Source organism: Thiopseudomonas sp. SA1F2-1K, from assembly GCF_057443035.1.
On record NZ_CM172014.1, the window covers coordinates 868,910 to 926,580 of the forward strand.

The 57,671-nt window shown below is 46.5% G+C and carries 50 protein-coding genes and 1 pseudogene (2 of these 51 running past the window's edge); 29 read left to right on the forward strand and 22 right to left on the reverse strand.

Features of this window, described 5'->3' with window-relative positions:
- Together nagB and AC2T15_RS04170 are read right to left on the reverse strand one after the other, a co-directional pair.
- On the reverse strand, nt 1-731 hold the 5' portion of the coding sequence (gene nagB / locus AC2T15_RS04165) for a glucosamine-6-phosphate deaminase (protein ID WP_286594572.1). The gene continues 19 nt to the left of window position 1, outside the view; 731 of the gene's 750 nt are visible here — the first part of the coding sequence; its start codon is at nt 729-731; the stop codon falls past the left edge of the window.
- Nucleotides 732-844: 113 nt separating this feature from the next.
- Nucleotides 845-2,239 carry an MATE family efflux transporter gene (locus AC2T15_RS04170; RefSeq protein WP_486778815.1) on the reverse strand — a complete coding sequence of 465 codons (1,395 nt, stop codon included), beginning with the start codon at nt 2,237-2,239 and terminating at the stop codon, nt 845-847.
- Nucleotides 2,240-2,422: 183 nt separating this feature from the next.
- On the opposite strand from AC2T15_RS04170, the gene rsmA reads away from it, so the two are divergent.
- From rsmA to AC2T15_RS04205, 7 genes are all read left to right on the forward strand, one after another.
- Complete coding sequence (gene rsmA / locus AC2T15_RS04175) at nt 2,423-3,229, forward strand: 16S rRNA (adenine(1518)-N(6)/adenine(1519)-N(6))-dimethyltransferase RsmA (RefSeq protein WP_486778816.1); 807 nt, start codon at nt 2,423-2,425, stop codon at nt 3,227-3,229.
- Nucleotides 3,230-3,292: 63 nt separating this feature from the next.
- Entirely contained in the window at nt 3,293-3,664 is a 372-nt protein-coding gene (gene apaG, locus AC2T15_RS04180) for a Co2+/Mg2+ efflux protein ApaG (protein ID WP_053108752.1), read from the forward strand.
- Complete coding sequence (locus AC2T15_RS04185; protein ID WP_053108751.1) at nt 3,664-4,497, forward strand: symmetrical bis(5'-nucleosyl)-tetraphosphatase; 834 nt, start codon at nt 3,664-3,666, stop codon at nt 4,495-4,497. The genes apaG and AC2T15_RS04185 overlap by 1 nt, the downstream gene beginning before the upstream one ends.
- Nucleotides 4,498-4,500: 3 nt before the next feature.
- Nucleotides 4,501-4,821: a thiosulfate sulfurtransferase GlpE gene (gene glpE / locus AC2T15_RS04190; RefSeq protein WP_053101672.1), complete on the forward strand. Its 321-nt coding sequence runs from the start codon at nt 4,501-4,503 to the stop codon at nt 4,819-4,821.
- A gap of 276 nt (nt 4,822-5,097) precedes the next feature.
- The gene (gene cysB, locus AC2T15_RS04195) at nt 5,098-6,090 is read left to right on the forward strand and encodes an HTH-type transcriptional regulator CysB (protein WP_053101673.1); all 993 of its coding nucleotides are present in this window, start codon (nt 5,098-5,100) and stop codon (nt 6,088-6,090) included.
- 160 nt (nt 6,091-6,250) lie between these two features.
- On the forward strand, nt 6,251-7,114 hold the full coding sequence (speE, locus tag AC2T15_RS04200; RefSeq protein WP_486778817.1) for a polyamine aminopropyltransferase: 864 nt from the start codon (nt 6,251-6,253) through the stop codon (nt 7,112-7,114).
- 120 nt (nt 7,115-7,234) lie between these two features.
- Nucleotides 7,235-8,578 (forward strand): IS1182 family transposase, encoded by a 1,344-nt coding sequence (locus AC2T15_RS04205; RefSeq protein ID WP_486778094.1) that lies wholly within the window; start codon nt 7,235-7,237, stop codon nt 8,576-8,578.
- Nucleotides 8,579-8,835: 257 nt separating this feature from the next.
- Here AC2T15_RS04205 and AC2T15_RS04210 read toward each other — a convergent pair whose 3' ends face one another.
- From AC2T15_RS04210 to AC2T15_RS04225, 4 genes are all read right to left on the reverse strand, one after another.
- Nucleotides 8,836-9,057, reverse strand: coding sequence for a YgdI/YgdR family lipoprotein (locus AC2T15_RS04210; protein WP_053101675.1), 222 nt, complete (start codon nt 9,055-9,057; stop codon nt 8,836-8,838).
- A gap of 114 nt (nt 9,058-9,171) precedes the next feature.
- Nucleotides 9,172-11,256 (reverse strand): BCCT family transporter, encoded by a 2,085-nt coding sequence (locus tag AC2T15_RS04215; RefSeq protein ID WP_053106526.1) that lies wholly within the window; start codon nt 11,254-11,256, stop codon nt 9,172-9,174.
- Nucleotides 11,257-11,618: 362 nt separating this feature from the next.
- Entirely contained in the window at nt 11,619-12,035 is a 417-nt protein-coding gene (locus AC2T15_RS04220; protein ID WP_486778818.1) for a DNA polymerase III subunit chi, read from the reverse strand.
- Nucleotides 12,036-13,517, reverse strand: a complete 1,482-nt coding sequence (locus AC2T15_RS04225; protein WP_373331767.1) for a leucyl aminopeptidase — start codon at nt 13,515-13,517, stop codon at nt 12,036-12,038. It lies immediately after the preceding gene.
- A 141-nt stretch (nt 13,518-13,658) separates the two neighbouring features.
- Here AC2T15_RS04225 and lptF point away from each other — a divergent pair, with 141 nt between their 5' ends.
- From lptF to AC2T15_RS04255, 6 genes are all read left to right on the forward strand, one after another.
- On the forward strand, nt 13,659-14,771 hold the full coding sequence (gene lptF, locus AC2T15_RS04230; RefSeq protein WP_053101679.1) for an LPS export ABC transporter permease LptF: 1,113 nt from the start codon (nt 13,659-13,661) through the stop codon (nt 14,769-14,771).
- Complete coding sequence (lptG, locus tag AC2T15_RS04235; RefSeq protein ID WP_486778819.1) at nt 14,764-15,828, forward strand: LPS export ABC transporter permease LptG; 1,065 nt, start codon at nt 14,764-14,766, stop codon at nt 15,826-15,828. The genes lptF and lptG overlap by 8 nt, the downstream gene beginning before the upstream one ends.
- A 60-nt stretch (nt 15,829-15,888) precedes the next feature.
- Complete coding sequence (gene zapE / locus AC2T15_RS04240) at nt 15,889-16,980, forward strand: cell division protein ZapE (RefSeq protein WP_053101681.1); 1,092 nt, start codon at nt 15,889-15,891, stop codon at nt 16,978-16,980.
- 144 nt (nt 16,981-17,124) lie between these two features.
- The gene (gene dacB, locus AC2T15_RS04245) at nt 17,125-18,558 is read left to right on the forward strand and encodes a D-alanyl-D-alanine carboxypeptidase/D-alanyl-D-alanine endopeptidase (RefSeq protein WP_486778820.1); all 1,434 of its coding nucleotides are present in this window, start codon (nt 17,125-17,127) and stop codon (nt 18,556-18,558) included.
- Between the two features lie 251 nt (nt 18,559-18,809).
- Nucleotides 18,810-20,099 (forward strand): OmpP1/FadL family transporter, encoded by a 1,290-nt coding sequence (locus AC2T15_RS04250; RefSeq protein ID WP_486778821.1) that lies wholly within the window; start codon nt 18,810-18,812, stop codon nt 20,097-20,099.
- 151 nt (nt 20,100-20,250) lie between these two features.
- A complete protein-coding gene (locus tag AC2T15_RS04255; protein WP_486778822.1) occupies nt 20,251-20,769 on the forward strand; it encodes a copper chaperone PCu(A)C in 519 nt (172 codons plus the stop codon).
- A 197-nt stretch (nt 20,770-20,966) separates the two neighbouring features.
- Here the strand turns inward: AC2T15_RS04255 and tnpA are convergent, their stop codons facing one another.
- Entirely contained in the window at nt 20,967-21,383 is a 417-nt protein-coding gene (gene tnpA, locus AC2T15_RS04260; protein ID WP_486778823.1) for an IS200/IS605 family transposase, read from the reverse strand.
- Between the two features lie 21 nt (nt 21,384-21,404).
- Between tnpA and AC2T15_RS04265 the strand changes: the two genes are divergently transcribed.
- Nucleotides 21,405-22,469: an RNA-guided endonuclease InsQ/TnpB family protein gene (locus tag AC2T15_RS04265; protein WP_053099499.1), complete on the forward strand. Its 1,065-nt coding sequence runs from the start codon at nt 21,405-21,407 to the stop codon at nt 22,467-22,469.
- A gap of 20 nt (nt 22,470-22,489) precedes the next feature.
- Here the strand turns inward: AC2T15_RS04265 and AC2T15_RS04270 are convergent.
- Nucleotides 22,490-22,627: pseudogene (locus AC2T15_RS04270) on the reverse strand (cold-shock protein); the annotation flags it as partial.
- Nucleotides 22,628-22,836: 209 nt separating this feature from the next.
- Between AC2T15_RS04270 and clpS the strand changes: the two are divergent.
- From clpS to AC2T15_RS04290, 4 genes are read left to right on the forward strand one after another with little or no spacing between them, the layout of a single operon-like run.
- Nucleotides 22,837-23,184 carry an ATP-dependent Clp protease adapter ClpS gene (gene clpS / locus AC2T15_RS04275; RefSeq protein WP_053101686.1) on the forward strand — a complete coding sequence of 116 codons (348 nt, stop codon included), beginning with the start codon at nt 22,837-22,839 and terminating at the stop codon, nt 23,182-23,184.
- Between the two features lie 41 nt (nt 23,185-23,225).
- Nucleotides 23,226-25,487 (forward strand): ATP-dependent Clp protease ATP-binding subunit ClpA, encoded by a 2,262-nt coding sequence (gene clpA, locus AC2T15_RS04280; protein ID WP_486778824.1) that lies wholly within the window; start codon nt 23,226-23,228, stop codon nt 25,485-25,487.
- Between the two features lie 16 nt (nt 25,488-25,503).
- The gene (locus tag AC2T15_RS04285; RefSeq protein ID WP_053101688.1) at nt 25,504-25,959 is read left to right on the forward strand and encodes a flavodoxin domain-containing protein; all 456 of its coding nucleotides are present in this window, start codon (nt 25,504-25,506) and stop codon (nt 25,957-25,959) included.
- On the forward strand, nt 25,956-26,624 hold the full coding sequence (locus AC2T15_RS04290) for a pseudouridine synthase (RefSeq protein ID WP_080997004.1): 669 nt from the start codon (nt 25,956-25,958) through the stop codon (nt 26,622-26,624). The genes AC2T15_RS04285 and AC2T15_RS04290 overlap by 4 nt, the downstream gene beginning before the upstream one ends.
- A 26-nt stretch (nt 26,625-26,650) precedes the next feature.
- Here the strand turns inward: AC2T15_RS04290 and AC2T15_RS04295 are convergent, their stop codons facing one another.
- Nucleotides 26,651-27,121, reverse strand: a complete 471-nt coding sequence (locus tag AC2T15_RS04295; protein ID WP_053101689.1) for a MaoC family dehydratase — start codon at nt 27,119-27,121, stop codon at nt 26,651-26,653.
- A gap of 403 nt (nt 27,122-27,524) precedes the next feature.
- On the opposite strand from AC2T15_RS04295, the gene fadD1 reads away from it, so the two are divergent.
- Nucleotides 27,525-29,216, forward strand: coding sequence for a long-chain-fatty-acid--CoA ligase FadD1 (gene fadD1, locus AC2T15_RS04300; RefSeq protein ID WP_053101690.1), 1,692 nt, complete (start codon nt 27,525-27,527; stop codon nt 29,214-29,216).
- A 71-nt stretch (nt 29,217-29,287) separates the two neighbouring features.
- On the opposite strand, the gene AC2T15_RS04305 is transcribed toward fadD1, so the two are convergent.
- The 9 genes from AC2T15_RS04305 to pyrG form a co-directional block, all read right to left on the reverse strand.
- Nucleotides 29,288-30,154 (reverse strand): universal stress protein, encoded by an 867-nt coding sequence (locus tag AC2T15_RS04305; protein WP_286597288.1) that lies wholly within the window; start codon nt 30,152-30,154, stop codon nt 29,288-29,290.
- 139 nt (nt 30,155-30,293) lie between these two features.
- The gene (locus AC2T15_RS04310; protein WP_053101692.1) at nt 30,294-31,586 is read right to left on the reverse strand and encodes an NAD(P)/FAD-dependent oxidoreductase; all 1,293 of its coding nucleotides are present in this window, start codon (nt 31,584-31,586) and stop codon (nt 30,294-30,296) included.
- 135 nt (nt 31,587-31,721) lie between these two features.
- The gene (locus tag AC2T15_RS04315; protein WP_486778825.1) at nt 31,722-32,393 is read right to left on the reverse strand and encodes a hypothetical protein; all 672 of its coding nucleotides are present in this window, start codon (nt 32,391-32,393) and stop codon (nt 31,722-31,724) included.
- A 145-nt stretch (nt 32,394-32,538) separates the two neighbouring features.
- Complete coding sequence (locus AC2T15_RS04320; RefSeq protein WP_486778826.1) at nt 32,539-33,225, reverse strand: hypothetical protein; 687 nt, start codon at nt 33,223-33,225, stop codon at nt 32,539-32,541.
- Between the two features lie 90 nt (nt 33,226-33,315).
- Nucleotides 33,316-34,035 carry a 2-C-methyl-D-erythritol 4-phosphate cytidylyltransferase gene (ispD, locus tag AC2T15_RS04325; RefSeq protein WP_286594286.1) on the reverse strand — a complete coding sequence of 240 codons (720 nt, stop codon included), beginning with the start codon at nt 34,033-34,035 and terminating at the stop codon, nt 33,316-33,318.
- Nucleotides 34,032-34,316, reverse strand: a complete 285-nt coding sequence (locus AC2T15_RS04330) for a septum formation initiator family protein (RefSeq protein ID WP_286594288.1) — start codon at nt 34,314-34,316, stop codon at nt 34,032-34,034. The genes ispD and AC2T15_RS04330 overlap by 4 nt, the downstream gene beginning before the upstream one ends.
- Nucleotides 34,317-34,410: 94 nt before the next feature.
- The gene (gene eno / locus AC2T15_RS04335) at nt 34,411-35,700 is read right to left on the reverse strand and encodes a phosphopyruvate hydratase (RefSeq protein ID WP_053106729.1); all 1,290 of its coding nucleotides are present in this window, start codon (nt 35,698-35,700) and stop codon (nt 34,411-34,413) included.
- A 68-nt stretch (nt 35,701-35,768) separates the two neighbouring features.
- The gene (kdsA, locus tag AC2T15_RS04340) at nt 35,769-36,614 is read right to left on the reverse strand and encodes a 3-deoxy-8-phosphooctulonate synthase (RefSeq protein WP_053102237.1); all 846 of its coding nucleotides are present in this window, start codon (nt 36,612-36,614) and stop codon (nt 35,769-35,771) included.
- On the reverse strand, nt 36,611-38,242 hold the full coding sequence (gene pyrG, locus AC2T15_RS04345) for a CTP synthase (protein WP_053101697.1): 1,632 nt from the start codon (nt 38,240-38,242) through the stop codon (nt 36,611-36,613). Before pyrG ends, kdsA begins: the two co-directional genes overlap by 4 nt.
- A 327-nt stretch (nt 38,243-38,569) precedes the next feature.
- Between pyrG and htpG the strand changes: the two genes are divergently transcribed.
- Together htpG and AC2T15_RS04355 are read left to right on the forward strand one after the other, a co-directional pair.
- Nucleotides 38,570-40,456: a molecular chaperone HtpG gene (gene htpG, locus AC2T15_RS04350; RefSeq protein ID WP_053105272.1), complete on the forward strand. Its 1,887-nt coding sequence runs from the start codon at nt 38,570-38,572 to the stop codon at nt 40,454-40,456.
- A gap of 112 nt (nt 40,457-40,568) precedes the next feature.
- On the forward strand, nt 40,569-41,324 hold the full coding sequence (locus tag AC2T15_RS04355) for a spermidine synthase (protein ID WP_053103595.1): 756 nt from the start codon (nt 40,569-40,571) through the stop codon (nt 41,322-41,324).
- Between the two features lie 8 nt (nt 41,325-41,332).
- Here AC2T15_RS04355 and AC2T15_RS04360 read toward each other — a convergent pair whose 3' ends face one another.
- The 3 genes from AC2T15_RS04360 to dinG form a co-directional block, all read right to left on the reverse strand.
- Entirely contained in the window at nt 41,333-41,611 is a 279-nt protein-coding gene (locus tag AC2T15_RS04360) for a hypothetical protein (RefSeq protein ID WP_148561481.1), read from the reverse strand.
- Between the two features lie 87 nt (nt 41,612-41,698).
- A complete protein-coding gene (locus AC2T15_RS04365; RefSeq protein WP_486778827.1) occupies nt 41,699-42,856 on the reverse strand; it encodes a serine hydrolase domain-containing protein in 1,158 nt (385 codons plus the stop codon).
- Between the two features lie 3 nt (nt 42,857-42,859).
- The gene (dinG, locus tag AC2T15_RS04370) at nt 42,860-45,004 is read right to left on the reverse strand and encodes an ATP-dependent DNA helicase DinG (protein ID WP_486778828.1); all 2,145 of its coding nucleotides are present in this window, start codon (nt 45,002-45,004) and stop codon (nt 42,860-42,862) included.
- Between the two features lie 129 nt (nt 45,005-45,133).
- Here dinG and AC2T15_RS04375 point away from each other — a divergent pair, with 129 nt between their 5' ends.
- The gene (locus AC2T15_RS04375; RefSeq protein WP_486778829.1) at nt 45,134-45,625 is read left to right on the forward strand and encodes a YchJ family protein; all 492 of its coding nucleotides are present in this window, start codon (nt 45,134-45,136) and stop codon (nt 45,623-45,625) included.
- Here AC2T15_RS04375 and AC2T15_RS04380 read toward each other — a convergent pair.
- The gene (locus AC2T15_RS04380) at nt 45,620-46,099 is read right to left on the reverse strand and encodes a hypothetical protein (RefSeq protein ID WP_286594296.1); all 480 of its coding nucleotides are present in this window, start codon (nt 46,097-46,099) and stop codon (nt 45,620-45,622) included. The genes AC2T15_RS04375 and AC2T15_RS04380 overlap by 6 nt on opposite strands.
- A gap of 168 nt (nt 46,100-46,267) precedes the next feature.
- Here AC2T15_RS04380 and AC2T15_RS04385 point away from each other — a divergent pair, with 168 nt between their 5' ends.
- From AC2T15_RS04385 to phaC, 7 genes are all read left to right on the forward strand, one after another.
- On the forward strand, nt 46,268-47,290 hold the full coding sequence (locus AC2T15_RS04385; RefSeq protein WP_486778830.1) for a quinone-dependent dihydroorotate dehydrogenase: 1,023 nt from the start codon (nt 46,268-46,270) through the stop codon (nt 47,288-47,290).
- 125 nt (nt 47,291-47,415) lie between these two features.
- Nucleotides 47,416-48,708 carry an efflux RND transporter periplasmic adaptor subunit gene (locus AC2T15_RS04390; protein ID WP_486778831.1) on the forward strand — a complete coding sequence of 431 codons (1,293 nt, stop codon included), beginning with the start codon at nt 47,416-47,418 and terminating at the stop codon, nt 48,706-48,708.
- Nucleotides 48,709-48,711: 3 nt separating this feature from the next.
- The gene (locus AC2T15_RS04395; RefSeq protein ID WP_486778832.1) at nt 48,712-51,798 is read left to right on the forward strand and encodes an MdtB/MuxB family multidrug efflux RND transporter permease subunit; all 3,087 of its coding nucleotides are present in this window, start codon (nt 48,712-48,714) and stop codon (nt 51,796-51,798) included.
- Nucleotides 51,795-54,905: an efflux RND transporter permease subunit gene (locus tag AC2T15_RS04400; protein ID WP_486778833.1), complete on the forward strand. Its 3,111-nt coding sequence runs from the start codon at nt 51,795-51,797 to the stop codon at nt 54,903-54,905. Before AC2T15_RS04395 ends, AC2T15_RS04400 begins: the two co-directional genes overlap by 4 nt.
- Nucleotides 54,890-56,293, forward strand: a complete 1,404-nt coding sequence (locus tag AC2T15_RS04405) for an efflux transporter outer membrane subunit (RefSeq protein WP_486778834.1) — start codon at nt 54,890-54,892, stop codon at nt 56,291-56,293. The genes AC2T15_RS04400 and AC2T15_RS04405 overlap by 16 nt, the downstream gene beginning before the upstream one ends.
- A 48-nt stretch (nt 56,294-56,341) precedes the next feature.
- The gene (locus AC2T15_RS04410; RefSeq protein WP_053101707.1) at nt 56,342-56,662 is read left to right on the forward strand and encodes a monooxygenase; all 321 of its coding nucleotides are present in this window, start codon (nt 56,342-56,344) and stop codon (nt 56,660-56,662) included.
- 295 nt (nt 56,663-56,957) lie between these two features.
- Nucleotides 56,958-57,671: the beginning of a class I poly(R)-hydroxyalkanoic acid synthase gene (gene phaC / locus AC2T15_RS04415; protein WP_486778835.1), read on the forward strand. It continues 990 nt past the right edge of the window; only the first 714 of its 1,704 coding nucleotides appear in the window; it begins with the start codon at nt 56,958-56,960; its stop codon lies beyond the right edge, outside the window.

A 57,671-nucleotide genomic window follows, 5' to 3' on the forward strand; every position in this document is an offset into this window, starting at 1 on the left:
GTTTCAGCTGAAACTAGTTGGGCTGCTGCTTGATCCATGACCAGTAGAAAGTTGGGATGATTTTTTAGGCAAGAGGCTGGCATCGACTCACAAACTGCCGAGTTGAAAAAGTCTAAAACCGTATGTGCTTTATGGGCACCAGTGACTACTAAGACAATCTGTTTGGCTTGCATAATGTCTTGAATGCCCATGGTAATGGCTTGTGTGGGAACTTCATCAAAGTTGTCAAAGAAGCGACCATTATCTAGGCGGGTTTGCTCAGATAATTCGACCACATGGGTTATAGAGTTAAAAGCGGTATGCGGCTCATTAAAACCAATATGGCCATTGGAACCAACCCCTAGTAGCTGCAAGTCTAAACCACCATGGCTACGAATGGCTGCAGTGTAACGTCGGCATTCCTGTTCCAAATCAGTGGCACAGCCATTGGGCAGGTTGATTGAGTCTGGGCACGACGGCAGATGGGCAAATAAATGCTCTTGCATGTAGTGATAGTAACTTTGTGGGTGAGTACGACTTAAGCCAACATACTCATCTAAGTTAAAGGTGGTTAGCTGCTCAAGGGAGGTGTTGTGTTGCTTAATTAGCTCAATTAAATGCGCGTATACCGGCTCCATGGTGCCGCCAGTGGCTAAGCCTAATACGCCCGCAGGACGCTGACTAATAAAATCCTGCAGCAAGTGGGCGGTGAATTGTGCGGCTTGCTCATGGGTGTTAAAAATGCGGTACATATGACTTCCTAATAATAGTGCTCTACCTTGAACAGGGCTGGCTGCAGCCCATAAATAGCCCTGCATTTTATGGGGAGGAGCAGGGCTAAGTAAATAAAATTTTTAATGCCCAGCTAGCTCAGAGTGGGTGGCGTATAAATGGTGGTATGTGGACGCTGTGCCACCCTATATAAACGACTACCTAGTAACAAGCCGGAACATGTGAGACCGATAATTAAACCTTGCCATAAGCCAGCAGGGCCTTGGGCTGGGCCCCAGTAATCAGTTAGACCTAAAATATAACCAATTGGTAAACCGATTCCCCAATAAGCAAATAAGGTAAAAATCATGGTTACTTTATTGTCTTGATAGCCCCGTAAAGCTCCGGCGGCGGTGACCTGAATCGCATCAGGAATTTGATAAATAGCAGCATAAATAATCAAGGAGGCAGCAATTGCTAGTACCTGGGCATCTTGGGTATAGATACCGGCAATCATAAAGCGACCAAAATACATCAAAGAGGCTGAGCCAATAGATAAACTAAAGGCGGTGATAAGTGCGACCTTTGCTGAGAAGCGTGCCCCTGCGCTTGAGTTAGCGCCTAAGGCTTGGCCCACACGCACGGTGGCGGCCATAGCTAAGGAGTAAGGCAGCATAAAGGTAATGGCACTAAAGTTAAGCGCAGTTTGATGGCCTGCAACGGTATACGCGCCTAGATTACCGATTAAAAGGGCGATAATAGAGAAAATACTGGCTTCGGCAAAAATCGCGATACCAATTGGAATACCCCGGAATAACAGGCCTTTAATCCGTTTTTTATTGGGCCAGTCAAAGCGGCCGATCAATTTGCTGCGTTTGTAATAGGGTGCCCAGCGCACCCAAACAATTTGTGCCAGCATCATAAAGGCCATCACAATGCCGGTGGCCACACCACACCCCACGCCACCTAAGGCAGGTAAGCCAAACTTACCATTGATCAAAATGTAGTTTAAGGGAATATTTACTGCTAAACCCAGTAGAGCGATGACCATGCTAGGGCGGGTGCGGCCAAGGCCTTCACTGTAACAACGCAGGACTAAATAAATAGCAACAGCTGGAAAACCACAGGCTACTGCTCGTAGATAGCCCATGGAAAGACTGATTAGCTCAGGGTCTACCTCGCGCCAAACCAAAATAGGCGTGGCATTCCACAGTAAAACACCACATAAACAACCAAGGAATAAGCCCAGCCATAATGCTTGGCGCACCAGCATGCCGATTTTATGCTCGGTACCACCGCCAAAATGGCGGGAAACTTGAGCAGTGGTGGTGAGTAAAATTCCATTCATTAATAAGTACACGGGCACCCAAATTGAGTTGCCGAGCGCTACAGCTGCTAAATCTATTGGACTGACTCGCCCAGCCATTACCGTATCGACAAACCCCATAGCAGTACTGGCTAATTGTGCAATAAAGATGGGAATAGCCAATTTGAGTAAGGCTTTCCATTCGGGGAAAAAAGCTAAGGTAGGGCGGGAAGTACTAGACATGTGTGACTCGATAGTTTTAGCAAAGATAGGGCAAAAGATTGCGCCGCTAGTCTATCTGAAAAAAAGGATAAATTGAGCGTTAAGCGAAGCTTTGGCTGGCTTTTATAGAATTCAAGGTGATGAGAGTGCCCTATCACCTAGGCGAGCTGGTAAACTTAGGCAGTTAATTTGTGGAGTATGCCAATGCCAGACCTGTATCAGCACCGAGCGCGTAAACGCTTTGGTCAAAACTTTTTACATGACCAAGGTGTCATCAACCGAATCTTGCGTGCGATCTATCCTAGTGCTGGACAGCATGTCCTAGAAATTGGGCCAGGCCAAGGAGCACTGACCGATGGCTTGCTCGCCAGTGGCGCTAAGCTAGATGTCATTGAGCTGGATAACGACTTAGTGCCGTTGCTTAAGCTTAAATTTGGACTAAATCCGCAGTTTACTTTGCATCAAGGGGATGCGCTGCGTTTTGATTTTCAGTCATTAGAGCCACAAGCCCACAGCCTGCGAGTAGTGGGGAACTTACCCTATAATATTTCGACGCCGCTGATTTTTCACTTATTGGCCAGCAGCCACTTAATTAAAGACATGCACTTTATGCTGCAAAAAGAAGTGGTCGAGCGCATGGCAGCAGAGCCTGGCAGTAGTCACTGGGGGCGCTTAACCATTATGGTGCAGTACTTTTGTCAGGTGGAACATTTATTTAATGTGGGGCCTGGCGCCTTTAGTCCAGCACCCAAGGTGGACTCAGCCATTGTGCGCTTAACACCTTATGCAGAACCGCCAATTAAAGCTAAAGATCATCGCAGCTTAGAGATAGTGGTGCGCGAAGCCTTTAACCAGCGCCGCAAGACCTTGCGCAATACATTGAAAAAGTTGTTGTCTGAAGAGCAGATTGTAGCGGCAGCGGTAGATCCAACTTTGCGGCCGGAGCAGCTAGACTTGGCAGCATTTGTACGTTTAGCCGATGCCTTAACTGAGGCTCAGCTGGTCAGCTAGTGGTAAGAGGTTGGTCTATTATAAGAAAAGCCGCAGCTGCGGCCCTGATATTGAGGAGAGTGTATGTCGTATAACATTGAAGTTAATGTGAAAACTCGTTATCTCCAGGAGCATTCGCAGCCTGAAGAAGAACGTTATGTGTTTGCTTACGATATAACTATTCGCAATCACGGTACGTTACCGGCGCAGTTATTGAGTCGGCATTGGATCATTACTGATGCTAATGGCAAGGTGCAGGAAGTACGTGGTGAGGGGGTGGTAGGTGAGCAACCGATTATTTTGCCTAATGAGTCCTATCAGTACAGCAGTGGCACCATTATGCCCACTGAAGTCGGCAGTATGCAGGGTAGCTTCAGTATGGTGGCTGAGGATGGGCATCTATTTGAAGCAGTGATTGATCCCTTTGGCATGGCGGTGCCTGGAGTGCTGCACTGATGGCAACTTACGCCGTTGGCGATGTGCAAGGTTGCTTAACTCAATTGCAAGCGGTGCTAGCACAGGTGCAGTTTAATCCTCAGTATGATCAGTTATGGCTGGTGGGGGATTTGGTTAATCGTGGACCTGACTCTTTAGCCACTTTGCGCTTTCTTTATCAAATGCAAGACTCAGTGGTCACCGTTTTAGGTAATCATGATCTGCATTTGCTGGCTGCCTGGCATGATCCAAGTCGGCTGAAACGTAAAGATACCCTATTAGAAGTGTTACAGGCGCCAGATTGCGAGGAGCTGTTAGGGTGGTTAATTCAGCAGCCGCTGATGCATTATGATGCCCAACGCCAACTCACATTAGTGCATGCTGGGGTTGCACCAATGTGGAGTGTCAGCCAAGCACAAAGTTATGCCGAGGAAGTCCATCAGGTGCTGCGCGATCCTACAGTGCGCTCTGAGTTTTTTGCCCAGATGTATGGCAATACACCTGCAGTATGGAGTGAGCATTTGCGGGGAATGGAGCGTTTGCGAGTCATTACTAACTATTTTACTCGTATGCGTTTTTGTAGCTTATCTGGTGAGTTGGACTTTTCTGCTAAAGAAACCCTCGAGCACGCACCAAAGAACTGTGTCCCTTGGTTTAAAGTGCCTGCTCGCGTCATGCAAGGCGAGCAGATTATCTTTGGACACTGGGCTGCTTTAGCAGGGCACTGTGATGAGCCCGGTTTGTACGCGTTAGATACGGGCTGTGTTTGGGGGGGCGCTATGAGTTTAATGAATATTGACAGTCACCAAATTATTCGGCATGCCTGTCCAGCAGCTTTGCCCTTAGAGAATTAAAACATGAGTTTTAAGCATATTGATGTATTACACACTGCCGAACTGCAGCAGCAAGGTGCGGTATTAGTGGATATTCGTGATCCTGAAAGTTTTGCTGTGGCCCATGTGCCGGGAGCGATTCATCTAGACAATTACTCACTGGCTGAGTTTATTGCCCAAGCAGATCTAGATGCGCCCACCATTGTCATCTGCTATCACGGTCACTCCAGTCAAGGAGCTGCTCATTATCTATATCAGCAAGGCTTTGAACAGGTCTATAGCATGGATGGTGGTTTTGAGGCGTGGCGTATGCAATGGCCTGAGCAAGTTGTTCAAGGCAGTTAATTCTAGATAAAGGCGTTCTAAGTCCTGTTTAATTGTTCGACAATCGCTGTTTGTTTTGAATTTTTCTCGGTAAGCCCCTGTTAAATTGAGTGGTGAGGAAAGATTTTATTGAGAATAGCCAGTATTTAGCCTCTATATAGCTTTATTGAATATCAATATCTTTTTAAGTGATTAAATGGAATAATACTGCTGTAGTATAACTATGAGTTATAAGTTTGGCGGTAATGTATAAACAGCCGGCACTTAATAAGCATATTTGATCAAAGGTGGCTCTGTATGAAACTACAGCAATTGCGTTATATCTGGGAAGTCTCAAGAAATGGGCTGAATGTGTCGGCTACGGCCCAGGTGCTAAATACATCGCAACCAGGAATTAGTAAACAGATCCGTTTACTTGAGGATGAGCTAGGGGTTGAGATTTTTGCCCGGAGTGGCAAGCAGCTATCGCGCATCACCGCTGCCGGAGAAAGTATTATTCAAACTGCCGGTGAGATCTTACGCAAATGTGAAAATATTAAACGCGTGGCCCATGATTTTTCCAGTGAAAGCAGTGGTGTGTTATCGATTGCTACCACCCACACCCAAGCGCGCTATGCTTTGCCTTCAGTGATTAAGCGTTTTATCAGCCAGTACCCTGAAGTATCACTGAATATGCAGCAAGGAACACCGCAGCAAATTGCAGAAATGGCGGCCGATGGTACGGTGGACTTTGCCATTGCCACTGAAGGCTTTGAGCAGTTTAATGAGCTGATCATGATGCCTTGCTACCGTTGGAACCGCTGCGTCATCGTAACCCGTGATCATCCTTTGGCTGAGGTGAAAAAACTCACCTTAGAGCATTTGGCTCAGTATCCATTGGTGACCTATGTGTTTGGTTTTACTGGTCGCTCTAAGTTAGACGATGCCTTTGAAAAAGCCGGCTTAACCCCGCGTGTGGTATTTACTGCCGCTGATGCTGATGTGATTAAAACCTATGTGCGCTTAGGTATTGGCGTAGGAATTGTTGCGCGGATGGCAGTGGATGAATTAGAAGACGATGATTTGGTGATTTTGGATGCCAGTGAGCTGTTTGAATCCAGCGTGACTAAAATCGGTTTTCGTCGGGGTACTTTTTTGCGTGGGTATATGCGTGATTTTATTCATCGCTTTGCACCCCATCTGACCGATGAGCAGCAGCAAAAAGTAATGGAGTGCAGTAATCAGCAAGAAATTGATCAGCTATTTAAAGACGTTGAGCTGCCACTGTATTGGACTGAGCGTACTGAATAATACGGATAACTTGCTAGCGAGGGGGACAATTTGTCTCGCTTGCTTTGCTGCATTTGCTGGCGCTTTATGGTAAATACCTACCCCAATTATTTTCTAACGGGTTACTCATCGTTAAACATGCTGTGAAAAGCAATAAAAATACTTAGGAGTGGGTTGTACCATGAATGAATACCGCGAAACGCTTTACCCAACATACGGGCAGTTTTTCAAAGTGGACACTATGCTGCATGAAGTTAAAACTGAGCATCAGCACTTAGTCATTTTTGAAAACCAACAAATGGGACGGGTGATGGCATTAGATGGTGCTATCCAGACCACCGAAGCCGATGAGTTTGTCTATCATGAAATGATGGCCCATCAGCCAATTATGGCCCATGGCTTAGCGCGCCGAGTGCTGATTATTGGTGGTGGCGATGGCGGCATGCTGCGGGAAGTATGTCGTCACGATAGCGTTGACCATGTCACCATGGTGGAGATTGACAATACCGTGGTGGAAATGTGCAAAACCTACCTGCCGAATCACTCTAAGGGCGCTTTTGATGACCCTCGGGTGAATTTAGTGATTGCCGATGGTATGACGTTTTTAGCTAATTGCAGCGAAAAGTTTGATGTCATTATTAGCGATTGCCCAGACCCGATTGGACCTGCTGAAGTGTTGTTTTCGGAAAGCTTCTATCAGGCTTGTCACCGTTGCTTAAGTGATGATGGGATCTTTGTGGCGCAAAATGGCACGCCTTTTTTACAGTTAGACGAAGTCAAGAAAACCGCAAAAAATATCAGCAGTTTATTTGCTGACTGGCATTTTTATCAGGCGGCAGTACCAACCTATATTGGTGGCACCATGACCTTTGCTTGGGCCAGTAAAAACAAAGCAGCACGTAATACCCCAATTGAGACCTTACGTCAGCGTTTCCAGGGCAGTGGTATCGTAACTCGTTACTACAATCCTGAAACTCACCGAGGCGCCTTTGCTTTACCGCAGTATGTGTTAAATGCTATTGGAAAGCCGAGTAACTGCGCCTAATCTAGATTAAGCAATTAAAAAACCCGACCTTAGGTCGGGTCAGACTGCTGACAAACCCCTCGTTCCCATCGAGGGGTTTGTTTTTTATACTGGGCACACATCTGCTGCAGGAGTTGTACAGTGTTACGTGATCGCCCCCAGACCCAGTCCGAACTCGAATTTGTCTGTATTGACGAGCTGGTTCCTTCTGACCATTTACTACGCAAAGTAGATCGTCATATCGATTTCTCGTTTATTCATGATCTGGTCAAAGACTTGTACTGCGCGAACAACGGTCGCCCAGCGCTGGATCCAACCCTACTGTTTAAACTGCTGCTTATAGGCTATTTATTCGGTATTCGTAGTGAACGTCAGTTGATCCGTGAGGTTCAGGTCAATGTAGCCTACCGCTGGTTCCTCGGTTTAAACCTGACCGACAAAGTCCCTGATGCCAGCACCCTTAGTCAGAATCGTCGCCGCCGCTTTAATGACTCGGATATCTACCAGCAAATTTTTGATGAAATCGTCTTGCAGGCGATGCAGCGTAAGTTGGTATCCGGCACGGTACTGTATACCGATTCAACCCACCTGAAAGCCAATGCTAACAAGGGGAAATGGGTCAAAGCACACGCCGTTTCAGAACGGCAAGCCTATATGGATAAGTTGGATCAGGCGATCGAGGAGGATCGTCTAGCCCACGGAAAAAAGCCCTTGCCGCCGCCATCGAGCGAACCTCAGGTGCGGGAAATCAAACAAAGTAAGACCGATCCTGAAAGCGGCTTTATGACTCGGGATAACAAACCCCAAGGCTTTTTTTATCTTGACCATCGTACGGTGGATACCAAAGCCAATATCATTACCGATGTGCATGTCACGGCGGGTAACGTCCACGACGCAGTGCCCTATTTGGCTAGATTGGAACGGCAGACACAGCGTTTTGGCTTTAACGTCCAGTATGTTGGCCTGGATGCAGGCTATCACACCACAGCCATCAGCAAGGGGCTGGAAGATAAAGGGGTAAAAGCGGTGTTTGGCTATCGGCGACCGATCCATCGCCAAGGGTACTTGCGTAAACGTGAGTTTATCTATATCGCCGAAACAGACCAGTATGTGTGCCCACAAGGACAGGCCTTGATTTACAGTACAACTAACCGGGAAGGGTATCGCCACTATGTATCTGATCCGGCTATGTGCCGACAATGCCCGCTGCTGTCACGCTGTACTCAGAACGCCAAACAACAAAAAACCGTCACCCGCCATGTGTGGGAAGACAGCAGAGAACGGCAGGATGCCAACCGGCTGACGCCTTGGGGTAAGACCATCTATCAGAGGCGCAAAGAAACAGTAGAGCGCAGCTTTGCCGATGCCAAAGAGCTGCACCAATACCGCTACGCGCGGTATCGCGGTCGTCACAAAGTGCAGGCGCAATGCCTGATGACTGCCGCGGCACAAAACATCAAGAAAATCGCACTCCTGGCAGGATAGTGCAGCTTTTGTAAACCTCTTGCCCTCATGAGTGCCTGTTTACACGCCTACTTAAGCTCAGATACGCCCAATTCACCTTAAAAAATCTTGGAGCAAAAACTTCCGCTCTTTGAACGCTTGTCCCATTTGAGCGCTTATCCCAAAAGAAAAAGCGTCATTGAAGTGCATAAAACAACAAACCCCACCAAAAAGGCGGGGTTTGTCAGCTACCTGACCCGACCTTAGGTCGGGTTTTTTTGTGCGCTCAAAATGCTTGATTAGAGCTTTTTAATACTGTGCACATCATCTTTATTGACTTGGTTTGGCTTGTCGTCTAGTTGCTTAAATTCATAAAAGCCTGTTTTTTTATCGTAGCGTGGGGTGTCTTTGGTTTGCATCTCAGTACCATCTTTTAGCGTGATGGTTGAAGGGGATGAGCAGGCAGCTAAAGCCAGAAAAGAAGCAGCGAGCACAGCAGTTAAAGAAAGCTTGTTAGTCATAATAATTCCCCTAAATAAACAATAAAAATAAATAAAAAGAGTTATCAATAGATGAAAAAAAACGGCTAAAGTTCATTACTTCAGCCGTTTTTCGTGTTTCATTAGCTACTTTGATTAGCTATTGGAAGTTTCCGTTGTGGGAGAGCCTGAGTCCGTAAACTCTGGCGTAGTGAGCATTTCATCATGTTCCGCCATTTTCCACGGCAGAATTTCAGGTGATAAATGCCTAAAGTGCAGGTATTTCTCTAGCTGATCTAAAATATCAGTAATTAACGCCGCTTCTGGTACGCCATACACATCATAGGATTGTCCGCCGCGACGTAAAAAAACTTCAGCTTGATAGTACAGCTGTTCTTGACTGGTATCCTCAGGCAAGGTGGCATTGGCATAGGCAAACTCTGGTAATGGGTATTCACAGAGTCGTACATCGTAGATGAAATCAAGTTTTTCACCTTTGCTGATCTCAATAAAAGCGCGGTGCGCTTCGGCATCATAGCTCACACTTGAAGGCCAACCTTTTTTATTTAAATCTTCGGAAATTTTTTGCATCGCAGTTAATACCGAGCCTTTAATGTAAGCGTCAACTTGCTGCAGGTTAGGAAAGCTGACAATACTCGACAGGCGGTTTTGCCACGACACGCTGCTGGTAAAGCCTTGCTGAACACTGGGCTTTTGGTGGCTAAGGCTGGTGGTGCGGTGCCCCTCAATGGTCAGTGCTCGCCACAGCCCAATGGCTGAGAGCATCATAATTAAGGTAAAGGGTAAAGCACTGATAACGCTCATGGTTTGCAGTGCTTTGAGTCCTCCTGCTAGCAGTAACACGCTGGCTAATACCCCTTGCATCACCGCCCAAAAGGCTTTCTGGAAGGTAGGGGTATGTAAGGCGCCACCTGAAGCTAAAGAGTCAATTACTAAGGCTGCCGAGTCAGAAGAGGTGACAAAGAAAGTCACAATTAAACACACGGCCAATAGTGAGGTAACTGAGGTGAGTGGCAGATGCTCAAATAATTTAAATAAGGCAATCGCATTATCATTTTGTACCTCGGTGATAAGTGCGGTGTAGCCTTGTTCCATAATTAAGTAGAGCGCGGTGTCGCCAAAAATTGAAAACCATAAAAACGTAACTGTGGTCGGGACGATCAGTACGCCAGCCACAAATTGGCGAATCGTGCGGCCGCGGCTAATTTTTGCAATAAACAGGCCAACAAAAGGCGCCCAAGCAATACTCCAACCAAAGACAAATAAAGTCCAGTTACCGATCCAGTCCGAGCGTGAATAGGCCTGTAAATTGAGGGTGCGCTCAATAATATTGTTTAAGTAGCTACCGGTATTTTGCATCGCTGTTTCTAGGATGAAAATACTTGGGCCAACAACAAAAACAAACACCATTAAGGTAATAGCAATCGCCATATTCAGCATGGATAAGCGTTTAACACCTTTATCCATTCCTGCGAGTACTGATAGCAACGCTAGGCCAGTAATCAGAGCAATAGCAGTAACTTGGAAGGTGGTACTGACCTCAACTGAAGGCCAAAGGTAATTAGCCCCGGCATTAATTTGCGTCACCGAAATGCCTAGGGTGGTAGCCAGCCCCAACAGTGTGCCTAAGATGGCAACGGTATCTACCGTATGGCCGATAGGGCCGTAAATCTTTTTACCAATGAGTGGATACAGGGCCGAGCGCATAGAAAGCGGCAAACCGTGGCGAAAAGAAAAGTAGGCTAAGACTAAACCGACCAACCCATAAATCGCCCACAGATGAAAACCCCAGTGGAAAAAAGCAATTTGCATGGCTTGAGAAGCAGCATCGAGGGTTTCTGCTGCTCCTTCGGGAGGTGAGGCGTAGTGTAAAACCGGTTCGGCAACACCAAAGAATAGCAGTGCTACGCCGTAGCCTGCAGAAAACAGCATGGCAAACCAAGAAAGAAACGGATATTGCGGTTCGGCATGATCAGGGCCTAATTTAATGTTCCCCCAGCTACTAAGGGCCACAATCACGATAAAGATTAAAAAGCTGGCTACGCCCAGCATGTAAAACCAACCAAAGGTTTGGGTGACATAGGCCAAAGCTTCAGAAAAAACTTGGCCGGCGAGTTCAGGATTACTAATGGTGCCTATGACAATTAACAGCAGCACTATCACTGCTGGAGCAAAGACCGGGAGTAAGACTACGGGTTTCCAAGACGATGATTTCGTCATACCAGTTCCTTTATTTTTCAATAAGTTCGCGAGCTATCCTAGCCAAGTTTGGGGCAGAAGTTCAAAACTAATTGGCCTAAGCTTGGCTAACTTAGGATGATTTAACTGGAAAAAGTAAAGCTTAACTCTGGATTGTTACACACAGGGCAGCACAGTGGTAAGGGATTGGAGTCTTTAGCATTAGGCGACAGAGGCAAGCTCTGTGACCACTGACAGCGCTGGCAGTGATAATGAATGTGTGGCTCGGTAGGTGGTATCGAAGCAGTGGGCTGATCTGAGTTCATGGTAGGATCTAATGCAGTAAGTAAGGCATAGATGAACCCATAAACCCTAAAAAGTTTATTTGTATTTAGAACTTGGGCTTAGAGTTCGACTCGCTGCGGATTGAGTTGCAGTTTGCGATAATGCACAAAATTTTGTCGGCACTGCTGTAAGGTGTTGGGCGCTTGATTAACAATTTCGATAATGCGGCTAAAATGGTTAGGCTCTGCATAAGGAATAGGGTGCAGACTAATTAGCAAGCCTTGGTTATTAGGTAAAGAGTGATCACTGGCAATCAGCACCGGTGATTGAGGATTTTCCGTGATTGGATCATGGGGGATAAAGCAGTCACTACGAAAGGTCCAGAGTAACTGGTTAACAGTTTCTGCTTCTGCCTCATCAGCACAGCGGATAATGGTGGGCCAATTAGCACGCCAGGCTTTAACCGCCAAACGACAGGCCGCCCGGAGGCGGTCTGCGTTATCTTGGCTGGGGAGTACGTAAAACTCTACGCGCATTTAGAGGTTATCCAGTACAAACTGAGTCAGTAGTGGGACTGGGCGACCAGATGCGCCTTTGTTAGCACCGCCACTGATCCAAGCCGTACCGGCCACATCGAGGTGTGCCCAAGGATAATTTTTAGTAAAGCGTGACAAGAAGCAGGCTGCAGTAATGGTGCCAGCAAAACGACCACCGATATTGGCAATATCGGCAAAAGGACTGTCTAGTTGCTCTTGGTAGTCATCAAAAAGTGGTAGCTGCCACGCCACATCACCTGCTGTTTTACCTGCCGCTAATACTTGCTGAATCAGCTCTTCATCATTACCTAGTAGGCCACTGGTTTTATCGCCTAAGGCCACCAAGCAAGCGCCAGTAAGTGTGGCAATATCAATCACTGCTTTGGGCTTAAAGCGCTCAACATAGGTTAAGGCATCGCAAAGGACTAATCGGCCTTCGGCATCGGTGTTAAGAATCTCAACGGTCTGACCGCTCATAGTGGTAACGATGTCACCTGGACGAGTTGCGCGACCACTTGGCATATTTTCCGCGCAAGTCATAACCCCAACTAAGTTGATAGGTAACTGTAACTCTAGCACGGCTTTCATAGTGCCTAGTACACTGGCGGCGCCACACATGTCGTATTTCATTTCGTCCATGCCTGCCCCAGGTTTTAGGCTGATACCGCCGGTATCAAAGGTAATGCCTTTGCCTACTAGCGCTAGTGGTTGGCTGTCATCCTTGGCCCCCGTATATTGCATAATAACTAATCGCGGAGGTTGCTCGCTGCCTTTTGCAACGGCTAATAAAGCGCCCATGCCTAAGCTTTCCATCGCTTGTTCATCAAGCACTTCAACACTTAGATTGGCATAGTCTTTGGCCAGTTGTTGGGCTTGTTCAGCAAGGTAACTAGGATGGCAAATATTGCCGGGTAAGTTACCTAAATCTTTGGTGAAGTTCATACCTAAAGCAATGGCTTGGGCGTGGCTGGCTGCTTGCTCTGCAGCCGCAAGGTCAGCTTCTGCTACCACAAACTCTAGCTCATTGAGCTGAGTCGCTGGTTTTTTCTCTGACTTAAACTGATCAAACACATACAACGTATTGTTGGCTTCTTCAGCAATCAAACGTGTGATCTGATAGCAGTCCCGTTGTTTTACTTCCAGCCCATCCACTAGCAAACTGGCTTTGGTAATGTTTAGAGTTTTGGCAGATTTAATCGCTGCGGAAACTAATTTGCGCGTGGCGGCATCTGACAGGGGTGCTTTACCACATCCAACGAGTAGTAAACGCTTGGCGGCAATGCCTTGCACAGCGGGTAGCAGTAAGGTGCTGGCGGCGCTAGCAGTGAAATCACCTTGGTCAATTAAGGTTTGTAGTTGATTGTTCAGCGCTTGATTTAACGCGGCAGCAGAATTACTTAAGGGTTGCTCGCTAAAAATGGGTAAAATTAGTAGCTCGGTACTAACTTGCTGAGCAGGTGAGGTGATTGCGGTGAATTGCATAAATAATCATTCCCAAGACAAAGGCCAGTAGATGGTTATAATACTGGCAATTTTTAATTGTTGATTGGTTTAACCTGAACCAAATTTAGCTGGGTTACTAGTTTGCGCTGCAAAGGCAGCCTTGACAACTGGAGCATACTTTTGATCGTTTTTCGTTACTTATCACGGGAGGTCTTAGTGACCTTAACTGCCGTGAGCGCTGTGTTACTGGTGATCACCATGAGTGGGCGATTTATTCGTTATCTTGCACAGGCTGCCCAAGGTGCATTAGATCCCAGTGTTTTATTGCTGATCATGGCCTACCGTATCCCAGGCTTTCTACAACTAATTCTACCACTTGGATTATTTTTAGGGATTCTTCTTGCCTACGGTCGTTTGTACTTAGAAAGTGAAATGACGGTGTTAACGGCTACAGGTATGAGTCCTCGACGTTTACTTGGCTACACTTTATTTCCAGCAGTGATTGTGGCGTTATTGGTGGCATGGCTTAGTTTCTTTTTAACTCCCCAAGGCATCACTCAAGTGAACCAAATTCTCCATGCGCAAGACAGCCTTACTGAGTTTGATACCTTAGAGGCAGGGCGCTTTCAGGGCATGCGTGACGGTACTCGGGTGACCTACACTGAAGAGTTGGTTGAAGGTAAAAAACAGCTAAAAAATGTATTTATTTCTGAAAAACGTTTATCCAGTAGTGGCAAGCAAACGGATGTGACGGTGTTGGTTGCCAAAACCGGCTGGCAAGAGGTTCAAGATAATGGTGAGCGTTATTTGATTTTGCAAGACGGCTATCGCTATGACGGTGAACCTGGGCAAGCGGATTACCGAGTCATTCAGTACGACACCTATGGTGTGTTATTGCCTAAACCCAGTACCGGAGAAGTGATTACCGAGCGTGAAGCAATGCCCACTCAGCAACTGTTAGGCGCCGAGCAGCCGCGTTTAAAGAACGAGCTACAGTGGCGAACCGCACTGCCGATTTTAGTGTTTGTGGTGACGTTAATTGCGGTGCCGTTGGCTAAAGTGAATCCACGTCAAGGCCGATTTTTAAAGCTGTTGCCCGCTATACTGCTTTATATGCTGTACCTGGGCTTACTGATTTTTACCCGCAGCGCATTGGATAAAGGCACTTTTCCTGCCGCTTTAGGTTTATGGCCGGTGCACATTGTGTTTGCCCTGATTGGCTTGTTATTAAACTATTGGGAGCGCCTGCAATTATTGTGGTTAGCTCGACGTGCAGGAGCTCAGCATGCGTAAGTTAGATCGTTATATTGGCCTGAGTGTATTTAATGCCATTATTGCGGTGTTATTAGTCTTAGTAGGGCTGGCGTTACTATTTGCTTTTATTGATGAACTGAGCGATATCCGTGACGGTTATGGTTTGGGGCAAGTGGCTTCTTATGTGTTTTATACTACGCCACGGCGGTTATATGACATGCTGCCGATGGCTGCACTTATTGGCTGTTTAGTAGGTTTAGGCACCTTAGCCAGTAACAGCGAGCTAACCGTGATGCGCGCGGCAGGAGTTTCACTGCGCCGGATTATCTGGGCGGTGATGAAACCCATGCTGGTAGTGATGCTGGCCGGTATTTTAATCGGTGAATATCTTGCGCCTTGGACTGAAGCTAAGGCGCAAGCCGATCGTTCCTTGGCTCTAGGTGGTAGCACGGCGCAAACTGGTGGCAAGCACGGTATTTGGCATCGTCAGGGTAAAGAATACATCCATATCAACTCAGTGCAGCCAGGCGGCGAGTTAATCGGGGTAACGCGTTATCAGTTTGATGAGCAGCAACATTTGTTAAGCGCAAGTTTTGCCAAGCGCGCCACCTATCAAGGTGATTACTGGCAACTGTTTGAGGTGGCAACCACGGAGTTTGCGCCGCGTAACACTCAAGTTAAACATGCAGCACAGCAGATTTGGGCGGTGGATTTAGAGCCTGAGCTGCTCAGTATTGTAGTGATGAGCCCGGATGCGTTACCGGTGTCTGGATTGTGGGGGTATGCCCATTACTTGGCCGAGCAGGGCTTAAACAGTAGCCGTTACTGGTTGGCGTTTTGGAGTAAAGTGCTGCAACCCTTGGTGACTGCGGCTTTAGTTTTGCTCGCCATTTCCTTTATTTTTGGGCCGCTGCGTTCAGTTACCTTAGGACAACGGGTATTTACTGGGGTATTAGTTGGTTTTGTGTTTAAGATTGTGCAGGACTTATTGGGGCCTTCCAGCTTAGTTTTTGGGTTTTCTCCATTACTCGCTGTATTATTGCCCGCTTCGGTCTGCGCCTTGGTAGGTTTTTACTTACTTAAACGTGCAGGTTAATTTTGCTGTTATTGCCAATAGACACTCAGTCTATTGTTACTGGTTGGAACTGTATCGCTCATGACACCTTTGGAACGCTATGAACAAGATTTGCAACGCCCTGATTTTTTTCGTGATGAGGCTCAAGCCAACGCCGTGCGTCATTTGCAGCGTTTATATGATGATCTAGTTAAGCAACCAAGCAATTCGGGCGGTCTGTTTGGTCGATTGTTCGCTAAAAAACCAGCACCGATTAAAGGTATTTATTTCTGGGGCGGAGTCGGTCGCGGTAAAACCTACTTAGTGGATACTTTTTTTGATGCCTTGCCCTTTGAGCAAAAAATGCGTACTCACTTTCACCGTTTTATGAAGCGCGTGCATGAAGAGTTAACCCAGCTTGAAGGTGAAAAAAACCCTCTGACTATCGTAGCGAAACGTTTTGCAGATGAAGCACGAGTCATTTGTTTTGATGAGTTTTTCGTCTCTGATATTACCGATGCGATGATTTTAGGCGGCTTATTTGAAGAGTTATTTGGCCATGGTGTGACCTTGGTGGCGACTTCAAACATTGTGCCTGATGGTTTATACAAAGATGGATTACAGCGGGCCCGTTTTTTACCCGCTATTGCGCTGATCAAAGAGCATACTGAAGTGGTTAACGTGGATAGCGGCATTGACTATCGCTTACGTGCGTTAGAGCAAGCAGAGTTATTCCATTGGCCACTTTCGCCAGCAGTGGATCAGGCCTTGGAAGCAAGTTTTAAAAGTTTGCTGCACGGCACGGTAAAGGTTGAAGAAAATGTTTCTTTGACGATTGAAAAGCGTGAAATTATTGCTCGCAAAGTAGCGGGTGATGTGGCTTGGTTTGATTTCCGTGCAGTCTGTGATGGGCCCCGTAGTCAAAATGACTACATTGAGCTGGGTAAAATTTTTAGTACGGTAATTTTATCTAATGTCGAGCAGATGGATACCTATCACGAAGATGTGGCGCGCCGTTTTATTAACTTAGTGGATGAGTTTTACGATCGTAACGTTAAGTTAATTATTTCAGCTGAGGTAGCCCTAACAGAGCTGTATAAGGGCAAACGTCTAGCATTTGAGTTTGAGCGCACAGAAAGTCGCTTGCTAGAAATGCAGTCGCAAGAGTTTTTAGAGCGAGAGCACAAACCTTAAGCAAAATAGGCGGACTAAGAGAGGCTAACTTCTGGGAGTTAGCCTTTTTTTTGCCTCGATGTCAGCCGTTGGCTATCGCTTTAGGGCAGCGGCTATTACACTTTAGGACAGGCTTTTTTATTTATTATCAAGTGGATTGGTTAAATGTTTGCAAAGTTTTTAATGCGTTCTGTACTTAGCGCTTGTGCTATGACCTTAAGTTTACCTCTATTGGCTCAGGCCAGCGGATTACCAGCATCGATTGAGCAGGTGCTGACAAAAAATAATTTATCCGGTCAGTCCTTATCATTGGCAGCAATTCCTTTAACTGGTCCAGGGCGTGCTATTTTCTATAATGCCGATACGGCAATTAATCCTGCATCAGCCATGAAGTTAGTGACTACTTATTCTGCTTTAGAGTTATTGGGTCCTGCCTATCAATGGAAAACTGAGTTGGCGAGCGATGGCATACTTAAGGATGGAGTGCTGCAAGGTAACCTCTATGTCAAAGGCGGTGGTGATCCTAAACTCACTATGGAAAAACTTTGGTTACTGCTTAGGGATTTAAAAGCCAATGGGGTCACCACTGTGACCGGTGATTTGGTGTTGGATAATCATTATTTTTCTTTACCGCGATTAGAACCCTTTGATGATGATGGCTCTGATCAAAATAAACCTTTTTTAGTTGAGCCAGACTCGCTGTTGGTTAACTTTAAGGCAATGCGCATTATTGCATTAGGTCAGCAACAGCAAGTTAAAGTCAGTGTTGAGCCACCCATTGATAACCTAACCGTGGTTAATCAAATCAAGCTATTACCCCCAGGTAAGTGCCAAGACCCTGCGCGAGTGTTCTATAAAACTGTGGAAGGTGAAGGTAAAACTGAGCTAGTGATGAGTGGGGAGATAGTCTCTGGTTGCCGGAGCCAAAGTTATGTGGCGCTGCTTGATCATCCGCAATATGTGGCGGGCGTGATTCGTTCTATGTGGCGTGAGTTGGGTGGGTCGATTCAGGGGCGGGATCGGGTAGCACCGGTAGTGGCGAATAGCCATGTGGTAGCTCGTGCCTACTCAGCTGATTTGACGGAAGTGATTCGTGACGTCAACAAATACAGTAATAACACCATGGCCAAACAAGTGTTTTTAAGTATTGGCGCCCAGCACCGCACCGCTTCTGATCGCGATGATGCGGCAGCAGCTAAGCGCATGATTAATCAATTGATGCGCCATAAAAAAATTCCGGCCCAACACCTAACCATTGAAAATGGTTCAGGGCTATCACGTAATGAGCGTGTAAGCGCCCGTGAATTGGCTTATATGCTAAAGGCCGCTTGGGAAAGCCCGTTTTCAGCTGAGTTTATTTCCTCTTTGCCTATTGCCGGAATGGACGGCACTTTGCGTAATCGAATGAAGAACACTGCGGTACGCGGTAAAGCCCATTTAAAAACCGGAACCTTGCGTAATGTGCGGGCTTTAGCCGGTTATGTGCGCGATAAGCAGAATAATCAGTGGGCGTTAGTGGCGATTATTAATGACGATAAACCTTGGAGTGGTGGTGCGGTGATTGATCATGCAGTGGTTCATTTGCATCAAAACCCTTAAAATAGTCTGACTTATCAGTCATAATATGTGCTAATTAAAGAGTATTCAGCGAAATTAGCTACAGTTAGTTATATCGCCTGACAAGTAATTGTCGGACAAAAATTAAAAACTGCCGCAAAAACCGCGGCAGTTTTTTTTATTACAGAATTTATCTACTAAAGGCGTATTCCGACGGTAATTTGGTTGTTGGTCTCTTTTCTAAAGCTTGTTAGCTTGCATGTGCGTTCACACATCTTAGGAGTACAAAAATAATGCGCATTCCATTTTTACGGACAACCCTAGCCATTAGCTTAGCAGCGGCTTCAACCTATACCTTAGCTAACGGTTTAGCGATTAACGAACAAAGCGCAAGTGGCGCAGGTACTGCATACGCAGGTCGTGCCTCTTCAGCCTTAGATGCCAGCACTATCTATGGTAACCCTGCAGGTCTATCCAAATTAAAAGGTACCCAAGTATCGGGTGGTATGGCTGCAGTACATGCCAATGTTGATATTAAACAAACTGGTGGCTTTAACGACGGAAAAAGCCGTAACAAAGGTGACATGGTACCTTTTGCCGCAGTTCCTTTTGGCTATTTTGCCACGGAAATTGACGAGAACTGGGCCTTTGGTTTAGGTGTGTATGTACCCTTTGGTGTAATCAGTGATTATGAGAAAGACTTCGCTGGTCGATTCCATGGTCTATACAGCGAAGTTAAAGTTATCACTGTTCAACCGACGGTTAGCTATAAATTTAATGATCGTATTGCAGTAGGTTTTGGCCCAACTATTAACCGAATTAACGGTGAGTTAACTAGTAATACAGATCAAAGCATGATTGCTCCAGGGCTTCAAGGAAAGTCCAAAGTTAAAGGCGATGATATGGGCTATGGTTATAACCTAGGGGTGATGATCGATTTATCTGATCGTACAACTTGGGGGCTAACCTATCACTCGAAAGTTAAATATAAGTTAGAAGGTGATATTACAGTATCCGGCTTGCATCCATATTTTATTATGGGTGCTCAAGCAGAAGGTTTGACCTTAAAAAATGGCAAGTTTAAAGGTTCGTTAGACTTTACTACGCCTGAGTCGATTGATACTTCAGTTACCCATAAATTGAATGATCAGTGGACAGTGCATGCTGGAGCTACTTGGACTCGTTGGAGTCGTTTAGAGAGCATTGAGCCAGTTTCAAAGTATAATGAAATTAGTACTAGTCAGTCTAAAGAGGTTTTGAAGTGGGCTGATACTTGGTCGTTCTCTGCGGGTGCTGAGTATCAGTTAAACCCTACTGTGGCACTGCGTGCTGGCTTAGCTTGGGATGAATCACCTACAGATAGTGACTACCGTAACGTACGTATTCCAGTAAGTGATCGTATGATCTTTGGTATGGGTGTGGGCTGGAAAGCCACCGATAACCTAACAGTGGATGCGGCTTACGCTTACATTAAAGAGCGTGAAGGTAAAGTTAAGCAGCTGCATGGCGAGCGTTCTGATTATGCAGCCAAATACAAAAACAGCGCCCACGGTTTAACTGCTTCGGCAACCTACCGTTTCTAAGTTAATCCTTAGTTGCTGTAATCAAAGCCGTCACTCTTATGGGTGGCGGCTTTTTGTTTGGGGCTACTAATGCAGCACTTTGCCGCATGTTGAGTCAAGGTGGTTATTGATAGAGTGCAGGCTGAATAATAACTAACCAATTAGGAATTTGATGATGCATAAAGCCTTTATTTTAACTGGCCTATTAGGTGCCTTGCTATCCATTAACCCGCTAGCTGTAGCCCATAATGAGGCTCATCATGGACATGCGCAGCAAGCAGCAGCACAGCTAAAAGACCTAAGTTTTGGTGAGGCTTGGAGTAAAGAGCTACCACCGACGGCACAAAATGGTATTGCCTTTTTTTCAGTGAACAATACTGGAAAAAATGATGACAAATTAATTGCTGCTGCGGCGCCAGTTATTGCCGAAAGTGCAGAAATTCATGCCCACATCCATGAAAATGACTTGATGCGAATGGTCAAGGTAGATGACTTAGAAGTCGCTGCTGGGCAGACAGTGGTATTGGAGCCGTCGGGCTACCACATTATGTTAATGGGCTTAAAGCGTCCGCTGGTAGCGGGCGAACAGTTTCCGTTACAGCTGACGTTTGAGCAGTCGGGTGAGGTGGAGTTAACGGTGACGGTACGTCCGAATGATGCGGTAGAAGCAGAACATCATCACCATCACTAATAGGTAAGTGAAACAACTCAGGCTGCTGCAATGGCAGCCTGATTAGCTGAAGCGGTATTTAATTTTCGCTAACTAAACGAATATTGATGGCATGCATGCCTTTGGGGCCAAGTGTTTGCTCAAAGGTGACCAAAATGCGTGACAAGCCCCGTACTTCTAGTGCGGGGAAGGATAGCACTGGGAGGCGTTAGCCTCCCTTAATGCGGTCGGGCTTGTTGCTCAATGTATTGTCTAATCACTGAAATAGGAGCGCCACCCACACTTCCCGCGTAGTAGCTGGGACTCCAGAGCGCGTTTTTCATGTATGCAAGTTTAACCAGCTCAGGGTGTAACAGTTTGAGCCTCCGGCTCGACACCCCTTTCAAACTATTCACCAGTTTCGATACCGATACTTTCGGTGGAAAGTTCACCAGCAGGTGAACGTGGTCGGCTTCGCCATTGAATTCCACTAACTCCGTTTCAAAGTCCGTACACACGCTGCGAAAGATACTTTCCAGCGACCTAAGATGATTATCGGCAAACACAGCGCCACGGTACTTCGTAATAAAGACCAAGTGAGCATGAAGATCAAAAACGCAGTGTCGACCTGTTCTATATGTATTGTTTTTTCTCATAGACCAAATATAATCGAAAGCATGAAGCAGACCAAGACTTTAAAAGTTCGAGTTAAAGATAAGCACCGACCACTGCTAAATAACATGGCGCGGTCGGTGAACTTTGTCTGGAACTATGTGAACGAACTTAGTCACCGCTCAATCAAAGAGCGTGGCGTGTTTTTGTCTGCCTACACTATCCAGAAGTACACGCAGGGTGTGCACAAAGAGCTGGGATTGCATAGTCACACGGTGCAGAAGGTAGGTGCTGAGTACGCTACGCGCCGCAGACAGTTCAAGAAATCACGCCTTAGTTGGCGCAAGTCTGGCGGTGTACGCCGCTCACTGGGCTGGATACCGATCAATACAGGCATGGCCAAATGGAAGAATGGTCAGGTTTATCACAACGGCCACTACTTCAACGTATGGGACAGCTACGGTCTGTCACAGTATACGTTCAAGTCTGCCTCGTTCAACGAGGATGCCCGTGGCCGCTGGTACTTCAATGTGGTGGTTGAAGTTGATGTAGTGATGCCCAAGGGACAAGACTGTATCGGTATTGATCTTGGCTTAACCGACACAGCCACCTGCTCGGACGGCACAAAGCTGGAGGCGGGTCGCTTCTATCGCGGTCTTGAGGAAAAATTAGCCATAGCACAACGGGCTAGAAATAAAACTCAAGTCAAAACCATTCACGCCAAGATTGCTAACCGTAGAAAAGATACGCTGCACAAGTTCAGTCGCACGTTGGTCAACCGCTGCGGTGAAATCTATGTCGGCAATGTCAGTAGTTTAAAACTCGTTAAAACCAAGATGGCCAAGTCAGTGTTGGACGCTGGCTGGGGTCAATTAAAAACAATGCTGAAGTATAAAAGCGATCACGCTGGCATTGTTTTTAAGGAAGTGAACGAGGCATACACCACCCAAACCTGTAGCTGTTGTGGCGCACTGCCCGATAGCAGGCCGAGAGGTATCGCAGGGCTTGGAATAAGAGAATGGATGTGCAGTGCGTGTGGTGTCACGCACAGCGACCGCGATGTAAACGCGGCCAAGAACATTCTCGCGGTCGGGCATGGCCGTCTAGCTGTAGGAATCCCCGCCCTTTAGGTCGGGGAGGATGTCAATTTTTGTCCAGCTTTTAGCGAGCGATAGCCTTCCATATTAATCGCTGAGTGGTGCGCGAAGATATCTTGCTGGCCACCATCCACTACAATAAAATCATAGCCTTTGGTGTTGTTAAACCATTTAACTGTACCGTGAATCATTACTACTTCCTCTGATTTCTTACTCGCTTGCTAGGGGTAACATAAATTACTTGCATGCTTCATAATGGGCCTAATTTTGCTTAGTCCCCGTAAGTTTTTTATGCACTCGATATTTTTAAAACAGCACTTAACAGCTGTCAATCTGCAGAGTGGTAGCTTGCGAAGCATATCAAATTTTTGTTTTTTTATTTTGGCTAAAAGTGAATTAAATGACACCTTATCTACATAACAGTCAGTGGCAATCCGAGGATTCAGACTCTGGTATAGGTTTAGCGGAAGCACCCGCTAAGCCGCAGCTGAAAGAACCTCCGATGTATCAAGTGGTTTTATTAAATGATGACTACACGCCGATGGATTTTGTGGTAGAGGTGTTAGAGGTGTTTTTTGCCATGAGCCAAGAGCAAGCCTTTGCCGTGATGCAAAAGGTGCACTTTGAAGGCAAAGGAGTGTGCGGCGTTTTTACACGTGATATTGCTGAGACTAAAGCACAGCAAGTCACTGATTGTGCAAGGGATAATGGGCATCCGCTGCTGTGCGAGTTTGAGCCTGTAGCGTAATACAGTATGAATGTTAGGCAAATTATTTAGGTGGTTATGGCATGTTGACTCAAGAATTAGAAAAAGCCCTTAACCTTGCGTTTAAAGAGGCGGCAGACTATCAGCATGAGTATGTCAGTGTTGAGCATTTACTCTTGGCGCTGCTAGAAAGTGTTGAGGTGCAAAAAATCATCGCCGGCTGTGGCGTACATCTAGAGCCGCTTAAGCAAGAAGTTTTGGCATTTATTTTAACCACCCATCAATCTAATGCGTTGTTAATGAATGCTCCTGAGCCAACCCTTGGCTTTCAGCGTGTCTTACAAAGAGCCGTATCCCACGTACATAGTTCTGGTCGTACGGAGGTAACCTGTGGTAATGCGCTGATTGCGATTTATTCTGAGCTCGATAGTCACGCCGTGTATATGTTGGAAAAAGCTGGACTGACGCGTTTAGAGGCAGTGACTTATCTGTCCCATGGTGAGGACTTAGCTGAGCCAGCATTAACTGAAGAGGCACTAGAAGAATCAGAGACTGAGCAAAGCAGTCAGAAAAGTGCGTTAGATAAGTACACACAAAACCTTAATCTGCTAGCTGAGCAAAATAAGATTGATCCGTTAATTGGGCGGGAACAAGAGTTAGAGCGAGTAGCGCAAATTTTAGCTCGGCGGCGGAAAAATAATCCGTTATTAGTGGGTGAGGCCGGAGTGGGTAAAACTGCGATTGCCGAAGGTTTAGCAAAAAATATTGTCGCGGGAAAGGTGCCTGCCATTTTAGCTGATACGGTAGTTTACTCCCTAGATTTAGGCGCTTTGTTAGCCGGTACCAAATACCGTGGTGATTTTGAAAAGCGTCTTAAAAGCTTGCTTGCTGAGCTGGCCAAGCAGCCTGATAGCGTACTGTTTATTGATGAGATTCACACTATTATTGGTGCCGGTGCGGTATCTTCAGGAGCGATGGATGCTTCCAATTTAATTAAGCCTTTGCTCAGCTCTGGACAGTTACGTTGTATGGGCTCGACTACGTTTCAAGAATATCGCGGTATTTTTGAAAAAGATCGGGCATTGGCGCGCCGCTTTCAAAAGGTCGATATTCAAGCACCTTCAGTGCAAGACACCTACTTAATTTTACAAGGTTTAAAAAGTCAGTTTGAGCAGCATCATCAGATCAGCTATAGCGATGAGGCATTACGTACTGCTGCGGAACTAGCCGCGCGTTATATTACTGATCGACACTTACCAGATACCGCGATCGATGTGGTTGATGAAGCGGGCGCTTACGAGCAGTTACAACCCAGTGCACAGCGTAAAACTGAAATTGGGGTGTCGGAAATTGAAGCCGTGATTGCGAAAATTGCGCGTATTCCTGAGCGTCAAGTCAGCGCCAGCGATAAAGAAGTGCTTAAAAATTTAGAGCGTGATTTAAAGCTAACTGTGTTTGGTCAAGAGCCGGCGATTGAAGCCTTAAGTAGTGCAATTAAGCTGTCTCGAGCAGGCTTACGTCAGCCTAATAAGCCGATTGGCTCGTTCTTATTTGCCGGACCTACCGGTGTGGGTAAAACCGAAGTGGCCAAGCAACTCGCCCGTGCGTTAGGCGTAGAGCTGATTCGCTTTGATATGTCGGAGTATATGGAAAAGCATACGGTATCGCGTTTAATTGGTGCACCGCCTGGCTACGTTGGTTTTGATCAGGGCGGATTGTTAACTGAGGCCATTACTCAGCAGCCACACTCTGTGTTGTTATTTGATGAAATTGAAAAGGCCCACCCTGAAGTCTTCAACCTGTTATTACAGGTAATGGATAACGGCACCTTAACCGATAACAACGGGCGTAAAGCAGATTTTCGCAATGTGGTGATTATCTTGACCACCAATGCTGGTGCGACTGTGGCAGCTCGGGCATCGATTGGTTTTACCCAGCAAGATCATGCCAGTGATGCGTTGGGTGAAATTAATAAATTATTTAGCCCAGAGTTTCGGAACCGCTTAGATAATATTATTCAGTTTGGCCGCCTGTCAGAGCAAACCTTAACCAGCATTGTTGATAAACAAATAGCTGAGCTACAAATGCAGCTAGAAGAGAAAAAAGTTTATCTTGAGCTTACTGCTGCAGCTAAAACTTGGCTGGCTAAAGTGGGCTATGACCCGGCCATGGGGGCAAGACCTTTAGCTCGCGTGATCCAAGATAAAATTAAGCGAGTATTGGCTGAGGCGATCTTATTTGGCGAGTTACAGCAGGGTGGTTCGGTAGTGGTTGGCTGCCAGCAGCAAGAGCTTTGCTTTAGCTATCAGCCACTAGCAGCTACTGAGCATAAGCAATCAGTTTAAGGGCTGGAGTACAGTAATGAAGAAAGTAGTGATTGTTTCTGGAACGGTATTTGGTACCTCAGAAGAAGTGGCCTATGCAGCCGAGGAAATGTTACAAGCCCAAGGAATTGATGTTGAGTATAACAACCGTGTGACCTATCAGCAGTTAGCTGCCAGTGAGGCTGAGGTACTATTAGTGGTGACGTCCACCACCGGTATGGGCGAGTTGCCTGGGGCTTTAAACGTCTTGGTGCATGAGTTGCAAGATATGCCACCCCAGTGGGCGATTAAGCAAGGCGCTATTATTGCTTTGGGTGATGCCAGTTATGGTGAAACGTTTTGCGCGGGCGGTGAGCAGGTGCGGGAAATGTTTGCTGAGTTAGGTATTACTGAATTACAGCCGATGCTGAGACTGGATGGCAGCGCGACAGTAACCCCAGAGCTAGATGCTGTGCCTTGGATTGAACAATTGATTAGCCTGCTCCAAGCATGAGTGAAGTGAAGGGAGCTAGACGCGGCAAAAAGTTTTCAGTGGCAACTAAAGCTGTGTCTAAACCACGTACTCGACGACCACATTCGGGTTCTGCCAAAACTAGCGCACCAGTGTTACTTATGCTGAATAAGCCCTTTGATGTTTTAACTCAATTTACCGACGGACAAGGGCGAGCCACTCTCGCAAACTATGTGCAGCGCCAAGATGTGTATCCAGCTGGTCGCCTTGATCGAGACAGTGAAGGCTTGGTGCTGTTAACCAATGATGGGCGCTTACAGGCCAGAATCAGTGAGCCAAAATATCAGGTCAGCAAAACCTATTGGGCGCAAGTCGAGGGGCAAGCCAGCGAAGCTCAGTTGGAGCAGTTGCGGCAGGGAGTGCAGCTTAAAGATGGCGTCACCAAACCGGCTACAGCACGCTTAATAGAAGAGCCCCAAGGGCTATGGCCACGGGTACCACCGGTGCGTTATCGAGCCAGTATTCCTACCAGCTGGATTGAGCTAACAATCAGTGAGGGACGCAACCGACAGGTGCGACGTATGACGGCGGCGGTTGGTTTGCCGACCTTACGTTTGGTGCGGGTACGTATTGGTCCTTGGCACTTAGGCGATTTGCCACAAGGTGCTTGCTGTGAAGTTAATGCTGGCTTATTAGCTAAGCGCTAGCTAATAAGCCAGGGATCGCTGAATGATTATTCAGCAATAAAGTTAGGTACAGTGGCTAACTCAAGGGACAATTTTTCGTTGGGCGCTAATACTTTAGCTTCGCCTTCAACCACGGCTTTGCCTTCTTGGTTAACGACACGGGTTGCGATGCGAACACGGCCTTTAGGTAGCTTCTCTAGAACTTCTAATTCTACCGTCAGGGTATCGCCTAGTTTGACTGGGCGAGTGAAGGTTAATTCTTGACCCAAATAAATCGAGCCAGGCCCTGGTAGTTCGCAAGCAATAGCCGCACTGATTAAAGCACCGCTGAACATGCCGTGAGCAATACGTTCTTTGAACATAGTGGTGGCGGCAAACTCTGCATCTAGGTGTACTGGATTGGCATCTCCTGACACAGCTGCAAACATCAGAATATCTTTTTCCGTTACGGCTTTAGTAAAGGTAGCCTGTTGGCCTACGGTCAGTTCTTCGTAGGGGGTATTGGTGGCAATCGTCATGGGTAACTCCTTAAAAATAGAGGAGTGTACTTCAGTCTGAGAAATACACTATATATCGTTAGTGGTATTACTATATTATTTTGTGACTAATAGCTGAAAGTTACAAGGCCAAAAAAGGCTAAATTGTTGAACGAAAGAATAATAAATTTAGCGTCCTAAGTTTAACCTTTAAGAAACACAAAAACTCGCGATAGTTATGACTAAAGTAAGGTTGCCAATGCTAGTGGGGTGATTTTAAAGCTGTTATCGTTTTTTTAAACAAGCGTTCTAGTCTTTCTGTAACAGCGATCATTGCTACTGATCAGCACAGAAAATTGCTAGTCGTTTTAGTCTTTAGCCATAAAAACTGCCCGGCTAGCAGTAATAAGCATATGATTAGTCAATACATCGTAGGAGCAGGTAGATGATTGAGAGTTTTTGGAAAGATAAATACCCTGAAGGTATTCCTACAGAAATTAATGCAGAAGAGTATCCCAATATCCAAGCGGTGATGCTTGAATCGTGCCGTCGATTTGCCAACAATCCCGCCTTTACTAACTTAGGTAAGCAATTAACCTATGGTGAGTTATATGAGTTATCTGGGCACTTTGCGTCGTGGATTCAAAACCATACCGATTTAAAGCCAGGCGATCGCATTGCTATTTTACTGCCTAACTTACTGCAATACCCGATTGCAGTGTTTGGTGCGATGCGTGCCGGACTGATTGTGGTGAACACTAACCCGCTGTATACCGCCCGTGAAATGGAGCATCAGTTTACTGACTCCGGTGCCACCGCAATTGTGTGTTTAGCCAACATGGCGCACTTGGTTGAGGAAGTCTTACCGAAGACGCAAATTAAGCAAGTAGTGATTACTGAAGTAGGTGATATGTTGTCACCGCTAAAACGCTTCTTAGTCAATAATGTAGTGAAATTCGTGAAGAAAATGGTGCCGGCTTACCATATTGCCAACGCCATTAGTTTCAATGATACGCTGAAAAAAGGCTCAGCTAAAGCGGCGCGTAATGTTGATCCAGACTTAAATGATGTTGCGGTACTGCAATACACTGGCGGTACCACTGGCGTAGCAAAAGGCGCCATGCTGACCCACAAAAACCTGATTGCCAATATGCAGCAAGCTCGGGTGTTAATGGCCAGTAACTTAGAAGAGGGTAAAGAAACGGTGGTGGCTCCTTTACCGCTGTACCACATTTACGCCTTCACACTGCACTGTATGGCGATGATGATTACCGGTAATAACAACTTACTGATCACTAACCCGCGAGATTTACCGAGCATGATTAAAGATCTGAAAAAATTCAGTTTTTCAGGTTTTGTGGGCTTAAATACATTATTTGTGGCGTTGTGCAATAACGAGAAATTCCGTCAGTTAGATTTTTCTCGTTTAAAGCTCACCTTATCGGGTGGTATGGCGCTGCAAATTGCTACGGCTGAGCGCTGGACGGAGTTAACCGGTTCAAAAATTTGTGAAGGATACGGCATGACTGAAACGAGTCCTATTGTTTCGGTAAACCCTATTCAAGCCATTAAGTTAGGTACTATTGGTATTCCTGCACCTTCTACCCTATGTAAAATTATTGACGAAGAAGGGGTTGAATTGCCTCTGGGTGAAGCGGGTGAGCTTTGCGTTAAAGGCCCGCAAGTGATGAAGGGCTACTGGCAGCGCGAAGAAGCAACCAAAGAAGTGCTAAGTGACGATGGCTGGTTAAGAACCGGTGATATTGCGCTGATTCAAGAAGATGGCTATATGCGCATTGTGGATCGTAAAAAGGACATGATTGTAGTGTCAGGCTTTAACGTGTATCCCAATGAGTTAGAAGATGTATTAGCTAAAATTCCAGGCGTCTTACAAAGTGCGGCGATTGGTATTCCTTCAGATAAAACGGGAGAAAAAGTTAAAGTATTTTTAGCTTTAAAACCTGGCGTGACCTTAACTAAAGATGAAGTAGTTAAGCATATGCGTGCTAACTTAACCGGTTATAAGGTAGCGCGTGAAATTGAGTTTAGAGATGAATTACCTACTACAAACGTAGGTAAAATTTTACGCCGTGAGTTGCGGGATGAAGAACTGAAAAAGATTCAAGCCGCTTCTTAAGCATCGCTGCTAATAAAAAAGCTGGGTAGCCATAAGCTCCCAGCTTTTTTTATCGCTAAAATTAAATGAAATTAAGTTTTATTTTTTAGGTCGCGCTCTAATTGCTCAATTCGATCTTGAGGTTTAAGCACTAAGACATCTGTTTGGATGCTATCTAGCACGACCTCTGCGGTATTACCAATCAGAGCACCAGACAAACCCGTGCGTGCCACAGTACCCATGACCGTGAGCACTGCACCTACTTCGTCAGCAGTGCGTGGAATTAAAAGATCAGCCGGACCTTCTTTGAGTGAGACTAAAGCGGGATCCAAGTCAAATAAGCTGACTAAGCTGTCACACAGCCCTTTATAGCGATTTTCAATGGTATCGCGTAGTTGGAAGGTGGGGTCAGCGGCTGACAGCATAGGCGAGGGGTGAGCGGTAAACAGGTGTAGTTTGCCTTTAGTGACTTGGGTTAGCTCTAGCCCCGTAGAGACAATACTGTTCTGTAATTCGCGATGTTCAGGCTCAGTATTACCTAAATCAACCGCGGCTAATACATTGCCATTGGACCAATCATGGGTGGTTTTAACAATTAATACGGGAGCAGGGCAGAAGCGCAGTAGTTTCCAGTCTTCAGGGGTTAACAGAACTTTTTTCAGTGGGTTTTCGGCATGGTGCTCTTTAATCACTAAGCCGCAGTTAAAAGCTTGTTGGGCTTGAATTACTGTTTCATGGAAGGAGTTATGCCAGCTGGCCTCACCCTTTACGCTAAAGCCCTCATCGCGTAGTTTGGTTATCAGTTGCTGCACAGATTGATGTTGACTGCCGTCTTTATCGCAGGCTAATAAGTAGAGATCAGACTGGGTTACCTGAGCAATATGCTTGGCACGGATCAGGGCCGGCGGTTCTTCATAGGCAGGGTTTAATACAACTAAGATGCTTCGAACTGAACGCATGATGTCTCCTTACGTTATTTAGCCTAAAAAGTTAGGATGTCACAGTGCTTGGTTAGTCGCGCTGCTGAGCATCAATAGAAAGTCAGTTACTTTCTATTGATGGCTGTTGGGTTAACCTAATTTAAGCAAGAGTGCTTAATCAGTGTAGCTTCATTCGTGGATGAGTCCGTTTGCTGATTTTATCGGTAATCATCATTAACCCGGTTCTAAACACACCAAATAGCACCACTTGATGCATACGGTAGAGCGAAATATAAAACATGCGGGCTAACCAGCCCTCAACGTTTACGGTGCGCATCAGGCCGCCCATAATATTACCTACGGCACTGTATTTAGATAGGGATACGAGTGAGCCATAATCTTTGTACAGATAATCGGGTAAAGGTTGCTTATTTAAATGCAGTTTTAAGGCTTTAGTTAAAAAAGCGGCTTGCTGGTGTGCCGATTGAGCTCTAGGTGGTACATTTTTTTCGCTGCCAGCAAATAATGGACAGGCTGCGCAGTCGCCCATGGCAAAAATATTATCGTCTAAAGTGGTTTGTAGAGTATTACGTACCACCAGCTGATTAATTTTATTGGTTTCTAGGCCATCTAATTGGGTTAGAAACTTAGGTGCGCGTACTCCGGCAGCCCAAACTTTTAGCGAGGCTGGAATAAACACATCATTTTTACAGTGCACGCCTTCAGCAGTAATTTCCTCAACCGCTGAAGAGGTTTGTACATTTACGCCTAATTTGAGTAATTGCTGATGTGCTTCGCGGGCGATCTTATCGGAAAGAGCAGGCAGGACTCGGGGGCCTGCTTCAATCAGGTGGATCTTCATGTTTTCTGGGCGAATATTACTTAAGCCATAGGCTGATAGCTGTTGCGCGGCATTACGCAGCTCAGCGGCTAGCTCTACACCGGTGGCGCCAGCGCCGACAATGGCGATATTGACGGTGCTTTCTTCTTCTTTGGCATGGGCTTTTAGGTATTCGCCTAAGAGCTGCTGATGAAAAGATTCTGCATGTTTTGGGCTATCTAAAAAAATCGAGTGTTCAGCGGCGCCTTTCGTGCCAAAGTCATTGGTTAGGCTACCTACTGCAATCACTAAGGTGTCATAGCCTAAGGTTCTAGCCGGTACTAATTCATGGCCGGCCTCATCATAGGTAGCCGCTAGCTCAATGGTTTTCTCGGTACGGTTTAATCCAGTGAGGCGGCCAATTTGAAAGTTAAAGTGATTCCATTTGGCTTGAGCCACATAGTTTAGCTCGTTGTCTGTGCTAAGTGAGCCGGTAGCCACTTCATGCAGTAGGGGCTTCCAGATGTGGGTTAAGTTGGGGTCAACTAAGGTAATACGTGCTTTTTTTTGTTTGCCTAGACTTCGGCCTAAGCGAGTCGCTAGCTCTAAACCGCCAGCGCCTCCTCCCACAACTACGATACGATGTAGCATTTAGATCAACCTTGTTTTAAAAGTAAAAAATTTTTAAAACTATAGCTGCTCAACACAAAAAAAGAGAGTCCAAAATGCCTTGAACTCTCTTTTTTCTTAACACCTAACTAAAATTAGCTAGATTAGCGCAATAAATTATTGCTCTGCTTTCTCTTTAGCCGACTCAAATGCATTTTTGGTTGCATCTTTAGCTTCTTGTAGCTTAGCTGCGGCATCCGTTTTTTCTGCATTTAAACTTTCTTTGGCGGCATCAAGTTTATCTTTGGCCGATTGCTCAAGGGCCTCAGTTTTTTCATTGGCAGCTGCTTTTGCATCTAAGGCTTTTTCTTTAGCAGCTTCCTGGGTTGCTTCTAATTTAGCTTCTGCTGCATCTTTTTCAGCGTCAATTTTGTTTTCTACTTTATCTTTAGCATTGTCTAGGGCTTTTTCAGTGCCTTCTTTGGCAGCTTCTAGCTTAGCGGCTGCAGCTTCTTCGGTTTTTTCTGCTGCTTCTTTAGTGGCCTCTTGCGCATCTTCGGCTGCTTGATCTTCTGCTTTTTCTTTAAGCTTGTCAGTGGCTTCTTGGCTGTCGTCTAGCGCGTCTTTGGCTGCATCTTGTGCGTCTTCTAGCTTATCAGCCATTGCTTCTTTGGTTTCTTCAGCTTTTTGGCTGATGGCACTGGAGGTTTCATTGGCTGCTTGCTTAACTGAAGTGGCTGCATCGGATAAGGAGTCTTTAGCTGCTTGTTGTTTATCTTCTGCAGAGTCACAGGCCGCTAAGCCCAAAGAAGCAGCAATAATGAATGAGCTAAGTAATGTTTTTTTCATGATGTTTCCTTAACGTATGAGGTATTACAATGGCAGAAAAGTATTGGTTATAGCACTAACAAAGCCATAAGAGCTGTTGATAGCGCTAAAAGTTCCCTGTAATGCTTAGCCAGACTCAGCAAATCCTAGCGCTTGGCGCGAGGAATCAGGGAAATTGGTTAGCAATAACAAGATCACCCTGCCACTCACCAAAGTCACCAGGCAAGTCTAAAAATAATCGACCTTTAAGAATCTCTTGATCGCTATCGATCACTTTTAGCCCTAGGGTGTAGCCCTCAGTAAATAGCTGTTGACTGCCTTGCCCTCTGCTAGAGCTAGCTTGTGAGATCTGTACTGTTGTGCCAGGCATTTTATCGGTGGGCAAAATATTGAGTTCTAGATTTTTTAAGGTTTGAACCGGTAAATGAATTTTTATCATCTGTGGTGGTTGCTTAGAGATATTACGTACTAAATACAGGTTATTGTCCTGCCAAAATGCATGAATTTTAGCGTTGCTGTAGGTGGGCAGGATTTTTTGTTTAGCTTGCTGTAACTCGCCACTGATCAAGTTTGATAACTCAAAAAAAGAGCTGTGGAGGGTAGCACTTGGGTGTTGTTCAAGCTGTTTGGCTAAAGCAAGACTAGTGCCGCACGCTAATGCAAGTACGCCACTTAAGGCGATCAGCAGTAACTTTTTATCTTGAGCTGAGCGAGTGCTGAAAAAGAATGGGCTGAACAGCGGTAATAGGCATAAAAAGCCTTTAGCAGTGTCTTTTTTCAGCATATGGTAGGTAAGCGCTAAATAGCTCACTGCTAACAAAATGAAGCCTAAGTAAATGATTACTGTCTCCACAACAACTTCCTTGAATGTTTAATGCTATGAACTAGCGCTGAGAGTTTAGCGCTTAATTGTTGGTTTATTCAAGTTGGCTGGGTTTAGCAATCAAACTTTAGTTTTAAATTGCTGTTGGAAAATAGCTAAATCTTCGGGGTAGGTGATTTTGTAGTTGTCGCTGCGGCCTTCGATTAAGCGAACGCTTAAGCCTGCCGCTTCAATTGCCGAAGACTCATCGGTAATGTTGAGGTCTTGTTGCAAAGCACGCTCGAGGGCGTTAAGTAAGGTGCCTAAGCGAAACATTTGTGGAGTTAGGGCATGCCAAATAACACTGCGATCAATGGTTTGCTCAATACTTGCAGGCGCTTGCGAGTTAGGCTGTTGACGTTTGAGTGTATCTTTGGCGCGGTAAGCTAAAATGCCACCAGCAGCCTCTGCTTGAGCAACTTCATGCAGTAATTTAAAGAGGTCATTTTGTGCCAAGTTAGGGCGAGCGGCGTCGTGTACCAGTACCCAGTCATCGGCTAGGGCGCCATGGCTCTGCAGCGTTTTTAGAGCAAGAAGGACGGTGTCGGCTCGTTCTTTGCCGCCTAAGCAGTTAATTACTTTAGGGTGTTGCGCTAGCGCCAAAGTTGGCCAATAGCTATCTTCGGCGGAGGTAGCAATTACGGCGCCGAGTAAGTTAGGTAAAGTTAAAAAGCAGTCTGCTGTGTGTTCTAAAATTGTTTGCCTAGCTACTGTAAGGTATTGCTTGGGGAGTGAGGCGCCCATTCGGCTTCCTACGCCTGCAGCAGGAATAATTAACCAAAAATTAGGGAGTGCGGTCATGGCAGAATTAAGTAGAGGGTTTCATCGTCTTTAATCATGCCTAGTTCTTGACGGGCTCTTTCTTCGACGGTTTCTAGGCCTTTTTTCAGTTCAATGATTTCAGCTTCTAGCACCAAGTTACGCTCGAGCAGGGTTTCATTTTCTGCTCGCTGTTCGGCAATTTGCTCAGATAAACGTGCTACCGCCTTAATCCCATCATCGCTGTTCCACAGTTGATATTGTAAAAAAATGGCGATCGCAACCAGGACAATAAAGATAGATAAGTAGGGGCGCTTAATCATGGTGACTAGGGTTCACATTAAGAGAAAAGAATCCCGAGCGACTGTAGCTGAGTCCGCTCGGGATTGCGAATAAATCAGATGAATTTATTCTAACTTAGCGGGTAAATTCAGCGCGACCTTTGTAAGGCGCTTTACCAGCTAACTGCTCTTCAATACGTAGCAATTGGTTGTATTTAGCTACACGATCAGAGCGGCAGAGAGAACCTGTTTTGATTTGGCCTGCAGCTGTACCAACAGCTAAATCAGCAATGGTGCTGTCTTCAGTTTCGCCGCTGCGGTGTGAAATAACTGCGGTATAACCTGCAGCTTTTGCCATTTGAATAGCCTCTAAGGTTTCTGTTAACGAGCCAATTTGGTTGAACTTAATCAGAATTGAGTTGGCGGTGCCGGTCTCAATGCCTTGCTTTAGAATCTTAGTATTGGTTACGAACAGGTCATCACCCACCAGCTGAACCTTGTCACCGATTTTATCAGTCAGAGCTTTCCAGCCATCCCAGTCGGACTCATCCATACCATCTTCAATCGAGATAATTGGGAAACGCTCAGTGAGGCCTGCGAGATAGTCTGCAAAGCCTGTGGCATCAAACTGCTTGCCTTCACCTGCTAAATTGTACTGGCCATCTTTGTAGAACTCAGTTGCGGCACAATCAAGGGCGAGGGTAACGTCTTCACCTAGGGTGTAACCGGCATTAGCTACTGCTTCAGCAATAGCGCCAAGCGCGGCTTCGTTGGACTCAAGGTTTGGCGCAAAGCCACCCTCATCACCGACTGCGGTGTTAAGGCCACGACCTTGTAATACTGCGCGTAAATGATGGAAAATTTCAGCACCCATGCGTAAAGCATCGGCAAAAGTTTTAGCGCCGACTGGCTGAATCATGAACTCTTGAATGTCCACGTTGTTGTCAGCATGCTCGCCGCCATTGATGATGTTCATCATCGGAACGGGCATTGAATATACACCAGGGGTGCCATTTAACTCGGCAATGTGTGCGTATAACGGCATGCCTTTAGCTTGTGCTGCTGCTTTAGCTGCGGCTAAAGACACTGCGAGAATAGCATTGGCCCCTAAGTTGGCTTTGTTTTCTGTGCCATCTAGGTCAAGCATGATTTGGTCAAGATTTTTTTGCTCAGTCGCATCTTTACCTAAGAGGGCGTCACGGATTGGGCCGTTAACATTGGCGACGGCTTTTAATACACCTTTACCGAGGTAGCGTGCTTTGTCGCCATCGCGTAGCTCTAATGCTTCACGCGAACCAGTCGAAGCACCTGAAGGTGCACAGGCACTGCCAATGATGCCATTGTCTAAAATAACATCCGCTTCAACGGTTGGGTTGCCGCGTGAATCAAGGACTTCGCGACCTTTAATGTCGACAATTTTTGCCATGGGGTTGGACTCTCCGTAATAAACAAACTGTTGCTCGCCCTCAGCCGCTGGCGAGCAAAGTGGGGGCATTAAGCCGTTTCAATCGGTGAAAAACTTTTAATCAAATCATCTAGCTGTTTGAGCTGAGTTAAAAAAGGCTCGAGCTTATCTAGACGTAGTGCACAAGGGCCATCACACAGGGCTTGCTCAGGGTTAGGGTGGGCTTCTAAAAAAAGCCCCGCCAATCCTTGACTCATGCCAGCTTTGGCTAAGTCCGTGACTTGCGCGCGGCGACCGCCTGCGGAATCACTGCGTCCGCCTGGCATTTGCAACGAGTGGGTCACGTCAAAGAACACTGGGTAGTTGAACTGCTTCATGATGCCAAAGCCCAGCATATCAACCACTAAGTTGTTATAGCCAAAGGCCGAGCCACGCTCGCATAAAATCAGTTGCTCGTTACCGGCTTCCTCGCACTTAGTGAGGATGTGTTTCATTTCATGGGGGGCTAAAAACTGTGCTTTTTTGATATTGATCACTGCATCAGTTTTCGCCATTGCCACGACTAAATCAGTTTGGCGTGATAAAAACGCCGGTAACTGAATAATGTCACACACCTCGGCTACCGGTGCTGCTTGGTAGGGCTCATGCACGTCAGTTAATACTGGAACGTTGAAGGTGTCTTTGATTTCTTGAAAAATCTTTAATCCTTCATCAAGGCCAGGACCACGAAATGAATGAATGGACGAGCGATTGGCTTTATCAAAGCTTGCCTTGAACACATAGGGAATACCTAAGCGTTCAGTCACTCGTACATATTCTTCACAGGCTTGCATGGCTAAGTCCCGTGACTCAAGTACGTTAATGCCACCAAACAAGACAAAGGGCTTGTCGTTAGCGATTTCAATATCTGCGACACGGATTACTTTTTGCGTCATGCTTTAAGTGCCTTTTGTTTAACTGCAGCCTTAACGAACTGACGGAACAGTGGGTGGCCGTCACGTGGGGTTGAAGTAAATTCAGGGTGGAATTGGCAGGCCACAAACCAAGGATGATCAGGGGCTTCAACTGCTTCAACTAAAGCGCCGTCTTCTGAACGACCAGAGACAATCAGTCCTGCTGCTTCTAGTTGTGGCAGAAGCGTATTGTTCACCTCATAACGGTGACGGTGACGCTCTTCAATTAGATCAGCACCATAGCTGCTGTGTACTTTGGTGCCTGGCATCAGCTGGCACTTTTGTGCACCTAAACGCATAGAGGCACCCAGGTCGGCGGCTTCGTCGCGCTGCTCTTTGCTGCCTGAAGCATCTTGCCATTCAGAAATTAGGCCCACCACTGGATGGCTCGAGTCTTTATCAAATTCTGTGGAGTTAGCATCGCTCCAGCCTAAAACGTTACGCGCAAACTCAATCACCGCCACCTGCATACCTAAGCAAATGCCAAGGTAAGGGATTTTATTTTCACGGGCATATTGCACGGCTTTAATTTTACCTTCGACCCCGCGCAAGCCAAAGCCACCAGGCACTAAGATGCCGTCCACATCTTTCAGTGCAGCTAAGCCTTTAGTTTCAATTTCTTCTGAATCAATGTAGCGCAGGTTAACCTTGGTACGGTTTTCAATTCCCGCATGGCTCATCGCTTCAATAAGCGACTTATAGGCATCGAGCAGTTCCATGTACTTACCGACCATGGCGATGGTGACTTCTTCGGTAGGGTTAAGCTTGGCATCAATTACCCGGTCCCACTCAGATAAATCAGCGGGCTTGCACTCTAAACCAAAGCGCTCCATAACAAAGTCGTCTACGCCTTGGCTATGTAATACGCCTGGGATTTTATAGATGGTATCGACATCGGGCAGACTGATGACTGCGCGCTCTTCGACGTTGGTGAACAGTGCAATTTTACGGCGAGAGTCGACGTCAATTGAACGGTCTGAACGGCAGACAAGCACGTCAGGTTGTAAGCCAATTGAGCGCAGCTCTTTAACTGAGTGCTGTGTAGGCTTGGTTTTGGTTTCGCCGGCAGTAGCAATATAAGGTACTAAAGTTAAATGCATGAGCATGGCGCGTTTGGCGCCTACTTCTACGCGTAGCTGACGGATGGCCTCTAAGAAGGGTTGCGACTCAATATCACCCACAGTGCCACCAATTTCGACCATTGCGATGTCTGCATCGCCAGCACCTTTAATGATTCGGCGCTTAATTTCATTGGTGATATGAGGAATTACCTGAATGGTAGCCCCTAAATAATCGCCACGACGTTCGCGACGAATCACGTCTTCGTACACACGGCCAGTGGTGAAGTTGTTATTTTGGGTCATGGTAGTACGAACAAAGCGCTCGTAGTGGCCCAAGTCTAAATCCGTTTCTGCGCCGTCATGGGTCACAAATACTTCACCATGCTGAAAAGGGCTCATGGTGCCGGGGTCGACGTTAATGTAAGGGTCAAGCTTTAGTAAAGTGACTTTTAACCCTCGTGCTTCCAAAATTGCAGCTAAGGATGCGGAAGCGATGCCTTTTCCTAATGAAGAAACAACACCGCCCGTGACGAAGATATAACGCGTCATATAAGTACCTGGATTTAGCGTGTAGGTGGAATGTCCACCAAGGAAAGCGATAGTGGCTAACCAGTATCGCTTTTAGAAAAAAGCAGACACCAAGCCAGCACGAGACGGGAGAGTAGTCTACGCGAAAGGCTGCCTTGACTCAAACCTAGCGTTCTAAAAAAAGCGTTTATTTTTCTATCGCTGGGATTGGGGCTAAAAAAGCGATTGATTGGCAATAGTATTCAGTGAAAAAACTAATCCGCTAGCTAACGCCTTGAATTACTAAAGATTAATCCCCATAACTGAGCTATCTAAAACCTATCGGTCGTAACTAGCGGAGTTTAAACAATGAGTGTTGAAACCCTTGGCTTTCAAACTGAAGTCAAACAATTACTGCATCTGATGATTCATTCTTTGTATTCCAACAAAGAAATTTTTGTGCGTGAACTCATTTCTAACGCTTCAGATGCGGTCGATAAATTGCGCTTTGAAGCCTTGGCTAAGCCAGAGTTATTAGCGGAAGATCCGGAGCTAAAAATTCGCGTTAGCTTTGATGAAGAGGCTAAGACGTTAACCATTGAAGATAATGGCATTGGGATGAATCGCGAAGAGGTGATCGCACACCTTGGTACCATCGCCAAATCAGGTACTGCAGATTTTTTAAAGAGTTTAACCGGCGATCAGAAAAAAGATTCGCAATTAATTGGTCAGTTTGGGGTGGGCTTCTATTCGGCCTTTATCGTAGCGAAGCAGGTGGATGTGTATACCCGTCGTGCCGGTGAAAGTGCTGAGCAAGGTGTGCTTTGGAGTTCTAAAGGTGAGGGTGAGTTTGATCTGTCGCCGATAACTAAAGAAAGCCGCGGCACTAAAATTGTTCTGCATTTAAAAGACGATGAAACTGAGTTTGCCGATGGCTGGCGCTTGCGCAACATTATTACTAAGTACTCCGATCATGTGGCGTTACCGATTGAATTGCCAAAACAAGTCAGTGCTGAAGAGGAGCAGGCAAGTGAAGAGTGGGAAGTGGTCAACCGCGCTAGTGCGCTTTGGACTCGCTCACGCTCTGAAGTGAAAGACGAAGAGTATCAAGAGTTTTATAAACATGTAGCCCATGACTTTGAAGACCCATTAACTTGGAGTCATAACAAGGTTGAGGGCAAGCTTGAATATACTTCATTGTTATACATTCCTAAGCGTGCGCCATTTGATTTGTATCACCGCGAGGCACCTAAAGGCTTAAAGTTGTACGTGCAGCGGGTATTTATTATGGATCAGGCAGAAGAGTTTTTGCCGCTGTATCTGCGCTTTGTCAAAGGAATTGTCGATTCTAACGATTTATCTTTAAACGTCTCCCGTGAAATCCTGCAAAAAGATCCAGTGATCGATAGCATGAAAACCGCTCTGACTAAGCGAGTGCTGGATATGCTGGAGAAAATGGCAAAGAATCAACCGGAAGATTATCAGACGTTCTGGAAGGCCTTTGGTCAAGTGTTAAAAGAAGGCCCTGCCGAAGACTTTGCTAACAAAGAAAAAGTAGCCGGTTTACTGCGCTTTGCTTCAACCCATAATGGCAATGCCGAGCAGAATGTTAGTCTTGCAAGTTACCTAGAGCGGATGCAGGAAGGTCAAGATAAGATTTATTTCTTAACCGGTGAAAGCTACGATCAGGTAAAAAATAGCCCGCACCTTGAGGTTTTCCGTAAAAAAGGTATTGAGGTGCTGTTGCTTACTGACCGTATTGATGAGTGGCTGATGAGCTATCTCACCGAGTTTGAGGGTAAAGCTTTAGTTGACGTAGCACGCGGTGATTTAGATTTAGGCGCCCTTGATTCAGAAGAGGACAAAAAAGCGCAAGAAGCGGTCGCTAAAGAAAAAGAGGGCTTAATTGAGCGCTTGACTGAAGTTTTGAAAGAACAGGTCGCAGAGGTGCGGGTGTCCCATCGCCTAACTGAGTCTCCGGCTATTTTAGCTATTGGCGAGCAAGATCTCGGCTTGCAGATGCGCCAAATCTTAGAAGCCAGTGGTCAGGCGGTGCCTGAGTCTAAGCCGATTTTTGAAATCAACCCAACGCATCCCTTGGTCGCCAAGCTGGATGCCGAAGCGAATCAGCAGCGCTTTGCTGACTTAGCCCTAGTCTTGTTTGATCAGGCGGCATTAGCCGCGGGTGATCATCTCAAGGATCCGGCGGCTTATGTTCAGCGCTTGAATAAATTGCTGCTTGAGTTGTCTGCTTAAGGTGGAGTCTGTAGCGCACAAAGCCTGAGGGATTATCCTCAGGCTTTTTTGTTTTGGCTAAGTCAGTTCACTTAGCTGGTGTAAGAGTAGGAGTGTGTACGCGGTGAGGCAACTGTTTCGAGCGCCCAAAATTTTAGCCGAAGTTGAGGATGAGCACGGTTTGATTCGTGTGGTTGAACGGGGGTTGTATCGTTTTTTAGAGTTTGGCCAAACCCAAGCTGAGCAAAGCCGTGTACTGACTGCCGATCCGGCTTGGTTAGAGTATGACTATGCGCGGGCCATGCTGTTAGCTGCGCTACTGCATCCGCAGCCTGAGAGCGCATTGTTTTTAGGTTTAGGGGCTGGGACCGTCACCCATGCTTGCTTAAAGGCTTTACCTGATCTATTTGATGTTGAAGTGATTGAGCTACGCGCCGAGGTGCTGCGTTTAGCTGAACAGTATTTGGGGTTTCCCCAGGATGAGCGGTTAACGATCCGCATTGGTGATGCCCATCGGCTGTTATCCAGTGCGGAGCGGAGCGACTTGATCTTTGTTGATTTGTATCTAGAAGAAGGTCCTGATCAAGGGCATTTGCAGTGGGGCTTTTTACGGCATTGTTATGATTTACTGGAGCCAGGTGGTTGGTTGATTATTAATCAGTGGGCAACCTGGGAAGGTAAGCCCTTAGGTGCACCTATTTTACGCGGGGTGTTTGGGCGAAATTACTGGGAAATTCCTGTAACCGATGGCAATGTGATTGTCTTAGTGCCGCAGCATGATAGTGCCCAGTTAGATCTTGCGACGCTGCGCAACCGAGCCATGCAAGTGACAGCTCAGTTAGGTTTTGATCTGCGTTATTTAATCAATAAAATTCGCCCAGCCAGTTAATAGTACAGTTAACGCACAGTGGAAGAATTATGTTGATGGCTGGTTTTTTGTGCTGGCTTGTTCGGCATTTGTTTGACCTTAGAGCGTAGCGATAAGGGCAGCAGAACCATCCCTGAAATCAGCAATCCAGCAGAGATATAACCTAAAATGCCAGCAATTAAAGAGTAAGAGGTTTCCCCTAGGGCTTCGCGGTTAATAATGGCGCTTAGCCAATCGTAATAAATTTGTCCAGAAAGGCAGCCAACGCCTAAAAAAATAAGTAATACACCTAAATACATTATTTTCATTTTGTTAGCCTAAAATCCCCTATTAAGGGTGGTCAATCCATGATGATGAGTAGTAAAGAGCAATGGCTAGGGTTACTAATATTGTCCTTAACTAAGTAATTCGGTCACTTTATGGGTTAATCGCTGGGCTCTAGGGTCCATTAATACATAAGGGCCTAGGCTGTTGGTGACGAAGGCAAAGGCCACATTTTTTGCCGCATTCGCGCAACCCAGTGTACCACCCGCACCGGGGTGACCGAAAGAATTTGCAAATAAATTAAAGCGAGCAGTGGCAGGCTGTGTTTGATCAAGCAGGACGCCTAAGCCAAAACGGGTAGCTAAGCCTAAAGTTCGATCTAGCCCCACACTGTGTTGGTGACACATGTTTGCAAGACTTGCAGGCTCTAGCAGCTGGCCACTAAGTAACGCGTGATAAAAGCTGGCTAAAGCACGTGCGGTGCCATGAATGTTAGCCGCAGGTTGCTGCATGGTACGCCATTGCGGGGTATTGGTTTGATTAAGCATCCCTGGCGGATTATTAAACGCTAAGTGGGTCAAGCTTTGAGGCTGTTGTAGGCGTGTCATGAGTTGTTGGGCAGCATTATCCCCAACCGTTTTTAAGCGACTAACATCGCTAACCCTTGTTAGCTGTTCAGCAGTCAAGCCAAGATATAAATCTAATGCTAAAGGCTGGCAAAGAGACTGCTGAATAAACTCGCCTGGCATTAAGCCTGTTACTTGTCGAACCAGCTCGCCCGTTAGCCAGCCAAAAGTCATCGGAGCATAGCCATGGTGAGTAGCGCTGGGTGTCCACCATGGCGCTTGAGCAGCTACTGCTTGGGTCATGCATGGCCAGTCGTACAGTGCTTGAGCGGTTAGTGGACGAGAGATTGCCGGTATGGCAGCTTGATGGTTAAGCAGCTGGGCAACGGTAATTTGCTCTTTACCGGCTTGGGCAAAAGCCGGCCAGTAGTCTGCAACTGGGCGCTCTAACGCCAGTTTTCCTTGCTCGACCAGTAATAAAATCGCGGCACTGATAATGGGCTTACCAGCAGAAAATAAGTTAACTAAGGTGTTCTCTTGCCAAGGCTGAGTGCGAGCGCGATCGCTATAACCGGCCCACAAATCCACTACCACCTCGCCTTCATGCATCACGCAGAGTGCTGCGCCCCGTTGCTCTGGGCTATTAAATAATTGAGCAAACTCTGTAGCCAGTGAGCTAAAAGCTGGGGTGTAGGTGCCATTTAATTGGTCAAGTGCAAGCATGGTTTAGTAATCAATTTGGCGTTTAAAGGGCGGTAGCGAGTTTAATATGGCTTTACCATAACGCTGAGTTACTACTCGGCGATCGAGTAAGGTGACCGAGCCTTTATCTTGCTCGTTACGCAATAAGCGGCCACACGCTTGCACTAACTTTAGCGAGGCATCGGGCACCGCAATTTCCATAAAGGGGTTGCCACCACGGGCTTCAATCCATTCTGCTAAGGCAGCTTCTACTGGATCATCGGGAACCGTGAAGGGAATTTTGGCGATGACGACGTGCTCGCAATAAGCGCCCGGTAAGTCTACTCCTTCAGCAAAACTGGCTAACCCGAAAAGAGTCGATTTTTTTCCTTGATCAATTCGGGCTTTATGTTGGGTGAGGGTTTCTTGGCGGGATAGGTGACCTTGCACCAATACCCGTTGACGCCAATCAGTTTCTAAACCATCAAACACATCTTGCATCTGCCGCCTAGAAGAAAACAGCACCAAGCTGCCTTGCGCCTGCTCAAGAATAGAGGGTAGTTCACGAATAATGGCGGCGGTATGGGCTTCGGCTTGGCGTGGATCAGCCTTCAGGTCAGGCACATGTAAAACACCAGCTTGCTCGTAGGAAAAAGGACTAGGTGCTATGGCAGTGACAGTGGATTTAGGTAAGCCCGCGCGCATACTAAAGCGGGTAAAGTTACCGAGCGCAGTTAAGGTGGCGGAAGTAACAATCGCGCCATAGGCTTGATTCCATAGGGACTGCCTTAAAGTCTGGGCCGCTAAAATAGGGCTGGCATTGACTTCAATATCCATACTGCCGCGCTCTGGCACTGACAACCAGCGTGCATTCGGCGGCTCATCGGCGGCATCTTCGGCAGTAAAGGTGGCCCACAATGAAAAATTAGCTTCAGCCCGTGCCAGTAAGCTACCAAATAAGGGATACCATTCTTCTGCTTGCGCGGCGGTGATGCCTAAGCTGGTGTCTTCATCCATTACTTTTTTTAGTAACTCGGTGACAGAAGAAAGTTGGGTTACTAGCTGGGAGAATCCTTGTTTTAGCTGGCTGCCGAGCTCAAGTAATGGCTCAGGGATAATGCCGCCAATAAAACGATAGCGGGGAGCCTCGTAACTTTCCTGTTGGGCTCCCCAGTCAAAAGCAGCGACCTCTTCACAAGCATTAAACATAAATTGTTGTAATGGCCGTAACTCTTTAGCGCTGACGGTGGCTTGCTCTAGCAAACGGCCTAAATCACCAGGTATGGGGTTTTGTGCAAGCAGGCGGGTGAGGTTCTTGTCCACCTGATTTAGCCAGTCAGCCGTGCTTTTTAGGCGCGTTTGGTAAGCGAAGTGATTAATGGCTTTATCTGGCAGATGATGGCCTTCATCAAAAATATACAGGGTGTTTTTAGGTGCCGGTAAGACCGCGCCGCCGCCCAGTGCTAAATCGGCCAGCACCATGTCATGGTTAGTGACAATCACATCGGCTTTGGTCATGCCTTCACGGGCTTTGTAAAACACACATTGCTCAAAGTTAGGGCAATGTCGGCCGGTGCATTGGCTGTGGTCAGTGGTAACTTGTGACCATTGCTGATCCTCTAAGGTGGTAGGCCAGCTATCCCGGTCACCATCCCAACGTCCACTGGCTAAGCGCTCCATCATTTTTGAAAGTAACTCAAGGTTTTCTTGATTAACTTCAATTCGAAAACCTTCATCGGCAAATAGTTCTGCTGTGGTGCCTTGGGCATGACCTTCTTGTAATAAGATATCAAGCTTAGAGAGGCATAGGTAACGGCCACGCCCTTTGGCCAGGGCAAAACTAAACTGTAGCCCGCTGTTTTTAATCAGGTCGGGTAAGTCTTTATGGATAATTTGCTCTTGTAGCGCCACAGTTGCTGTGGCTAGTACTAGATTTTTCTGCGCGCGCTTAGCAATAGGAATGGCAGCTAGGCTATAGGCTACCGTTTTACCGGTACCGGTGCCTGCTTCAATGGCAATAATGGCCGGTTCACCCTCACGCACACCTTCTTCATCAACCTCAATTGCGCCGACGGCTTTGGCTACTTCGGCAATCATCAGTCGTTGGCCACAGCGAGGCTTAAGCGCTTTTTGCTCTAAAAAGCGACTGTAAGCAGACTGAATAGTGTGTTTTAGCTCGTTGTCTAGCATGGGGTAAGGCAAATCCTAGTGCTGCACTAGCGCTGAAATATAGGGCTAGCTGTATGTATAATCAGTTTGTGGGCAGTGTATAATAATTGGCATTGTTTAAGAAGTGATACAGCTAAAGGTAAATCTTTGATGAAGAGCGCTTTATGTGTGTGCGGCAGTGGACAGGCGGCGCAACAATGTTGTCTGCCTTTACATCAAGGGCAGTGGGCTGAGACGCCAGAGCAGTTAATGCGTTCGCGCTATGCTGCGTTTGTTGAACAACAGATTGATTATTTGGTGAATACTACTCATCCAGCACAACAGCACGGATTAGATTTGCCTGCCATTTGGCAGTGGAGTCAGAGGAGCCAATGGCAAGGGCTAGAGGTATTACATTGGGATTATTTAAATCCTGAGCAAACCTTAGCTACGGTTACTTTTATTGCGCGCTGGGCTGAGTCCGGTTTAGTTCAGCAACATAAAGAGTGCTCTATGTTTATTCGCCGCGCTGATCAGCGTTGGTATTTTTTAGATCCAACGGTGCAGGTGAAAGCTGGGCGTAATGAGCCGTGTCCATGCCTGAGCGGTAAAAAGTTTAAGCAGTGTTGTTTAAGAGAGCTAGCATTACTTAGCTGCTCATGATTCAGAGTTCGGTTTTAGTGTTAATGTCGAGTTGCTAGATACCGCTAAGTCTACAATGCTTTTATTGGTGCGTATTTCGTCTAACGGTGTGCCAAGTGGGCTAACTGAAAGATGGTTTAGCTGAAGATTAGTAATTGCTGGGCGTTGCGAGGTTAGTGTAGGGATGTCACCGCCTGGCTCAGCGAGAGTAAGCGTGTGGCTTGCTCCAGTAGATGAAGTGGCAGGAGGTGAAATGGCTTGTGTAGGTAATTTCTCATCGATCTCTACTAGAGCACCAGCTCGATAGAGAATCGCTTGGTATTTTTCAGCTTCTGCGTGAGATAGGTTAGAGCGAATAACGATTTTACGTCCGGTAAACAACATCATCACGCGCTGTGCATCCAAATTAAATATTTTAGCTAAATTGCTTTGTACCTGTTCGATCGGCATGTTATTGACTAGCTGCCCTGAAAAAGTGACTTGGTAATTTTTCATACAATATTCCTGATTGGTCTCTTGCTAGTGCCTTTACTTTATACCCTGCTAGATATAGCAATAGGAGTTGGTTAAACCAAGGTTAATATAAAACCTTGATGAAATGTGCTTCATAAAATTTAAAGGGTATACTGCAGCTACTTTATTTATCTGTTAGACATATTGGCTATGTATTCTCTTGCTCGCAATCTTCTTTTTAAACTGGCTCCAGAAACCGCTCACGAACTTTCCATTGATTTAATTGGTGCTGCTGGCCGTTTAGGTGTTTCTGGAGCGCTATGTAAAGCACCTCAGTCATTACCAGTAAATGTCATGGGGATTCAATTTCCGAATCCAGTGGGATTAGCCGCTGGCCTTGATAAAAATGGTGAGGCCATTTTAGGGTTTTCACAGATGGGCTTTGGCTTTATTGAGGTGGGTACCGTAACGCCGCGTCCACAGCCTGGTAATCCCAAACCGCGTTTATTTAGAATCCCAGAGAAGCAGGCGATTATTAACCGTATGGGCTTTAATAATCATGGCGTAGATTACTTACTACAGCGTGTGCAGGCTGCTAATTATCAAGGCGTACTAGGGATTAACATTGGTAAAAATATTGATACCCCTGTTGAGCGTGCTGAAGAAGATTATTTGATTTGCTTAGAGAAAGTGTACAACCACGCCAGTTATGTAACGGTCAATGTGAGCTCGCCTAACACACCCGGTTTACGCAGCTTACAGTTTGGTGAGTCATTGATTAACTTATTGGAAGCCTTGCGCCGTAAACAAGAAGACTTAACGGCTGAATGGGGCAAGCGGGTGCCGTTAGCGATTAAAATTGCGCCTGATATGACCGATGAAGAAGTGTGTCAGGTTGCTAAAATACTGCGTGAAACAGGAATGGATGCAGTAATTGCTAGCAACACCACACTGGATAAAACAGAGGTAGAACACTTGGCATTTGGTAATGAAGCCGGTGGCTTATCCGGTGCGCCTGTGCGCCATAAGAGTACTCATGTAGTCAGTGTGTTAGCTGAAGAGCTTAAGGGCGAGCTGCCGATTATTGCTGTAGGTGGAATTACTGAAGGGCAGCATGCCGCAGAAAAAATTGCGGCTGGCGCCAGTTTGGTACAAATTTATACAGGTTTTATGTATCAGGGGCCGCGCTTAATTCGTGAGGCTATTGATCATATTGCGCAGCTTCCTCGTTAACTTACTATCTTGTTACTCCTAGCGCATACTTTGCGCTAGGAGTAACGTAAATTCCCCGTAAAGTTTCTGACATCCTGAAATTAGCCTGCTATCTTGCACACTCCCAAGGAATGTGACGGTTAATCATGTCTGCTTTATCAACTTCTACAGTTAAAAAATCTCGCGTTAAAACTTTTTTAGTATGGCTGATGTTGCTAGTGCTTATAGCTACTGGCGTATGGTGGTTTTGGTTTAAGCCAGACGCTGAAGTGACAGCTAAGCCCGAAGGGGCAATGATCGGTAGCCCACGACGCGGTGGCAGCTTTATGGGCGCAGCGGTTCCTGTACACTTAGCTGAGGTGCTGCAGTCTGAATTTATTGTTAAGCAGCAAGCGCTAGGTACAGTCACTGCGTGGCAGCAGGCCGAAGTTACCAGCCAGGTTAGTGGTCCGTTGCAGGCGGTTCACTTTAAAGAAGGTGATTGGGTTGAGCAGGGCGTAGTGCTGGCGCAGATTGACCCCAGACCATTTCAAGCCGCGCTCGATCAGGCCCAAGGCAGTTTACAAGAAATGCAGGCACAGCTTAAAAATGCCGAGCAAGAACTTAAGCGCTATCAAGGGCTATTTAAGGATGACTCTATTGCGCGCCAGACCTATGAAAACCAACAGTCCCAAGTCAACCAATTGCGTGCCAGCGTAGTCAGTCGTCAAGCTCAGGTTAAAACAGCCCAGCTAAATTTAGACTATGCAAAAATCACAGCGCCTATCAGCGGCTATTTAGGATTACGCCAAGTCGATACGGGTAACCATTTAACTGCAGGTAGTACAGTATTGGTCAGCATCACTCAGATGAATCCGATTGCGGTGAACTTTACTATTCCAGAGCAGCAATTAAATGAGGTGTGGCAGGCGTATACCCAACAGCAAAAGCTCATGGTGGAAGCTTGGAGTCGTGATGAAACATTACTGTTGGCCGAAGGTACACTGCAAAGTATTGATAACCAAGTTGATAGCAGTACCGGTAGCGTACGATTAAAAGCTGCCTTTGATAATCAGCAACAAACCTTATTTCCTAATCAGTTCGTGAACGTTCGTCTGCATACTAAAGCCTTAGCAGATGCACTATTAATGCCAGCCGATGCGATTCAATTTGGTGTGCAGGGTACCTTTGCTTGGGTAGTGGATGATGAGTTAACAGTAAGTATTCGACCTATCACTGTAGGGCCTAGCGATGGGGTAAATACTGTGGTGCTCTCGGGGTTAGCCGCGGGAGAAAAAGTGGTAGTAGAAGGAGTGGACCGTTTGCGTACTGGCAGCAAAGTTGAGCCCGTACAGCCACCGGCCAATGAGAGCGAGGAGCCCGCTGAAAAATCAATTCAGACCCTTAAGCACACCGAACTCAATAGTGGCGAATCACGTACAGAGCCGCAGGGTCAGTAAGCAATGAATCTGTCACGGATTTTTATTCTGCGTCCAGTTGCTACCACACTGTTGATGGTAGCGATATTTTTGACCGGTATTTTGGCGTATCGCTTACTGCCAGTGGCAGCTTTGCCCCAGGTGGATTATCCCACGATTCGGGTGATGACCTTATATCCAGGGGCCAGCCCTCAGGTTATGACCAGTGCCGTGACGGCACCTTTGGAGCGTCAGTTTGGGCAAATGCCAGGCTTAGAGCAGATGTCATCTACTAGCTCGGGTGGTGCTTCGGTAATTAGCTTGCGCTTCAGTTTGGAAGTTGATTTAGAGATTGCTGAGCAAGAAGTGCAGGCAGCGATTAACGCCGCGACCAATTTATTACCTAATGATTTACCCGCGCCGCCGGTTTATAACAAGGTTAATCCGGCCGATAGCCCAGTTTTAACCTTAGCCATTAGTTCTGACAGTATTCCGCTGCCTGAAGTGAATGATCTGGTAGATACCCGCATGGCGCAAAAAATTGCCCAGATTAACGGCGTAGGCTTGGTCAGTTTGGGCGGTGGCCAGCGGCCAGCAGTACGAATTCAAGCCAATAGTCAGGCGTTAGCTGCAGCTAACCTAACGCTGGCAGATATTCGCAGTGTAATCACGCGGGCAAACGTCAATCAGCCCAAAGGCAGCATTGATGGCCCATCGCGTATTACCCAAATCGATGCCAATGATCAGCTGCGCTCAGTTACAGAATATGAAAACTTAATTCTGACCTATAACGAGGGCAATGCCCTGCGTTTAGGCGATGTTGCCACTATTGTGGATGGTGCAGAGAATCAACGGCTTGCCGCTTGGGCTAATAAACAGCAGGCCGTGTTATTAAACATTCAGCGCCAGCCTGGAGCGAATGTGATTGAAGTGGTGCAGCGGGTTGAGCAGTTACTGCCACAGATTATTAGTAGCTTGCCAGCCGGGGTGGAGGTGAGTGTGTTAACAGACCGCACCCAAACCATTCGTGCCGCGGTGGATGATGTGCAATTTGAAATGTTGCTGGCAATTGCCTTGGTGGTGCTAGTGACGTTTCTATTTTTACGCCGATTTGCAGCTACGTTAATTCCTTCGGTCGCCGTGCCGTTGTCTTTAATTGGCACCTTTGGCGTCATGTATCTCGCCGGATTTTCCTTAAATAACCTCACCTTAATGGCATTAACCATTGCTACCGGCTTTGTGGTGGATGATGCCATTGTGATGTTAGAAAACATTACTCGGCACCTAGAAAATGGTGAGCCACCCTTACAAGCAGCCCTCAAGGGGGCTAAGCAAATTGGTTTCACGCTTATTTCGTTAACTTTTTCTTTGATTGCGGTGTTGATTCCTCTGCTGTTTATGGCAGATGTAGTGGGGCGTTTATTTAGAGAGTTTGCCATTACTTTGGCGGTGGCGATTCTTATTTCACTGGTTATTTCCTTAACCCTCACCCCGATGATGTGCGCCAAACTGTTAAAGCCCAAAGCAGTGACAGATACGCCTGAGCGTGATTGGTTAAGCCGCACTATTGAACATTACAGCCATAGTTTGACTTGGGTATTGCGTCATCAAGGCTTAACGTTATGGGTGGCAGTGGCAACTTTTGCTCTGACCGCCTTGCTGTGGCTTGTGGTACCTAAAGGTTTTTTCCCCGAGCAAGATACTGGGGTGATCCAAGGGATTTCAGAGGCGCCACAGAGTATTTCCTTTGCCGCGATGAGTGAGCGCCAGCAACGTTTAACTCAGGTGTTGTTGCAAGATGAAGCGGTGGCCAGTGTCTCTTCACAAATTGGTATTGATGGAGATAACCCAACCCTTAATACCGGGCGCATGCTGATTAATTTAAAACCTTTTGCCGAGCGTAGTGTAAGCGCCAATCAAGTGATTGAGCGCCTGCGTCCAGAGTTGGCTAAGGTCGTCGGCATTGAGTTATTTTTACAGCCAGTACAAGACCTAAGTATTGAGGATCGAGTGAGTCGTACTCGCTATCAATTTAGTTTGGAGTCGGCAGATCCTCAGCTATTAGAAAGTTGGGCGCCACAACTGATAGAACAGCTGGCGGCCAGTGAGTTATTGCAAGACGTCACCAGTGACTTACAAGCTCAAGGTCTAGAGCTGTACTTGCAACTTGATCGCGATATGGCCGGGCGTTTGGGTGTGACTGTCGCCAGTATCACCGATGCGCTTTATGATGCCTTTGGCCAGCGGCAGATTTCCACGATTTTTACGCAAACCAGTCAGTACCGTGTGGTACTAGAAAGCCAGATCAATGCGCAGCAGATTGAGCAGGCACTAGAGCAAGTGCATGTAAAGAGTAGTCAAGGTGTGGCAGTTAGCTTGCAGCAGCTGATGAAAGTTGAGCAACGAGCGGCTCCTTTATTGGTTAATCACATCGGTCAATTTCCGGCGGTGACGGTTTCTTTTAACCTGGCGCCTGGAGTGTCCTTGGGTGAAGCGGTCAACCTAATTGAGCAAACCGAACAGGCCTTAGCGATGCCCGCAGCCATTCAGAGCCAGTTTCAAGGGGCTGCGGCAGCCTTTAGAGCGTCACTGTCAAGCACGTTATGGCTGATTTTGGCCGCGGTCGTGACCATGTATTTGGTACTTGGTGTGTTGTATGAAAGCTACATTCATCCGATTACGATCCTCTCAACTTTACCCTCCGCAGCGATTGGTGCCTTATTGGCGCTGTTACTAACTGGTACTGATCTGAGCTTGATTGCCATTATTGGCATCATATTATTGATTGGGATCGTGAAGAAAAACGCGATCATGATGATTGACTTTGCTTTGGACGCTGAGCGTAATCAGCAAGTGCCGGCAGAACAGGCCATTTTTCAAGCGGCATTGTTACGTTTTCGCCCCATTTTAATGACTACCTTAGCTGCACTCTTTGCCGCATTACCGCTGATGTTTGCCAGCGGTTCAGGCGCAGAGTTGCGCCAGCCCTTAGGGATTGTGATGGTGGGCGGGTTATTGTTAAGTCAGCTACTGACCTTGTACACCACGCCCGTGATTTATCTGTTTTTTGAGCGTATTAGTCAGCGCTGGCAGCAACGTTCTGCATCCAAAGTGTCTGGAGCGTTGCAGTGAGTTTGTCCGCTCCCTTTATCGTGCGCCCAGTCGCGACTTTATTGTTGACGTTGGCAATAGTGTTGCTGGGTATATTGGGCTTTCGTTTGCTGCCAGTGTCGCCCTTACCGGATATGGATTTCCCTGTCATTACCGTGCAAGCCAGCTTGCCGGGGGCTAGCCCGCAGGTTATGGCAGCGACTGTGGCGACACCACTGGAGCGCTCATTAGGCAGCATTGCTGGGATTGAGCAAATGACCAGTCGCAGTGGCCAAGGTAGTACGCGGGTGATTGTGCAATTTGAACTGGGGCGTGATATTAATGCAGCAGCGCGGGAAGTACAGGCAGCGATTAATGCTGCCCGCGAACTGTTGCCAAGTGGGATGCGTAGTATGCCAACCTACCGTAAAGTCAATCCGACCCAAGCTCCCATCATGGTGCTGGCGCTGACCAGTGAAGTGCTCGAGAAAGGGCAGTTGTATGATCTAGCCTCCACTGTGGTGGCGCAAAAGCTTTCTCAAGTGCAAGGCGTAGGCGACGTGCAAATTGGTGGTAGCTCGCTGCCCGCGGTACGGGTTGAGTTACAGCCTAGGCGTTTAGAGCATTACGGTATTGCGCTGGATGAAGTACGACAAACGATTAATGCGGCCAGTGTGCGTAAACCCAAAGGGCAGCTAGAACAAGGTAGCCAGCACTGGCAAATACAAGCCAATGATCAATTACACACGGCAGAAAGTTTTGCCCCGTTAATTATTCGCTACCATGATGGCGCAGCACTACGCTTATCGGACGTTGCTAAGGTCTATGACAGCGTTGAAAATCGCTATAACAGTGGCTTTTTTAACCATGAAGATGCGGTATTGCTAGTCATTAATCGCCAATCCAATGCCAATATTATTGCCACCATTGAGGCAATCCAGAAGGAGTTACCAAGCTTACAAGCTGTGTTGCCCGCCAGTGCAAATTTGCAGGTAGCCATGGATCGCTCATCGGTGATTCGCGCTACCTTACATGAGGCAGAGCAAACGTTGTTGTTAGCGACTGGCTTGGTGATGTTAGTGGTTTGGCTATTTTTAGGGCATTGGCGTTCAGCACTGATTCCAGCTTTTGCTGTACCTGTTTCGCTGATAGGTAGTTTTGCGGTGATGTATCTGCTGGATTTCTCATTAAACAACCTGTCATTGATGGCGTTAATTATTGCGACCGGCTTAGTGGTCGATGACGCGATTGTGGTCTTAGAAAACATCGCACGTCATATCAAGCTTGGGCTGAGCCCGTTACAAGCAGCGCTTAAAGGCTCTAAAGAAGTTGGCTTTACGTTATTGTCGATGAACCTGTCGCTGGTGGTGGTGTTTGTTTCAATTCTCTTTATGGGCGGCATCATCGAGCGCTTATTTCGCGAGTTTTCGATTACTTTAACCGTGGCAATTTTAATCTCGCTGTTGGTATCGCTAACACTGACGCCAATGCTTTGTGCAAAATGGCTGAGTAGCGATACGGTAACAGAGAGTGAGCAAACAATTAGCCAAAGTCGCTGGCAGCAGCGTAACCAGCAGTTTCAAGCATGGGTATTAGCAGGGTATGAACGGGGCTTAAACTGGTCGCTACGGCATCGAAAAACTATGTTGTTAGGCGTAATCTTTACCATTGCCGCTAATATCGCGCTGTTTGTCAGCGTGCCGAAAACTTTTATGCCACAACAAGACACTGGGCAGTTAATGGGCATGATTCGCAGTGATGACGGACTGTCGTATCACACCATGCAGCCCAAGATGGAAGCCTATCGCCAAGCTTTACTGAAAGACCCAGATGTGGCTAGTGTGGCCGGCTTTATTGGTGGTGGCAGTAATGCATTTTTGATTGTGCGATTAAAACCGATTACCGAACGGAGTTTAGGAGCGCAAGCGATTGTTAATCGATTACGTACGCAAATGCCACAAATTGCAGGCTCACGTTTATTTTTATGGCCAGAGCAAGATATGAATATTGGTGGACGCGAAGGTGGCAGTTCGCAGTATGAATACGCGCTGTTAGCCAGTGATTTAGCTGACTTGCGGGAATGGCATCCCAAAGTGCGCGATGCTTTTAAGAAACTACCAGAACTGACTGACATTGATAGCCGTGAAGGGCGTGGCGCCCAGCAAATCACACTAGCAGTAGACCGTGAGCAGGCAGCCCGTTTAGGTGTAGATATGGCGATGGTGACTGCATTGCTAAATAACGCCTTTAGCCAACGTCAGGTGGCAACCATTTACGAAACGCTTAATCAGTACAGCGTGGTGATGGAACTCGGACCAGAGTTTGTCGGCTCGCCTGAGGCGCTGCATCAACTCAAAATGGTTACGGCAGATGGCAAACAAGTGCCGCTATCGGCATTTACTCGCTGGCAAAATACCTTAGAAAATGAGCGAGTGATGCATGAAGGACAGTTTGCGGTAGAGAGTATTAACTTTGCTTTAGCTGAAGGGGTAAGCCTTGATCAAGCTGCTCGGGCGATTGAGCAAGCGATGGCGGAAATTGCCTTGCCGACCGAAGTACAAGGCAAAATGGGCGGTACCGCAGGTGCCTTTCAAAGTACGCAAAGTAATCAAGGCTGGATGATTTTATTGGCCTTGGTCATTGTGTATTTAGTACTCGGAGTTTTATATGAGAGTTATGTGCATCCCTTGACGATTTTATCTACCTTGCCTTCAGCGGGTGTCGGTGCGCTATTAGCTATTCAGCTGACAGGCGGAGAATTTAGCTTGATCTCATTGCTGGGCTTATTCTTGCTAATTGGGATTGTTAAAAAGAATGCGATTTTAATGATCGACTTTGCCTTGCAACTTCAGCGAGAGCAGGGCATGCCAGCAATCGAGGCTATTCATGCCGCCTGTTTACAGCGTTTTCGGCCGATTATGATGACCACCATGGCGGCTATTTTAGGTGCCTTACCCTTATTGTTGAGTTCAGCGGAAGGTAGCGAAATGCGCCAGCCCTTAGGCTTAGCTATTGTTGGTGGCTTGGTGCTGAGTCAAATGTTGACCTTGTTTAGTACACCGGTGGTGTATTTGTTTTTTGAGCGCTTTAATCGTCAGCGTTCGCGTTTAGTCGTTAATAAGGATTCTGCTCCATGTCCCCGCTCTTAACTTGTCAGTCAGTTGTTGTAAAGCCACTTACTTTCGCTGTGTTATTAGCTATGTCGGGTTGTACCTTAGGGCCAAGTTATGAGCGCCCAGAAGTTAATACGGGAGTAGCCTATCAAGCGTTAAATGGTTGGCAGGTAGCCGGACAAGTGCCAGCAGTAGCCGAAAATTGGTGGCTGTTGTATCAGGCGCCAGAGTTAAATCAGCTGATGCAGCAGCTGGATCAGCAAAATTTGAGCTTACAGGCAGCGGAAGCTGCTTGGCGTGAAGCTAGAGCATTAGTGGGGGGCAGTCGCGCGCAGTTATATCCCAGTGTCGATGGTCGTGTGAATGCCAGTCGTAGCTCACGCAATGAAGCAATCAGTGAGTCAAAAGAAGTCGCCTTAGGCTTAAGTTGGCAGTTAGATTTATGGGGTAAAATCCGCCGCCAAGTAGAAGCCAGTACGGCCAACTTGCAAGCCAGTGCTGCTGACTGGGCTGCAATTAAGCTTAGTTTGCGTACTGAGTTGGCACAAAACTATTTGAACCTGCATATTACTGATCAGCAGCTGGGGTTGTATCAGCAAACTTTAGATAGTTACCGTCGAGCATTAGCTATGACGGAAAAACGTTATCAAGCCGGCTTGGTGACGAAGGCCGATGTCAGCCAAGCGTTAACTCAGTTAAACAATGCCAAGGCGCAGCAGCTAGAGCTTAGCTGGCAGCGTAATCGCTATCAAAATGCGATCGCCCGCTTAGTGGGGTTACCACCGAGTGCCGTGCAGCTGGAACCACAGTTTCATAGATTAGCCGTGCCGGAAGTCCCCAAAGAGTTACCGGCTAACTTATTGCAACGGCGTCCTGATATTGCAGTGGCTGAAGCTCGGGTTAAGGCTGCTAATGCGGAGATAGGGGTAGCCCAAGCTGCTTACTTTCCTGACCTAACGTTATCAGCTAGTTTGGGCTATCAGAGTGAGTCTTTAGCTCACTGGATAAGTACCCCAAATCGTGTGTGGTCACTGGGGCCTGCGTTTGCTATGGCCTTGTTTGATGCCGGAGCGCGTAAAGCTAAAGTAGAGCAAGCAGAGGCGCGCTATGATCAAGTGGTGGCTAATTACCGTTTAGCGGTATTGAATGCCTTGGTAGAAGTCGAGGATTTACTGGGACAAATTAATATGTTGCGTGCATCGTTGGTGGTACAGCGTGAGGCCCATGCTGCCGCGAAAGAGACGTTGCGAATTAATACCAATCAATACAATGCAGGTTTAGTGGATTATTTGTCGGTAAGTACAGCGCAAACGGCATTGCTTAATAGCGAGCGAAATTTGCTTAGTAATGAGGCCAATTATCTTACAGCGCTGGCGCAGTTAATGTCGGCGCTTGGCGGCGGTTGGCAGACAGTAAATCAATAGCCAACGGTTAGAACGTAATAATCGAGAAACAACTCTTAAGGAAAGTGTATGGCTACTTTAATTCAGGTGACTTTTCCATTTAACGGACCTTTTGGTCAAGCGATGACCGATGCTATGCAGGGCTTAGCACAAAGCATCAGCCAAGAACCGGGCTTAATTTGGAAGTTGTGGACAGAAAATGCAGCGCAACACGAAGCGGGTGGAATTTACCTATTTGATACACAAGAAAACGCCAAAAACTATGCCAACATGCATCGCGAAAGACTTTCAGCAAGTGGCGTACAAGATATTGAGGTTAAATATTTTTCAGTGAATCAGCCATTAAGTGAAATCACTCTCGCTAGTTTTTTAAAGCAGAGCGAGCCATAAATCTGTAATAAAGTTTGATCAAGCAAGGCTTTTGTACTATCAACCTTTGGTTAATAGACATAAATCAATAAAAAACTCGATATTAGGAGTGTGTAGGGCAGTTGATGAATTATTGATAGGATAATGGCTCATACATTTTTGTTCTGAATTTTATCAAGATGAACCGATTAAATATGCAACATGCGTTTGTAATAAATAAAAATTCTTTGCCGGCATAGCGGAGTCTTAGGTTGCTGTGAGAGGCATGAACAATAACAAAACGATTCAGTCACTCAAATTTATGGAGAAAGTATAAATGGATAATAAGCCACTGTTCAGTCCTATCTGGTCAATGCAAACACCGTTTGCGGTTGATTTTAGTCTTCAACAGCTTAAAAACTGGATTTCAACTAATACTTGGTTCAAACAGGACGATGTAAGCGAGTGGTTTAATCTTGATTCTGATGTACGAAATCAAATGCAAATGGACTATCAGCGCGAATGGTCTGCTATTGGTTTGCAATTGATGATGCAGCAGCCGTTTACTTTTACCGATCGCCGTTTCTCAAGTGACTATTGGCAAAAACCTTTATTTGGCTCCATTGCGGCTTACTATTTACTGAATTCAAAATTTCTTATGCGCTTAATTGAAGCCATGCCTATTTCAGTGGAAAAGTCTCGCCGCCGCTTAGAGTATTTAGTTGAGCAAGCCATTGCTGCGACTGCGCCCAGTAATTTTTTAGCCAGTAATCCAGATGCACTTCATAAAGCGGTCGAAACCGGTGGTGCCAGCTTATTAAGTGGCATGATGCATCTGATGAGTGATATGCAAGAAGGCAAGATGCGCCAATGTGATGCTGGTGACTTTAAAATTGGCGAAACGGTAGCTGCAACCGAAGGTAATGTGGTGTATGAGAATGATTTATTCCAACTTATCCATTACCAGCCTAAAACAGCTAAGCAATTCAAGCGGCCCATGTTAATTGCACCGCCTGCAATTAATAAATATTACATTTTAGACTTAACTGAA

Bases quoted from the DNA above. Each gene is read 5' to 3' on its own strand.
- AC2T15_RS04170 (WP_486778815.1), bottom strand. From the start codon at position 2,239: ATGTCTAGTACTTCCCGCCCTACCTTAGCTTTTTTCCCCGAATGGAAA.
- rsmA (WP_486778816.1), top strand. From the start codon at position 2,423: ATGCCAGACCTGTATCAGCACCGAGCGCGTAAACGCTTTGGTCAAAAC.
- apaG (WP_053108752.1), top strand. From the start codon at position 3,293: ATGTCGTATAACATTGAAGTTAATGTGAAAACTCGTTATCTCCAGGAG.
- AC2T15_RS04185 (WP_053108751.1), top strand. From the start codon at position 3,664: ATGGCAACTTACGCCGTTGGCGATGTGCAAGGTTGCTTAACTCAATTG.
- glpE (WP_053101672.1), top strand. From the start codon at position 4,501: ATGAGTTTTAAGCATATTGATGTATTACACACTGCCGAACTGCAGCAG.
- cysB (WP_053101673.1), top strand. From the start codon at position 5,098: ATGAAACTACAGCAATTGCGTTATATCTGGGAAGTCTCAAGAAATGGG.
- speE (WP_486778817.1), top strand. From the start codon at position 6,251: ATGAATGAATACCGCGAAACGCTTTACCCAACATACGGGCAGTTTTTC.
- AC2T15_RS04210 (WP_053101675.1), bottom strand. From the start codon at position 9,057: ATGACTAACAAGCTTTCTTTAACTGCTGTGCTCGCTGCTTCTTTTCTG.
- AC2T15_RS04215 (WP_053106526.1), bottom strand. From the start codon at position 11,256: ATGACGAAATCATCGTCTTGGAAACCCGTAGTCTTACTCCCGGTCTTT.
- AC2T15_RS04220 (WP_486778818.1), bottom strand. From the start codon at position 12,035: ATGCGCGTAGAGTTTTACGTACTCCCCAGCCAAGATAACGCAGACCGC.
- AC2T15_RS04225 (WP_373331767.1), bottom strand. From the start codon at position 13,517: ATGCAATTCACCGCAATCACCTCACCTGCTCAGCAAGTTAGTACCGAG.
- lptG (WP_486778819.1), top strand. From the start codon at position 14,764: ATGCGTAAGTTAGATCGTTATATTGGCCTGAGTGTATTTAATGCCATT.
- zapE (WP_053101681.1), top strand. From the start codon at position 15,889: ATGACACCTTTGGAACGCTATGAACAAGATTTGCAACGCCCTGATTTT.
- dacB (WP_486778820.1), top strand. From the start codon at position 17,125: ATGTTTGCAAAGTTTTTAATGCGTTCTGTACTTAGCGCTTGTGCTATG.
- AC2T15_RS04250 (WP_486778821.1), top strand. From the start codon at position 18,810: ATGCGCATTCCATTTTTACGGACAACCCTAGCCATTAGCTTAGCAGCG.
- AC2T15_RS04255 (WP_486778822.1), top strand. From the start codon at position 20,251: ATGATGCATAAAGCCTTTATTTTAACTGGCCTATTAGGTGCCTTGCTA.
- tnpA (WP_486778823.1), bottom strand. From the start codon at position 21,383: ATGAGAAAAAACAATACATATAGAACAGGTCGACACTGCGTTTTTGAT.
- AC2T15_RS04265 (WP_053099499.1), top strand. From the start codon at position 21,405: ATGAAGCAGACCAAGACTTTAAAAGTTCGAGTTAAAGATAAGCACCGA.
- clpS (WP_053101686.1), top strand. From the start codon at position 22,837: ATGACACCTTATCTACATAACAGTCAGTGGCAATCCGAGGATTCAGAC.
- clpA (WP_486778824.1), top strand. From the start codon at position 23,226: ATGTTGACTCAAGAATTAGAAAAAGCCCTTAACCTTGCGTTTAAAGAG.
- AC2T15_RS04285 (WP_053101688.1), top strand. From the start codon at position 25,504: ATGAAGAAAGTAGTGATTGTTTCTGGAACGGTATTTGGTACCTCAGAA.
- AC2T15_RS04290 (WP_080997004.1), top strand. From the start codon at position 25,956: ATGAGTGAAGTGAAGGGAGCTAGACGCGGCAAAAAGTTTTCAGTGGCA.
- AC2T15_RS04295 (WP_053101689.1), bottom strand. From the start codon at position 27,121: ATGACGATTGCCACCAATACCCCCTACGAAGAACTGACCGTAGGCCAA.
- fadD1 (WP_053101690.1), top strand. From the start codon at position 27,525: ATGATTGAGAGTTTTTGGAAAGATAAATACCCTGAAGGTATTCCTACA.
- AC2T15_RS04305 (WP_286597288.1), bottom strand. From the start codon at position 30,154: ATGCGTTCAGTTCGAAGCATCTTAGTTGTATTAAACCCTGCCTATGAA.
- AC2T15_RS04310 (WP_053101692.1), bottom strand. From the start codon at position 31,586: ATGCTACATCGTATCGTAGTTGTGGGAGGAGGCGCTGGCGGTTTAGAG.
- AC2T15_RS04315 (WP_486778825.1), bottom strand. From the start codon at position 32,393: ATGAAAAAAACATTACTTAGCTCATTCATTATTGCTGCTTCTTTGGGC.
- ispD (WP_286594286.1), bottom strand. From the start codon at position 34,035: ATGACCGCACTCCCTAATTTTTGGTTAATTATTCCTGCTGCAGGCGTA.
- AC2T15_RS04330 (WP_286594288.1), bottom strand. From the start codon at position 34,316: ATGATTAAGCGCCCCTACTTATCTATCTTTATTGTCCTGGTTGCGATC.
- eno (WP_053106729.1), bottom strand. From the start codon at position 35,700: ATGGCAAAAATTGTCGACATTAAAGGTCGCGAAGTCCTTGATTCACGC.
- kdsA (WP_053102237.1), bottom strand. From the start codon at position 36,614: ATGACGCAAAAAGTAATCCGTGTCGCAGATATTGAAATCGCTAACGAC.
- pyrG (WP_053101697.1), bottom strand. From the start codon at position 38,242: ATGACGCGTTATATCTTCGTCACGGGCGGTGTTGTTTCTTCATTAGGA.
- htpG (WP_053105272.1), top strand. From the start codon at position 38,570: ATGAGTGTTGAAACCCTTGGCTTTCAAACTGAAGTCAAACAATTACTG.
- AC2T15_RS04360 (WP_148561481.1), bottom strand. From the start codon at position 41,611: ATGAAAATAATGTATTTAGGTGTATTACTTATTTTTTTAGGCGTTGGC.
- AC2T15_RS04365 (WP_486778827.1), bottom strand. From the start codon at position 42,856: ATGCTTGCACTTGACCAATTAAATGGCACCTACACCCCAGCTTTTAGC.
- dinG (WP_486778828.1), bottom strand. From the start codon at position 45,004: ATGCTAGACAACGAGCTAAAACACACTATTCAGTCTGCTTACAGTCGC.
- AC2T15_RS04375 (WP_486778829.1), top strand. From the start codon at position 45,134: ATGAAGAGCGCTTTATGTGTGTGCGGCAGTGGACAGGCGGCGCAACAA.
- AC2T15_RS04380 (WP_286594296.1), bottom strand. From the start codon at position 46,099: ATGAAAAATTACCAAGTCACTTTTTCAGGGCAGCTAGTCAATAACATG.
- AC2T15_RS04385 (WP_486778830.1), top strand. From the start codon at position 46,268: ATGTATTCTCTTGCTCGCAATCTTCTTTTTAAACTGGCTCCAGAAACC.
- AC2T15_RS04390 (WP_486778831.1), top strand. From the start codon at position 47,416: ATGTCTGCTTTATCAACTTCTACAGTTAAAAAATCTCGCGTTAAAACT.
- AC2T15_RS04395 (WP_486778832.1), top strand. From the start codon at position 48,712: ATGAATCTGTCACGGATTTTTATTCTGCGTCCAGTTGCTACCACACTG.
- AC2T15_RS04405 (WP_486778834.1), top strand. From the start codon at position 54,890: ATGTCCCCGCTCTTAACTTGTCAGTCAGTTGTTGTAAAGCCACTTACT.
- AC2T15_RS04410 (WP_053101707.1), top strand. From the start codon at position 56,342: ATGGCTACTTTAATTCAGGTGACTTTTCCATTTAACGGACCTTTTGGT.